The following is a 55,971-nucleotide window of genomic DNA, read 5'->3' on the forward strand; positions in this document are numbered from 1 at the left end:
AGAACCTGTTTCGTTCGGCTTGTTTCGTTCGCTGCGTCAGCTGAGGAGGCGAACTATACGCCCGGACCCCTGACCCGTCAACACCTTTTGCGAGAAAAAATGAACTTTCTTCGACCGATACGCGCAAAGCGTTGATTTATAATAAAAGGAGCCGGAAGGGATTTTCATAAAAAACGCAAAACGCCGCTTGAAAGCGGCGCTTTGATGGGGTGGCGGCCTTGCTATGGCTTGGCCGCCGCCTGCGCTTCCGGCTGCAAATACGGCAAAAAGGCGTTGACCACCTCCGGCGCGTCCGGCTTGGTGCGGGTGCCGATGCTGATCACCTTGCTGGCGCCGGGCAAGACCAGATACTTATGGAAGTTCCACATCGGCGCGTCGTCGGTGGCGGCGATCAAGTCCTTGAACACCGGTTGGGCATCCGCGCCCCTGACATGCCCCTTACCCGCCATCGGGAAGGTCACGCCGTAATTGGCCTGGCAGAACGCGCCGATCTCGCTGTTGCTGTCCAGCTCCTGTAGGAAGTCGTTGCTGGGAAAACCCACCACCATCAGTCCGCGCGGACCGTACTGCTTATATAGAGACTCCAACTGGGTGAACTGCGGCGTAAAACCGCAATGGCTGGCGGTGTTCACCACCAGCAGCGGCCGATCCGCGTATTGGCACAGGTTTATCTGCCCGCCCATCAGCCCCGGCACGGTATGGTTCAGCAAAGCGGGACAAGCGGCCAGCACGGCCTGCCCCCACAACATCAATACGATTCCCCAGCGTTTCATCGCATCCTCCTTGCCAAACCGGCTGTTGGTTCGGCGCTCGCTAGATATAAGAATAGGGCAATGCGCCCATGCATTGCCCTATCGTCTCATATCGCGAAGGCGCACGCCCTCGCCCTGTCATTCCGGCTGGCTAGCGATGTCCGCCCGCACCTTGTCCATGTCCAGGTCGCGCAGGCTCTGGATCAACTGTTCGAACTGGCCGGCCATCAGCGCGCCGGCCTGATTGAATACCATCACGCCATCCTTGACCGCGATCAGCGTCGGAATGGAGCGGATATTGAAGTGAGCGGCCAGATCGCGCTCGGACTCGGTATCGATTTTGCCGAACACGATGTCGGCATGCTTCTCCGACGCCGCCTCGAACACCGGGCCGAACATCTTGCACGGGCCGCACCAGGGCGCCCAGAAGTCCAGGATGACCAGCCCTTCTTCCTTCATGCTGGCGTTGAAGTTGTCGGCGTTGAGGTTGATGTAGGACATGGCGGCTCTCTTTCTGTGAATCGTTTGGCCCGCCAAGCGGCGGGCTGTATCAGATCAAGATATGAGCGGGCCCATGCCATTGCAAGGGATAGCCCCGGTTGTATTTATCAATCCGCCCGATAGCCGCTCAGCCGATAAAGGGCAAAGCCAGGTACAACTTGATCACGATGGCGTTGACGATGTCGATGAAGAAGGCCCCCACCATCGGCACCACCAGAAAAGCCAGATGCGACGGGCCGAAGCGTTCGGTCACCGCCTGCATATTGGCGATGGCGGTGGGCGTGGCGCCCAGGCCGAAGCCGCAGTGGCCGGCGGCCAGCACCGCGGCGTCGTAGTTGCGCCCCATCACGCGAAAGGTGACGAACACCGCGTACAGCGCCATCGCCAGCGTCTGCAGCAGCAACAGGGAGAAGATAGGCAGCGCCAGCGCCGCCAGGTCCCACAAACGCAGCGACATCAGCGCCAGCGCCAGAAACAGCGACAGGCTGACATTGCCCACCACCGACACCTCGCGCTCGAAAATCCGGTACCAGCCCAGCGCCGACAGGCCATTGCTGATCAGCACGCCGACGAACAGCACGCAGACGAAGGTGGGCAGCTCGAACGCGGTGCCTTTCAGCAGCGAACCGATGAAGGTGCCGCCCAGCAGGCAGACGGCGATCAGGGCCAGCGTCTCGATGAAGGAATGCGGCGTGATCAGCCGCTCTGCGTCCGGCTGCTCGAAGCCGCGCGGGGGAGAGTCGGCATTGTGCTCCGCCCCCGGCGTCTTCACGCGCTTGACCAGAAACCGCGCCACCGGGCCGCCGATCAGGCCGCCCAGCACCAGGCCGAAGGTTGCGCAGGCCATCGCCAGCTCGGCGGCGGAGGCCAGACCGTACTTGTCGGCGAAGGTGCCGCTCCAGGCGGCGCCGGTGCCATGGCCGCCGGACAAGGTGATGGAGCCGGCCAGCAAGCCCATCAGCGGATCCAGGCCCAGCGCGCTGGCCACCGCCACGCCCAGCGTGTTCTGCACCAGCAGCAGCCCCACCACCACGCCGAGGAAGATGCCCACCGTCCTGCCGCCCTGTTTCAGGCTAGCCAGATTGGCGGTCAAGCCGATGGCCGCGAAGAAGGCCAGCATCAGCGGGGTTTGCAACGAGGCGTCGAAGCGAACCTCGACACCGGAAAACTGGCGCCAAGCCAGCAAGGCGGCGGCGACCACCAGGCCGCCGGCCACCGGTTCGGGAATGTTGTAGGTGCGCAGCACGCCGGCATGGGCGACCAGCTTGCGGCCCAGCAGCAGAACGAGCGAGGCGGCCACCAGCGTGCCGTAGAAATCGAGTTGGATCATCGGTAGTCCTATTGTCGTTTTCGAGCGAAAACGCGCCGCTGCGCGACGCAGACAAACCGATGAAGCAGGAAGGCATGGAGGCGCTCCACATCCCGCCGCTTGCGCGGCGAGGCGGCACGAAGGCCGCCGGCTGGCTGGTCGGCGACTCCATGCGGAAACGCGCTTCCTTATGGGAGCAGAGAAACGGCGAAAAAGTTCGCGTAAAAACTTTTTACAATCAATCAGATGCCGATTCAGGCGCGGCTGATCCGCCAGCACTGGTGGATTTTGCGATTGCGGAAATCCTCCGGCACCGACTGCCCGCTGATATCCTGGATCTGGTAATCCTGGCTTAAACGATCGTCGAGCTGGAAAGTGCGCAGATTGTTGGAGAAGTACAGCCAGCCGCCCGGCGCCAGCAGCGCCATCGCGTAGTCGATCAGCCAGACATGGTCGCGCTGCACGTCCAGGATGTCGCGCATCTTCTTGGAATTGGAGAAGGTGGGCGGATCCATCACGATCAGGTCGAACCGCTTGCCCGCGTCCACCGCTTCTTCCAGATATTGGAACACATCGGCGCGCACCAGCTTGTGCTTGCCGAGATCCAGCCCGTTCAGCTCGAAGTTCCGGCGCGACCAATCCTGATAGGTATTGGACATGTCCACCGTCTCCGAAGACACCGCGCCGCCGGCGCCGGCATAGACGGTGAAGCTGCCGGTGTAGGCGAACAGATTGAGGAAGCGCTTGCCGGCCGCCTCTTCGCGCACCCGCTTGCGGGTGTTGCGATGGTCGAGGAACAGGCCGGTGTCCAGGTACTGGTCCAGGTTGACGATGAAGCGCTGGCCAAACTCCTCGACCACGAAGTCCTCGCCTTCGGCGCCCACTTTCTCGTACTGGCTGACGCCCTTCTGCCGGCGGCGGTTCTTCAGCGTGACCGCGGCGGCCGGAATGCCGGTCACCTGCGCGATGGCCGCCACCACCGCGTCTATCCACGCGCGGTACTCGTCGTCGCCCATCTCCCAGCCGGTGTCGTACTCCTGCAGATGAACGCGCGATCCGTAGATGTCCAGCGCGAACGGAAACTGCGGCACGTCCTTGTCGTAGACGCGCCAGGCGTCCAGCCCCTGCCGGCGCGCCCACTTGGCGTAATGCTTGTAGTTCTTGGCCAGACGGTTGGTGAAGGCGCTGACGTCCTGCATGGCGTATCCTCGATTGCTGCAAAACAAACGCGCCAGCCTAGGCTGGCGCGACACGGTGTTCAAACCGGCATTATAAGGCGCTATTGCTCGGAGTACATCGACAGCATCTTGAGATAGACCGGCTCCGGCAGGTACTGGCGGATCACGCTCTCCCAGCCGCGGGGGCCGATCAGGCCCTTGACCATCGTCGACGACACCTCGGCGTATTCGCGCGGCGGCAGCAGGAACAGCGTGGTGATGTCCGGGTGCAGGTCGGAATTGATGTAGCGCATCGTGCGCTCGTACTCGTAGTCGCTGGCGGTGCGGATGCCGCGCACGATGTAGTTGGCGCCGACGCTCTGCGCGTAATTCACCAAGAACTGATTTTCGAACACCTCAACCCGCAGCTTGCTGAAACCCGTGGTCACTTCGCGCAGCAGCGCCACCCTTTCCTCGGCGCTGAAGGTGCAGTGCTTGTCCGGATTCACGCCCACGGCGACGATCAGTTCGTCGAACAGCTCCACCGCCTCGCGTATCATCCACAAGTGGCCGTTGGTGACCGGATCAAAGCTGCCGGCATAGACGGCTCGTTTCAATTGACGTTTCCCTTTGGCTTTGATTGTGTTTTCCATGACGACTGTATCTTGCGTTGAGAGGGGTGGTAAAGAATTTTTTGTGCGGCGCGGCAAAAAACGCCGCGCCGCGCAGGCTGTCAAGAAACGGTCACAACTGACAGTTGATCATCCAGTTGACGCCGAATTTATCACTAAAACAACCGAAAAGCGCGTTCCAGAACGTTTTGTGCAAAGGCAATGTCACCTGGCCGCCTTGGCTGAGGGCGGCAAAAACCTTCTCCGCGGTCGCGGTATCGCCGTCTAGATTGATGGACAGCGAAATCTGCTGGCTGGGCGACGCCGGCCGGTCGGTATCCGAAATCATCAGCGCGTTGGCGCCAAATACCAGCCGCGCATGCATGATCCAGTTCGGGTTGATGTCGCCCATGGACGGCACGTCCTTGGGCGCGTCGGCATAGCGCATCAGGATGGCGATTTCGCCATTCAAGGCTTCGCGGTAGAAGTTCAGCGCCGCCTCGGCGCGGCCGTCGTTGAAATTCAGATACGGATACACATGCATGGCAAGCCTCCGTTCAGTGATGGGAAGGCCAGTGTACGCCGGGCTTGAATGGCAATGAAACGAAAAAGGCCCGCGGCGCTTTGCGCCACGGGCCCTGCGATGCCGATTTGGTCTCAGCCGTTGATCTCTTCCGCGCGGTGGCAGGCCACCATGCGCTGGTCCAGCTCGCGCAGCTGCGGCACCTCCGCCTTGCAGCGCTCATTGGCGTGCGGGCAACGCTTGTGGAAAGCGCAGCCGGACGGCGGATTCAGCGGGCTGGGCAGCTCGCCCTCGATCTTGATCTTGATGCGGCGGTCTTCCGGATGGATGGACGGCGTCGCCGACAACAGCGCCTGGGTGTACGGGTGCAGCGGCCGTCCGTAGACGCGGTCCTTGGCGCCCACCTCCACCGCTCGGCCCAGATACATCACCATCAACTCGTCGGCGACGTGCTCCACCACCGCCAGATTGTGCGAAATGAACACATAGGCGGTGTTGAACTCCTCCTGCAGATCCATGAACAGGTTCAGCACCTGCGCCTGGATCGACACGTCCAGCGCCGAGGTCGGCTCGTCCGCCACCACGATCTTGGGATTCAGCATCATCGCGCGGGCGATGGCGATGCGCTGGCGCTGGCCGCCGGAGAACATGTGCGGGTAGCGGAAATAGTGCTCCGGGCGCAGGCCGACGCGGGCCATCATCGCCCGCACCTTTTCTTCGCGCTCCTTCGCCGACAGATCGGTATTGATCAGCAGCGGCTCGGATAGCTGATCGCCTATCTTCTGGCGCGGGTTCAACGAGCCGTACGGGTTCTGGAACACCATCTGCACCTTGCGACGCATCGCCTTCAGCTCGGTGCCGCTGGCCTTGGCCGCATCCTGGCCGTCCAGGATCAGCGAGCCGGAAGTCGGCTGCTCGATCAGGGTCAGCTGGCGCGCCAGCGTGCTCTTGCCGCAGCCGGATTCGCCCACCACCGCCAGCGTGCGGCCAGCCTCCAGCTCGAACGACACCCCGGCCAGCGCCTTCACCTGCGCCTTGGGCTTGAACATGCCCTGCGCCACATCGTAGTAACGGGTCAGATCTCCCGCCTGCAAAACCTTAGCCATGCTGCTTCTCCTTGGCCAGCAACGGGTAGTGGCAACGCACCGCGCCATGCTCGTGGGCGGTCAATCCGGGCCGCTGGCCGCGGCAGTTGTCCTGCGCGTACGGGCAGCGCGGCGACAGCAGACAGCCGCTGGGCCGGTCGTACTGGCCGGGCACGATGCCCGGCAGCGTGGCCAGCCGGCGCGCGCCCTTGCTGTGCTCGGGAATGGACGACAGCAGCGCCTCGGTGTACGGATGGGCGGGATGGCGGAAGATTTCCGGCACCGTGCCCATTTCGGCCACCTGGCCGGCGTACATCACCACCAGCCGCTGCGCGACCTCGGCCACCACGGCCAGATCGTGGGTGATCAGGATCAGCGCCATGTTCTGGCTCTTCTGCAGGGACACCAGCAGCTCCATGATCTGGGCTTGAATGGTGACGTCGAGCGCGGTGGTGGGCTCATCGGCGATCAGCAGCTTGGGGCTGCAGGCGATGGCCATCGCGATGGCGACGCGCTGGCTCATGCCGCCGGACAACTGGTGCGGATAGGCGGCAAGCCGCGACTCGGCGGCCGGAATCTCCACCAGTTGCATCAGCTCCAGCGCGCGCGCCTTCAAGGCCGCGCCGCGCAGGCCCTGGTGCACCTTCAGCACTTCCATGATCTGGTAGCCGACGGTGTAGCTGGGGTTCAGCGCCGTCATCGGGTCCTGGAAGATCATCGAGATGTCCTTGCCTACGATCTTGCGGCGGCCGCGCGCCGAGATGCTCAGCAGGTCCTTGCCGTCGAAACTCAGCTCGTCGGCGACGATGCGGCCCTGCCCTTCCAACAGGCCCATCATCGCCATCATGGTCACAGACTTGCCGGAGCCGGACTCGCCGACGATGCCGACGATCTCGCCCTGGGCGACATTGAGCTCCAGCCCTTCCACCGCGCGGAACGGGTTCTTCTCCGATCCGAATTCCACGGACAGGTTTTTGATTTGCAACAGACTCATGTTCTTGTCCTCAGGCGGCGCGCTTCAGCTTCGGGTCCAGCGCGTCGCGCAGGCCATCGCCCATCAGGTTGATCGCCAGTACCGACAGCAGAATGGTCAGGCCCGGCAGGGTCACCACCCACCAGGCGCTCTCGATGTAGTCGCGGGCCGAGGCCAGCATGGTGCCCCACTCCGCGGTCGGCGGCTGCACGCCCAGGCCCAGGAAGCCCAGCGCGGCGATTTCCAGGATGGCGGAGGAGAAGCTCATGGTGGCGTGCACGATCAAGGGCGCCATGCAGTTGGGCAGCACGGTGACGAACATCAGGCGGCCCAGACCGGCGCCGGCGACGCGGGACGCCACCACGTAGTCGCGGTTCAGCTCTGTCATCGCCGAGGCGCGGGTCAGCCGCACATAGGCCGGCAGCGACACGGTGGCGATGGCGATCATCGCGTTGGTCAGGCCCGGCCCGAGGATGGCCATGATGGCCACCGCCAGCAGCAAGGACGGCAGCGCCATCATGATGTCCATCAATCGCATGATGGATGCGCCCAGCGCCTTGGGGAAGAAAGCGGCCAACAGGCCCAGGATCACGCCCGGCACCAGCGCCATCAGCACCGACATCAGGCCGATGAACAGCGACAGCCGCGCGCCGTAGATCAGGCGCGACAGAATGTCGCGGCCCAATTCGTCGGTGCCGAACAGGAATTGCGCGCTGCCGGCGGCCTCCCAGGCCGGCGGCGTCAGCATGTGGTCGCGGTACTGCTCGATCGGGCTGTAGGGCGCGATCAGCGGCGCGAACAGTGCACAGGCGACGATGAACAGCACGAAAACGAGGCCGGCGACCGCGCCCTTGTTGTGGGAAAAGCCCTGCCAGAACTCCTTCAGCGGAGACGGATAGGACAGCGCCAGGTCGGCCGTCTGCGCGGCCGCGGTTTGATTGGTTTGGCTCATGTTGCGTCTCTGCTTACTTGGCGTGACGGATGCGCGGATTGGCGATGCCGTACAGGATGTCGACGACGAAGTTGGTGACGATCACCAGCGTGGCCACCATCAGGATGCCGTTCTGCACCACCGGGTAGTCGCGGCGGGCGATGGCGTCGATCAGCCACTTGCCGATGCCGGGCCAGGAGAAGATGGTTTCGGTCAGCACCGCGCCGCCCATCAGCGTGCCCACCTGCAGGCCGATCACGGTCAGCACCGGGATCAGCGCGTTGCGCAGGGTGTGGATGAAGATGACGCGCGCCGGCGACAGGCCTTTGGCGCGCGCGGTGCGGACGTAGTCCTCGCGCAGCACTTCCAGCATCGACGAGCGGGTCATCCGCGCGATCACCGCCAGCGGGATGGTGCCCAGCACGATGGACGGCAGGATCAGGTGCGACAGCGCGCTCTTGAACGCGCCGGCGTTGCCCTCGGGATCGGCCGCCTCGGCCAGCCAGCTGTCGATCAGCATGAAGCCGGTCTTGGGATGGATGTCGAACATCAGGTCCATGCGGCCGGACACCGGCGTCCAACCCAACTTGACCGAGAAGAACATGATCAGGATCAGGCCCCACCAGAAGATGGGCATCGAGAAGCCGGTCAGCGAAATGCCCATCACGCCGTGGTCGAATATCGAACCGCGCTTGATGGCGGCCAGCACGCCGGCCAGCAGCCCCCACACCATGGCGAACAGCAGCGCGGACAGCGCCAGCTCCAGCGTGGCGGGGAACAGTGTCTTGAACTCGGTCCAGACGCTGGTCTTGGTGACCAGCGACTCGCCGAGGTTGCCGTGCAGCAGATTGACGACGTAGTCGAAGTATTGGGCGTACAGCGGCTTGTCCAACCCCAGCCGGTGCAGCGCTTCGGCATGCATCTGGGGATCGAGCGCGCGCTCGCCCACCATCACTTCCACCGGGTCGCCGGGGATCAGGCGGATCAGCGCGAAAGTCAGCAGCGTGATGCCGAAGAAGGTGGGCACCAACAGGCCCAGCCTTCGCAGGATGAATGAAAACATGAAAACCTCTCCCGGACGCGCGCATGGCGCGGCGTCCTCAGACCTAGACATCGCGTGCAAGGAATCCGTACAGGAAAGGTAGAAACGCAAGACGCGCCGAGAAGGCGCGAAAGAGAAAACCGGGTGCCGGACAGCAGACTGGCAACTAAACCACCCACCAGCATTAGCTGCATCCACTGTCGCGGCAGGAGAGACAATAGCAGCGCGCTGTCCCGTCCCGCTTGACGCAGGTCAAACCGCCGTCACCGCCGGCCGACCGTCGTCCCATCTCTAACCATTTTCCTGTGCAGACACTGCCATGCCGCCGCGGCCGCCCTCTCTGCCGGAGGACTGGGTGCGACGGCACTTACGCCAGGCGGACGGAGCTTCCGCCCCGCCGCCGATTACGGTTACGCCTGGTTTGAAACCAGGCTTACTTGACGCTGACGCCGTAGAAGGAGTTCAGGCCGAACGGGCTGACCTTGAAGCCCTGCACCGACTTCAGCATCGGCTGATTGACGGTGGAGTGGGCGATGGTGGTCATCGGCACTTGCTGCTTCACGATCTCCTGCGCCTTCATGTACAGCTTGGTACGCTCGGCGACGTTGGAAGTGGCCTTGCCCTTCTGGATCAGGTCTTCGAACGGCTTGTAGCAGAACTTGGAGAAGTTGTTGCCGTTCATCGCGTCGCAACCGAACAGCACGCCCAGCCAGTTGTCCGGATCGCCGTTGTCGCCGGTCCAGCCGATCAGCATCGAGTCGTGCTCGCCGGCCTTGGCGCGCTTCAGGTACTCGCCCCACTCGTAGGAGGTGATCTTGGCCTTGACGCCGATCTTGGCCCAGTCGGCCTGCACCATTTCCGCCATCAGCTTGGCGTTGGGGTTGTACGGACGCTGAACCGGCATCGCCCACAGCGAGATGTCGAAGCCGTTCGGGTAGCCGGCCTTGGCCAGCAGCGCCTTGGCCTTGGCCACGTCGTACGGCGCGTCCTTCAGGCTCTTGTTGTACGACCACTGGGTCGGCGGCATCGGATTGGTCGCGGCCTGGCCGGCGCCCTGGTATACCGCCTGCAGGATGGCCTTCTTGTTGATGGCCATGTCCAGCGCCTGGCGCACTTCCAGCTTGTCCAGCGGCTTGTGCTTGACGTTGTAGGCCAGGTAGCCCAGGTTGAAGCCGGCCTGGGACATCACGCTCATCTTCGGATCGGCCTTCATCGCGGCGATGTCGGTCGGACGCGGGTAGGTGGTGATCTGGCACTCGCCGGCCTTCAGCTTCTGGTAGCGCACCGACGGGTCGGTGGTGATGGCGAACACCAGGTTGTCCACCTTCGGGCCATCAGCCTTGTTCCAGTAGTCCTTGTTGGCGGCGAAGCGGATCTGCGCGTCCTTCTGGTAGCGCTTGAAGACGAACGGGCCGGTGCCCACCGGCTGCTGGTTGATCAGCTGCGGCTTGCCGTCCTTCAGCAGCTTGTCCGCGTACTCGGCGGACTGGATGGAGGCGAAGCTCATCGCCAGGTTCTGCAGGAAGGCGGCATCCACCTTCTTCAGCGAGAACTTGATGGTGTACGGGTCTACCTTCTCCACCTTGGCGATGTTGGCGTCCATGCCCATATCGGTGAAGTAAGGGAATTCGGTCGGGTAAGCCTTGCGGAACGCGTTGCCCTTGTTGAGCATGCGGTCGAAGGTGAAGGCCACGTCGTCGGCGTTGAATTCGCGGGTCGGCTTGAAGTAGTCGGTGGTCTGGAACTTCACGCCTTTGCGCAGATGGAAGGTGTAGGACAATCCGTCTGAAGACACATCCCACTTCTCGGCCAGGCCCGGAATGACCTTGGTGCCGCCGCGCTGGAATTGCACCAGGCGGTTGAACACGGTTTCGGCCGAAGCGTCAAAGTCGGTGCCGGAGGTGTACTGGCCCGGGTCGAAGCCCGCCGGGCTGCCCTCGGAACAAAACACCAACGTCCCCGCGGCCTGCGATGCCACGGAAGCCCCAGCAATCGCGCCAGCAAGCAGCAACTTCTTGAAAGTTTGCATAATGTTTCCCTTCCTTTGTACAGACTAATTAGTCTTTTCTGATATTCAACCTGAGCATGTCTAGGCTTCGGCTGGTGGGGGATACATTATTCACAGAGGGCGCTTTTGACAAGCGCCCTCTGGCTTTTCATGCGCAATCCGACTATGACAATTCGTAAACGGAAAGTTAACTACACGCGGCGCAATATGACGGAACCCACGGAATAGCCGGCTCCAAACGAGGAAATGACGCCAACATCGCCGACGTTCAAATCATGCGAATGAAGATGGAAGGCGATGATGGAGCCGGCGGAACTGGTGTTGGCGTAACGGTCCAAAATCACCGGCGCCTCCACCGTGTCGGCCTCCCGGCCCAGCACGCGACGGGCGATCAGCTGGTTCATCGCCAGGTTGGCCTGGTGCAGCCAGAAGCGGCGCACGCCTTCCGGCGCGATGTCCAGGCTGCCCAGATGGCCGACGACATGCTCGCCCACCATCGGACAAACTTCTTTGAACACCTTGCGCCCCTGCTGGACGAACAGCTTGTCGGGCTGGCCGACGCCGGTCTCGTCGCAACGGTTCAGGAAGCCGAAGTTGTTGCGGATATTGTTGGAGAACACCGTCGCCAGCTTGCAGCCCAGCACCTCGAAACGGTGCGCCGAAATGGCCGCGTCGGCGCGCTCCAGCACCACCGCGGTGCAGGCGTCGCCGAAGATGAAGTGGCTGTCGCGATCGCGAAAGTTCAGATGGGCGGAACAGATCTCCGGATTCACCATCAGCACCGCGCGCGCCTGGCCGGCTGCCACCGCGTTGACCGCGGTCTGGATGCCGAACGTCGCCGACGAGCAGGCCACGTTCATGTCGAAGGCGTAGCCATCGATTCCCAACGCCTGCTGCACTTCGATCGCCATCGCCGGATAGGGGCGCTGCATATTGGAGCAAGCGACGATCACCATGTCGATGTCGGCGGCGGCGCGGCCGGCGGCCTCCAGCGCCTGCCTGGCGGCGGCCACGGCCATCTCCGCCTGCACTGACAACTCGTCGTTGCCGCGCTCGGGCAGATGCGGCGCCATTCTCGCCGGGTCCAGCACGCCGCTCTTGTCCATCAGGAAGCGCTGCTTGATGCCGGAAGCCTTTTCGATGAACTCCGCGCTGGATTCCGCCAGCGGCTCCATTTCGCCGGCGGCGATGTCGGCCGCGCGGGCCTCGTTGCGCTCGCGCACGTAGGCATTGAACGCCTCGACCAGTTCGGCGTTGCCGACCGCGTGGGGAGGGGTGAACAAGCCCGTCCCGCTGATAACAACCTTATGCATCTTTTTATGTCCTCATCCCAACTGAGCAGGAACGAAAGCGTGGCGGCGAACCCGGCCTTCCTCGGCCCGGCCGGTTGCGCCCGCCGCCACTCGGCGCCCTTGCGGGCGATCTCGCGAAAATATTGCAGCGATTTTACACAGCCGCCGGCGCGCAGGTGTAAGAAATCCATAGCCTTTAATGGCTTAAACCAAGTAAAATGCTCAACTTTGCGACTTCCGGCGCTAGGTTGCCTCGCCAAATACTTGACTATTTTAGTCGGATATTAGGTATAATCTGAGGCAGAACCACCACCCACCGGAACTGAACATCATGCGCCTTACCACCAAAGGACGTTTTGCCGTCACCGCGATGCTCGATCTCGCGATGCGCGAGGGAGGCGGGCCGGTCACCCTGGCCGGCATCAGCGAGCGCCAGAGCATCTCGCTGTCTTACCTTGAGCAGCTGTTCGGCAAGCTCAGACGCGCCGAACTGGTAGACAGCGTGCGCGGTCCCGGCGGCGGCTACACGCTCGCCAAACAGATCTGCGACATCTCCGTGGCCGACATCATCGTCGCCGTGGACGAGCCGGTGGACGCCACCCAGTGCGGCGGGCGCGAGAACTGCCGCGGCAGCCAGCGCTGCATGACCCACGACTTGTGGACCAACCTCAACGTCACCATTTTCGATTACCTCTCCAAGGTAAGCCTCGCCAGCCTGGTGGAAGAACAACACACCAAAGAGCAGCAAACCAAGGAGAGCAGCGTCGTGCAGGACAAGCGCGACAGCTGTAGCAGCTCCCGTGCAGCTGCCAGCAGCGCCCTGTGAGCGCATGAAAAATCTTGCGGAGATTAAATAAATGAGCCAGCCCAAGCTACCGATCTATCTGGATTACTCGGCCACCACCCCGGTGGACCCGCGCGTCGCCGAAAAGATGATTCCCTATCTGACCGGCAAGTTCGGCAACCCCGCCTCGCGCAGCCACAGCTTCGGCTGGGAAGCCGAGGAAGCCGTCGAGAACGCGCGCGCAGAAGTGGCCAAGCTGATCGGTGCCGATTCGAAGGAAATCGTCTGGACCTCCGGCGCCACCGAGTCCGACAACCTGGCGATCAAGGGCGCAGCCCAGTTCTACAAGAGCAAGGGCAAGCACATCATCACCGTCAAGACCGAGCACAAGGCGGTGCTGGACACCTGTCGCGAGCTGGAGCGCGTCGGCTTCGAAGTCACCTATATGGACGTGCAGGAAAACGGCCTGCTCGACATCGACGCCTTCAAGGCCGCCATTCGTCCCGACACCATCGTGGTGTCCGTGATGTACGTGAACAATGAAATCGGCGTCATCCAGGACATCCCGCAGATCGGCGAGATCTGCCGCGAGAAGGGCATCATCTTCCATGTCGACGCCACCCAGGCGCCGGGCAAGGTCAAGATCGACCTGAACACCCTGAAAGTGGACCTGATGAGCCTGTCCGCGCACAAGGCCTACGGCCCGAAGGGCATCGGAGCGCTGTACGTGCGCCGCAAGCCGCGCGTGCGCCTTGAGGCGCAGATGCACGGAGGCGGCCACGAGCGCGGCTTCCGCTCCGGCACCCTCGCCACCCACCAGATCGTCGGCATGGGCGAAGCCTTCCGCATCGCCCGCGAAGAGATGGACAGCGAAAGCGAGCGCATCCGCATGCTGCGCGACCGCCTGTGGAACGGCATCCAGGACATGGAAGAGGTGTACATCAACGGCGACGCCGACCAGCGCGTGCCGCACAACCTCAACGTCAGCTTTAACTTCGTCGAGGGCGAAAGCCTGATCATGGCTATCAAGGACCTGGCCGTGTCCAGCGGCTCCGCCTGCACCTCCGCCTCGCTGGAGCCGTCCTACGTGCTGCGCGCGCTGGGCCGCAACGACGAAATGGCCCACAGCTCGATCCGCTTCACGCTGGGCCGCTTCACCACCGAGGAAGAGATCGACTACGCGATCGCGCTGCTGAAATCCAAGATCGGCAAGTTGCGCGAGCTGTCCCCGCTGTGGGAGATGTACAAGGACGGCGTGGATCTGAACAGCGTTCAATGGGCGGCCCACTGAGCCGATAACAGATGACCGGCCGCGGGGACTTGAATGAAGCCGCGGCCCGCAGGAGAAAAGACATGGCATACAGCGAAAAAGTGTTGGACCACTACGAAAATCCGCGCAACGTCGGTTCCTTCGACAAGGGCGACGACAGCATCGGCACCGGCATGGTCGGCGCGCCGGCCTGTGGCGACGTGATGAAGCTGCAGATCAAGGTGGGCGCGGACGGCGTGATCGAAGACGCCAAGTTCAAGACCTACGGCTGCGGCTCCGCCATCGCCTCCTCGTCGCTGGTGACCGAGTGGGTGAAGGGCAAGTCGCTGGACGAGGCGCTGACGATCAAGAACACCGCGATCGCCGAAGAACTGGCGCTGCCGCCGGTGAAGATCCACTGCTCCATCCTGGCCGAAGACGCGATCAAGGCCGCGGTGGAAGACTACAAGCAGAAACACGGCAAGTAAGCGGAGGCGACTGATGGCACTGACTCTTTCCGAACGCGCCGCCGAGCACGTCGGCGCCTTCCTCGCCAAGCGCGGCAAGGGCCTGGGCGTGCGCCTGGGCGTCAAGACCTCCGGCTGCTCTGGCATGGCCTACAAGCTGGAGTTCGTCGATGTCGAGAACGGCGAAGACGTCCGCTTCGAAAGCTACGGCGTGGCCATCTACACCGACGCCAAGAGCCTGGCCTACCTCGATGGCACTGAGTTGGACTATGTGAAGGAAGGCCTGAACGAGGGGTTCCGCTTCAACAACCCCAACGTCAAGAACGAGTGCGGCTGCGGCGAGAGCTTCAACGTCTGACCCCCCGCCGCCCCGGGGCGGAGCGTTGACGCGCAAGCGCTGATGCTCCGCCTTCGTTATTTCAGTCCCTATGCCTTGGTCCGGACGCATCGATGAACCACGATTTCAACCAGGATTTCTTCAGCCTGTTCGGCCTGCAGCGCCGCTTCGCGATTGATGCGGCTGGCCTAGACGCCGCCTGGCGCGCGGCCGCCGCCCAGGTCCATCCCGACCGCTACGCCGCCAGTTCCGACGCCGAAAAGCGCAGCGCGCTGATGCTGGCGACCCGGGTCAACGAAGCCTACCAGACGCTGAAGTCGCCGCTGAACCGCGCCCGCTACCTGCTGCAGCTGTCCGGCGTGGATACCCAGGAAGAGAACAACACCCGGATGCCGGGCGACTTCCTGATGGCGCAGATGGAATGGCGCGAGAGCATAGACGACGCCCGCGCCGACGTGGACGCGCTGGAGTCGCTGTCGCGCCGCCTGCGCGCCGAGGTCAAGGGCCTGCAAGCCGAGCTTGAAGCCGCGCTGGACGCCCGCGCCGACTTGGACGCCGCCGCAGTCCTGGTGAGAAAATTGCGCTTCATGGAAAAGCTGGATCAGGAGATCGGCGACGCCATCGGAACCCTGCTGGACTGAGTCCCGCGCGCCGCCGCTCCCGAGCAACGACATAAAGATCAAGACATGGCTCTACTGCAAATCGCCGAACCCGGCCTCTCCGCCGCTCCCCACCAGCACCGCTTGGCCGTGGGCATCGACCTGGGCACCACCAACTCTCTGGTGGCCACCGTCAGGAGCGGCTCCGCCGCCGTGCTCCCGGACGAAACCGGCCGCAGCCTGCTGCCTTCGGTGGTGCGCTACGGCGACGAAGGCGTGCTAGCGGTAGGCTACGACGCGCAGAAGGAACAAAACCGCGATCCGCACAACACCATCGTATCGGTGAAGCGTTTCATGGGCCGCGGCGTCAGCGACATCAAGGACGCCGGCAGCCTGCCCTACCGCTTCGTCGACGCGCCGGGCATGGTGCAGCTGGTCACCCGCGCCGGCGTCAAGAGTCCGGTCGAGGTGTCGTCCGACATCCTGCGCGCGCTGAAAGACCGCGCCGAAGAGAGCCTGGGCGGCGAGCTGACCGGCGCGGTGATCACCGTGCCCGCCTACTTCGACGACGCCCAGCGCCAGGCCACCAAGGACGCCGCGCGCCTGGCCGGCCTCAATGTGCTGCGCCTGTTGAACGAACCCACCGCCGCCGCCATCGCCTACGGCCTGGACAACGGCAGCGAAGGCACCTACGTCGTATACGATCTAGGAGGCGGCACGCTGGACGTGTCCATCCTGAAGCTGACCCGCGGCGTGTTCGAGGTGCTGGCCACCAGCGGCGACTCCGCGCTGGGCGGCGACGACTTCGACCACCGCGTGTTCTGCTGGCTGCTGGAGCAGGCCGGGGTGACCGCGCCGTCGGCGCACGACATGCGCCTCTTGCACACCCGCGCCCGCGAAGCCAAGGAGGCGCTGACCGACCACGCCAGCACCCGCGTCACCGCGATCCTTTCCGACGGCCAGTCGCTGGACCTGGAACTGGACCAGGCCACGCTGCACGCCATCACCAAGACGCTGGTCGACAAGACCCTCACGCCGGTGCGCAAGGCGCTGCGCGACGCCAGAATCACGCCCGAAGACATCCAGGGCGTGGTGATGGTGGGCGGCGCCACCCGCATGCCGCACGTGCAAAAAGCCGTGGCCGACCACTTCGGCCGCGCGCCGCTGACCAACCTCGATCCGGACAAGGTGGTGGCGCTGGGCGCCGCCATCCAGGCCAATGTGCTGGCCGGCAACAAGCAGGACGACGAGTGGCTGCTCTTGGACGTGCTGCCGCTGTCGCTGGGCATCGAGACCATGGGCGGCCTGACCGAGAAGATCATCCCGCGCAACAGCACCATTCCGGTTGCGCGCGCGCAGGACTTCACCACCTTCAAGGACGGCCAGACCGCGATGTCCATCCACGTGCTGCAGGGCGAGCGCGAGTTGGTCTCCGATTGCCGCAGCCTGGCCAAGTTCACGCTGAGCGGCATCCCGCCGATGGTGGCGGGCGCCGCGCGCATCCGCATCACCTTCCAGGTGGACGCCGACGGCCTGCTGTCGGTCACCGCGCGCGAGCAGACCTCGGGTGTGGAGTCCAGCATCGAGGTCAAGCCATCCTACGGCCTGTCCGACGACGAGATCAGCCGCATGCTGACCGATTCCATGGCCAACGTGCAGGAAGACATCGAGGCGCGCAAGCTGCGCGAGGCCATTGTCGACGCCGAAAGCCTGCGCGACGCCACCATCAACGCGCTGGCGCAGGACGGCGACCTGCTGGACGACGCCGAGCGCGCCGAAGTGGAAGCCGCCGCCGCCGCAGTGGGAACCGCCATCGCCGCGGGCGTCACCCGCCGCATCAACGAGGCCAGCGCCGCGCTGAACCACGCCACCGAAACCTTCGCCTCCCGCCGCATGGACCGCAACATCCAGCGCGCGCTGAAGGGCCACAAGATTACCGATCTGTAAGGATACGCCATGCCGCGCATCATCGTTTTGCCTCACCCGGACCTGTGCCCGGAAGGCGCCGTGATAGACAACGTAGAAACCGGCCAGAGCATCTGCGACGCGCTGCTCGCCCACGACATCGAAATCGAGCACGCCTGTGAGATGTCCTGCGCCTGCACCACCTGCCACTGCATCGTCCGCGAAGGCGGCAACTCGCTGAACGAGGCCGACGAGCTCGAAGAAGACCTGCTGGACAAGGCCTGGGGCCTGGAGGCGCAATCGCGCCTGTCCTGCCAGGCCATCGTCGCCGACGAGGATCTGGTGATCGAGATCCCGAAGTACACGATCAACCACGCCCGCGAACACCATTAAGGAGCAGGCCCTGAAATCCCAGCGGCAGCGTTGCGCCGCCTTGCCGTACTATGTGTACTGTCTGCGGCGGCGCGCCTCCCCGCTGCCGCTGCGCTGGATTTCATGACCTACTCCCGCTCAGGAGACATCTATGAAATGGACCGACGTTAACGACATCGCCATCGAACTGGCGGACGCCTACCCGGACGTGGACCCGAAGACCGTGCGCTTCGTCGACCTGCACAACTGGGTAGTGGAGCTGCCCGGCTTCGACGACGACCACGCCCGCGGCGGCGAGCGCGTGCTGGAAGCGATCCAGCAGGCGTGGATAGACGAAGCGGAGTGATCGCTTCACGACAAAGGCCCCGTATTCCGGGGCCTTTGTCTTGCGGCCATGTCGGCGCGTGAAAATCGACGCCGGCCGGTTTATCATCGATAGACGCGCGCCGGCCTTCGCCGGCGCCCCGCTATGGAGCCGCCATGTTCACCCTGATCATCGGCAACAAGAACTACTCCCCCTGGTCGCTGCGCCCCTGGCTGCTGCTGAAGATGCTGGACGAGCCGTTCAAGGAGCAGCAGATCGATCTCTACTTGTCCGACAGCAAGGCCCGCATCCTGGCGGCCAATCCGGCCGGCAAAGTGCCGGTGCTGGTGGACGACAAGCTCAGGATATGGGATTCGCTGGCCATCTGCGAATACCTGGCCGAATGCTTTCCCGCCGCCGGGCTGTGGCCCACCGACAGCGCGCTGCGCGCCGTCGCCCGCTCCATCGTCGCCGAGGTCCACTCCGGCTTCGCCGCGCTCAGGGAAAACCTGCCGATGGACATCACGCTGCGCCAGGTGGATTACGAGAGCTCGCCGGCAGTGGAATCCGACATCGCGCGCGTGATCGCGCTGTGGGAAGAGCAGCGCGAACGGCACGTCGCCGACGGCGAGTTCCTGTTCGGCGGCTTCACCATCGCCGACGCCTGCTTCGCGCCGATCTGCACCTGCTTCCAGACCTACAACGTCAGGCTGCCGGAGCGCTCTCAAGCCTATGTCCGCCATATCCTGTCCCTGCCCGCCATGCAGGAATGGTATTCGGCGGCGGCCGCGGAAAGAAAACGCCCGTTCTGAGTCAGAGAATGTCGCAAAACGGGTGGATCAACGCGCCATAAGTCATTAGAATGGCGCGTTTTTTACATTTTCATTACGTCAAGGATTTCACATGAGCACCCCGTTCATCATTGGCGTTGCCGGCGGCAGCGGCAGCGGAAAAACCACGGTAACCAACAAGGTGCTGGAGACCATTGGTTCCGAGATGGCGGCGGTGATCATCCAGGACTACTACTATCGCGACCAGAGCCACCTGACCTTCGAACAGCGCCTGGGCACCAACTACGACCATCCGCAAGCGTTCGACTGGCCGCTATTGATCTCCCATATCGACGATCTGCGCAATGGCCGCTCCATCGAGATGCCGGTGTACGATTTCTCCAATCACACCCGCTCCGACAAGACCGTCACCGTGCAGCCGGCGCCGGTGATCGTGATCGAAGGCCTGTTCCCGCTGTACGACGCCGCGCTGCGCGAGATGATGTCGCTGAAGATCTTCGTCGACACAGATTCCGACGTCCGCTTCATCCGCCGCCTGAAACGCGACATCGCCGAGCGCGGCCGCACCATGGAAAACGTGATCGAGCAATACCTGTCCACCGTGCGCCCGATGCACAACCAGTTCATCGAGCCGACCAAGCGCTTCGCCGACGTGATCCTGCCGCACGGCGCCAACGATCCGGCGGTGGACATCATCACCACCAAGGTCGCCAGCCTGATGGTGTGACGGCGCAAGACGCCATAGACGCGAAAGCCGCCCCAGGGCGGCTTTTTGCTTGCCCGGTTGACGCCGCCGGCCGCGCGGACGGACAATCGCCGCTCGCGCCATCCGGCGCGCATGATCAAGGACACACGATGCACACCATCAAACCGCGCAATCCGCTGGCTTGCGCCGCCATCCTGAAAAAGGGAGGCGCCCACGGCCGCAGCCGATCCGGCCTGCGCCAATCGCAGAAACACTCTCTCTGGGCAGAACTGGAAGACTGGCGCGAAGAGCGCGACCGGCAGCCGATGGCCGCCGCCCGCGCCCAGGACGCCGATGAGGCGTTTTTTTCCGCCGAGTTTCCAAAAGCAACAGGCCATCATCCGATGGCCTGTTGCTTTTGGGCGCTCGTCCGCTAACAATTCCGCACACTCCGTTTACACAACGCCACAAGCGCTGCCCGTAAAATAGAGGGCGTCTCAATCGGAAATGTCGCCATGAAATGGATAAGCACCGCTCTGCTGCTGCTCTCGCTCGCCGGCTGCGGCAGCATGGGCCTGAAGAAGCCTGAAGTCAGCCTCAGCAATATCGAACCCGGCAGCAGCACGCTGTTCGAGCAGAACTTCGCGGTGACGCTGCGCGTCGCCAACCCCAACCCCATCCCGCTGAACGCCAGCGGCGTCGACTTCGAGCTGATGCTGGGTGGAGAAAAACTGGGCGGCGGCAGCAGCAACCAGCCGCTGTCCATCCCCTCGCGCGGCGAAGGCACGGTCACCTTGCAGGTGCATACCTCGCTCGCCGCCTGGATACGGCAGCTGGCCAACTGGCAGCAGCTGCCTGGCGGCAAGCTGAACTACGAGATCCGCGGCCAGTTGCATGACCTGGGCGGCCTCAAGGACCTGCCCTTCGACAACAAGGGCGAGTGGCAGCTGCCCAAGCGCTGATCACTGCTGCTCCACCGCCAGGCAGTTGTTGCCGTCGAAGCTGACGCTCAGCACTTCCTTGGTCTTCTTGTCGACGACGAAGTTGGTGGTGCATTCGTAGTGGACGGTGCCGCCGCCGGTCATGCCGTTGCTGACCCAGCGTCCCGGGGTTTCCACCACCCGGGACTGCCCGTCCTTGTCGGTCATCGTCAGCTTGGTGCCCGGCTCGTAACGGGTGTTCTCCTGCAGCGGCCGCTGCTCGGTGCTTTCCTTCACATAGGTGTACAAGCTGTTGCCGTTGGGCATCTGCATGGTCTTGGTCGGCGCGCCCCACTGCGCCAGCAGCTCGTTGACGTCGCGGCCCTGCCAGCGATACACCTTCTGCGCATAGCCCTGCTGGGTGGGGAACATCGCGCAGCCGGCCAGGCTCAGCGCCAGCAACGGCAAGCATAACTTCTTCATCATTAGCCTTTTCCGATTGATAACGTTGCGACATTCTCGCGTCTAGGCAATAAAAACGCCAGCCCACAGGCTGGCGTCGGCACCGGGAAATGGCCCCCGTTTACAATTTGAAGCGGCTGAACGCCTGCCGCATGCCGCGCGCCACCCCATCCAGCGTGCTCAAGGTCCGCTGCGCGCTTTGCAGCGCCGCGTCGGAATCCAGAATCTTGTTGTTGATCGACTCGGTGCTCTGCGCCATCGCCGTGGTGGCGTTGTGCTGCTCGCCGGTAGACAGCGCCACATCGCCTATCTTCTCCACCACCAGCTTCATCGCGCGGGTGATGTCCACCAGGCGCTCGCGCGCCAGCTCGGTCTGCGCCGCGCTGCCGTCCACCGCGCCGATGGTGCTATCCATATTGCCCACTGCCTTGCCGGTCTCAGCCAGGATGTTCTGCACCATGTCGCCGATCTCGACGGTGGCGCTGCCGGTGCGCTCGGCCAGCTTGCGCACTTCGTCGGCCACCACGGCGAAGCCGCGGCCCTGCTCGCCCGCGCGCGCCGCTTCGATCGCCGCGTTCAGCGCCAACAGATTGGTCTGGTCGGCGATGTCGCGGATCACGCCGGTGATCTTGGAGATTTCCTGCGAGCGCTGCTGCAGCGAGGCCAGCAACGCCGACAGCTCGCCCACCGACTGGCTGGTGCGCGCCATTTCGCCGCTGATGCGCTGCAGCTCATCGGCGCTGGCCTGGGAATTGGCGCCGGTGTCGCGCGCCAGTTCGTCGGTTTCGCGGGTGGCGTCGGCGATGTGGGAAATGCTCACCGTCACCTGCTCGATCGCCGCGGCGTTGGAGCTGGAGATGTCGGCCAGCATATGGGAATCCTCGGCCAGCCGCGCCACGTCGGCTCCGACCGCGATCACGCCTTGCGCCAGTTGCTCGGCCTCGGAACGCAGTTCGCGGAACATGCCGTTCAGGCGGCCGACGAACTGGTTGAACGCCTCGGCCATCTGCGCCACTTCATCGCTGCCCTCGGCCTCGATGCGGCGGGTCAGGTCGCCTTCGCCCTGGGATATCTCGCGCAGCGCGTCGCGCACCTGGAACAGGCCGCGCAGCAGACGGCGCAAGTAGGCGCCGGCCAGCAGTTGGGTGACTGCCAGCGCGGCCAGCAGCGACAGCGCCATCGACGCCATCATCCGCCGCAGCGGCGCGTCCAGAAGCTCGCGGTCCACCACCACGCCCAGCACCCAGTCGCTGCCTTCCACCGAGCTCAGCCGCAGCATGCGGCTCACGCCGTCCAGCTGCACCGTCGCCAGCTCGGGCTTGTCCAGCAGGCCGGCGATGCGGGCCGCATCCATGCCCGGCATCAGCTCGGACAAGGGTTTGAGCGCGGCGTCGCCCTTGGGATAGGCGATCAGCTTGCCGTCCTTGCCCATCAGGAACACGAAGCCGTTGCCCGGCAAGGACACCGACAGCACCGACTTCACCAGCTGGCCGATGGCGATGTCGCCGCCGACCACCTTGTTGCCGGCCGGCAAAGCCTGGGCCACGGTGATCACCAGGTCCTTGATCGACGCGCTGGCGGGCTTGTACGGCGCGGTGACGATCACGCCGCCCTGCGCCTTGGCCGCCTTGAACCAGGCGCGCGAGGCCGGATCGTAGTCAGGATTGGGCTTCTGCTTGCCCGGGATGGAATAGACCATGCCCTTGCTGTCGCCGTCGCCGACGAAGATCTGGGCATAACCGCCGGCTTCGGCCAGCTGCTGCAGATACAGGGTGGGGTCGGCTTCGCCGCCGTGGCGGACGGCGCTGGCGATGATCTGCTTGCGCTGCTCCAGCCAGGATGAGACGAATCGCTGCTGGCCGGTGATGGCCAGGTCCAGCTGGGCGGATACGCCGGATGACAGGTTGTCGCGGAATTGGAAATAGGCGCTGACGGCGGTGCTCAGCGTGGCCACCAGCATGGCCAGCGCCAGCAGCAGGGCAATCTTGCTTCGTATGGATTTCATGGCAATCGGCTTGTAGCTTCTCTCTCGTTGCCAATCCTCCGGACAGCGAAAAGGGCGTCGATGACGCCCTTTGTGTTCCGCCGGCTTGCGTCGGCGCATGCCGTTCATCACGGCTTGTAAGGATTGGCGCATATTTAGACCGGGTGGATTGTAAACAACGTTTACAAGCACGGGGATAAAGCGCCAATCGATTATGCAAATGGTTTTGATTTTCCTGAAAAAACCCCTTCAAACCATGGCTTTTTCGCCACACCGGCGAGCCGGCGCGGCGAAAACGCTTACAGCTTGAAGCGGCCGAACGCGCCCTGCATATTGTGGGCCAGCTGCTTCAGCGACTCCAGCGTCTGCATCGCGCCCTGCAGCGCGGCGTCGGAGTCCAGGATCTGATTGTTGATGGACTCGGTGCTCTGCGCCATCGCCGTGGTGGCGTTGTGCTGCTCGCTGGTGGACAGCGCCACGTCGCCGATCTTGTCTATCACCTGCTGCATCGCGTCGCTGATGGCGATCAGGCGGCCGCGCGCCTGGCTGGTCAGCTCCACGCTGGTATCCACCGCGCCGACCGTGCGCTGCATATTGCCCACCGCCTTGCCGGTTTCGCTCAGGATGTTCTCCACCATCTCGCTGATTTCCACCGTCGCCTTGCCGGTGCGCTCGGCCAGCTTGCGCACTTCGTCGGCCACCACGGCGAAGCCGCGGCCCTGCTCGCCGGCGCGCGCGGCTTCGATCGCCGCGTTCAGCGCCAACAGATTGGTCTGGTCGGCGATGTCGCTGATCACATTGGTGATCTTGGAGATTTCCTGCGAACGCTGCTCCAGCGATGCCAGCAGCGCCGACAGCTCGCTCACCGACTGGCTGGTCTGCTCCATCTCGTTGCTGATGCGCTGCATGTCGCCGGCGCTCTCGCGGGAGTGCTCGCCGGTATTGCGCGCCAGCGAATCGGTTTCGCGGGTGGCGTCGGCGATGTGCGAGATGCTGACAGTCACTTCCTCGATCGCCGCGGCGTTGGAACTGGAAATGTCGGCCAAACGGTGCGAATCCGCGGCCACCTGCTTCACCGCGCCGCCCACTTCGATCACGCCGTGCGCCAGTTGGTCGGCCTCGCCGCGCAGCTCGCGGAACATGCCGTTCAGGCGGCCGACGAACTGGTTGAAGGCCTCGGCAGTCTGCGCCACTTCGTCTTCGCCGTGGATCTCGATGCGGCGGGTCAGATCGCCCTCGCCTTGCGAGATTTCATGCATCGCGTCGCGCACCTGGATCAGGCCGCGCAGCAGGCGGGTCAGGTAGCCGGAGCTCAAGGCCACCAGCACCAGCAGCACGATCACCACGCCGCCGGAGATCAGCCAGATCAGCTGGGTCACCGGCGCCAGCACCGCTTCCTCGTCGGCGGCCACGCCCATCACCCAATCGGTGTTGGCCACCGGCTTCAGCGTCACCAGGAAGGTGCGGCCGTCGATGTCCAGCGGGGCCACGTCGCCGCTGCCTACCAATTGCTGGAAGCGGCTGTCGTCCAGGCCCGGGATCAGCTCGTTGATCGGGCGCAGTTCCTGGCCCGGCTTGGGATAGGCGATCACCTTGCCCTGGCGGGTCAGCAGGAAGGCATGGCCGTCGCCGGCCAGCTTGATGTCCAGCACTGACTTCACCAGCTTGTCGATCAGGATGTCGCCGCCGACCACGATCTCCTGGCCCTGGGCCTTGTCGGCGATGGTGATCACCAGCTTGTCCTTGGTCTCAGGCTCGGAATCCTTGTACGGATCGGTGACGATCACGCCGCCCTGCGCCTTGGCCTGCTGGTACCACGGGCGCTGCGCCGGCTGGTAGTCTGCGCTCGGCTTGGGACGGCCCGGCACCGAGTAGAACATCTCGCCGCTGTCGCCATGGCCGGCATAAATGATGTTGAAGCCGCCGCCCTTGGCGATCTGCTGCAGGTAGTAGCTGGCCTGCGGGTCGCCGGCGCGGGACAGGCTGGCGGTGATCAGGTTCTTGCGCACGGTCAGCCACTCCGATACCAGCCCGCCCTGCAGCTGCAGAACCTGGGTGACCTCGCGCTTGGCTTCGTCGTAGGCGTGATTGCGAATGTTCAGGCAGGCGATGACTGTCACGCTGATCGTGGCGACCAGGATGGACACCGCCGTCAACAAGATGAGCTTGTGTCGGATGGAGCGCATGAAATGATAAGCCGATGCTGATAAAAGCTTTATTATCCGTCATATCAGCTGGCACGCATTGTTAAAAATCACATACCATTTAAATACTTACAGAAAATTTAAATCAAACAGCGCTTAATCCTGCCTCTTCCCGCCCGCCGCGCCATGCCGCCGTCAGCCGCAGCAACAGCGCGTGGATGAATTGCCGCAACGGGTCGGCGTCGCAGCGCGGATGCCAGACATGCTCGACGGCGATCTCCAGCATCGTGTCGGCCACCGGCCGCAGCGTCAGCCCGCCCGCCTCCGTTCTCAACACCCGGCCGATCAACTCCGGCAGCACCGCCACCGCCGGCAGGCGCTCCAACAGCAAGGGAATCGCCAGCAGGCTGGCGGTGGAGGCGATCACCCGCCGCGTCAGGCCCTGCGCGGCCAGATAGTCGTCGACCAGGCTGGCGCTGTTGCCGATATAGGATGTGTACAGGTGCGGCGGCTGCGCCAACGCGGCCGCGTCCAGCGCCGCCGGCAGCGCCAGCCGCCCGGCGTGGTGCGCGCAGACAAAGCGGTTGCGGAACAGCGCTTGCCGGGACAGCCGCGCGGCGCGCGCCGGAAAATGGCCGATGGCGCCGTCTATCCGCCGCGCCTCCAGCGCCGCCTCAGCCTCGCCGGCAGCCATCGCCGCCACCTCCAGCCGCAGGCCAGGCGCCTGCTGCTGCAAGGCGGCGATCAAATCCGGCAGCAGGGCCGCTTCCAGCAAGTCCGGCATCGCCAGCCGGTAAACGCCGTCCAGCGCCATCGGGTCGAAAGCCGGCGGCGCCAGCAGCCGCTGCGCCTCGGCCAGCCACGCTTCCAGCGCCGGCAGCAGCGCCTCGGCGTAAGGCGTGGCCGTCAGCCCGCGGCCGTCGCGGCACAGCAAGGGGTCGCCGCACTGCTCGCGCAGCTTTTTCAGGATATGGCTGACCGCCGGCTGGCCCAGGCACAGCAAGTCGGCGCTGCGGCTGACGCTGCGCGTGCTGAGCAGCGCGTGCAAGGCCACCAGGCTGTTCAAATCCAGCCGCCGCAGCTTCTGTGCGTCAATATCACTCACAGTAATATATCCAATGAAAAACATCGATTTTATTAAATCATAAGCGCTTTCTACACTGGCGGCATCCCCACCCTCGGATGCCGCGCATGCACGCTTTTTCCCATCAACCCCACTGGAGCCGGCTGGCGGCGATCGCGCTGATCGCCTGGCTGGAATTCCTGCAGAGCGGCCTGCTCAATTTCGCCTCGTCGCAGGTGATGGGCGGGGTCGGCGCCGGACCGGAAGAGTTCAGCCAGGCGGCTATGGCTTACGCGCTGTGCGCGGTCGTGGCGCTGTTCAACCATCAATGGTGCGTCGAGCGCTTCGGCTCGCGCCGCCATCTGCAAGGCTCCATCCTGCTGTTCGCGCTGGGCGCGCTGATCGCGGGCAGCGCCTCGTCGCCGGCCGGCTTCATCGCCGGCCGCGCGGTGCAGGGGCTCGGCGGCGCCGCCTTCTTCACCGCAGCCCGTCTCGAAGTGGCGCAACTGCCGCCCGCCAAGCGGGGAGCGGGTCTGGTCGCCTTCGGCCAGGCGCTGCTCTTGGGCAGCGCGCTGGGGCCGCTGCTGGGCGGCGTCTTGCTGCCGGCCTATGGCTGGCGCGCGCTGTGCTGGGGCATCCTTCCCTTGCTGCCGCCCGCCTGGTGGGCGGCCGGCCAATTGCCGCTGCGGCCGCCGGCGCATCGCCCCGCGCATTATCCGACCTGGACCTTCATGCTGTTGCTGGCGGCCGCCTTCCTGCTGCAATGGCTGATCCAGCAAACGCCGTACCAGCTGTTCGCCCATCCTATATGGCTGGCCGGCCTGGCGGCTGCCGCCGTCGCCGCCTTCCTGCTATTTCGCGCGACGCACCGCCGCCAGGCATCCGACCGCCGCCGCTGGCGGCCGCTGCGCCGCCCCGGCTACCGGCTGGGGCTTGTCGGCTATAGCTGCTGCTACCTGCTGGTATCGGCCAACAGCTACATCCTGCCGATGCTGTCGGTACAGGCGCTGGGCTTCGACCTGCCCACCAGCGGCATGCTGCTGTCGGTCAGCTATCTGGCCGGCATCGCCTTCGCGCTGCTGTACGCCAAGCTGCTGCTGAAGGGCAAGGCGCCCGGCCCGACGGAGACCATGGCCTATGGCTGCCTGCTGCTGGCCGGCTACGGCTGGTTGATGAGCGGCCTGAACGGCGAGGCGACGCTGGGCCGGATCGCCTCCATCCTGCTGCTCAATGGCGGCTTCATGTCTCTGTTCATCATGGCTGTGGCGCAAAGCGCCTTTCGCGATATCGCCCCGGCGGCGTTCGGCCGCGCCTACCAGACCAAAAACATCGTGCGCCAGGTATCGATCTCGGCCGGCGTCGCCTTGGCCAGCGTGTTCATGCAGGCGCGCAACGCGCTGCATTACAGTCGTTTGTCCGAGCGTTTTTCCTGGAATTCGCCACAGTTTCTCGACTCATTGCATCAATTACGACAATTCATGCCCGATTTGAGCGATACTCAACGCCTCGGAGTGCTGGCCGGCGAACTCGCCCGGCAAGCCACGCTGGTTTCCTGCCTGGACTTCTTTCGCCTGGAAAGCTGGATAGGCCTGGCGCTGGCGGCCTGCCTGCTCGCGGCCAGAAAGACCGGCTGAGCCGGCGCTCCGTGGCATCTCAGTTTCAGCGGGAAGAATCAAATCATGCGCAAAAGCGGCCAATCGGAGACCTTCAACAAGATTGTCGAAGCAAGCCTGCAACTGTTCAATCAGGAAGGCGAGCGCGTCATCACCACCAACCACATCGCCGAGCGGATGAACATCAGCACCGGCAAGCTCTACTATCACTTCCGCAACAAGGAAGAGATCATCAACGAGCTGTACCATCGCTACGTGAAAGGCATGGCGGAGCAGCTGTCGTCGGCGCTCAGCCACAGCAACTCGATCGAGGCGATGGTGATGGCGATGGAAAAGACGCTGCGCCACATCTGGAGCTTCCGCTTCCTGCCCAAGAGCCTGCCCAGCCTGTTCTGTGTCAATCCGCAGCTGGAGGAAGAGCACCAGCAGCTGTCGCGCGGCCAGCTCAACGGCAAGCTGGGCCAGCTGTTCACCCGCCTGCGCGAGCAGGGCATGATCCTGGTCGACGACCAGCAGCTCACCCACCTGGTGCAGCACTTCCAGATGGTGCAGACCGGCTGGGTCAGCACCATCAAGCAAAACGCCAACGCGGCGGAACTGGACAAGCTGATCCAGAACGGCTGCCGCAGCCTGATGTATCTGCTGACGCCCTACGTCAGCCCGCGCTTCCAGTCGCCATTCGAACGCGCCTGCGCGCGCTTCGCCTGAACGCCGCCGCTCTGGCAGCGATAAAAAACACCCCGCGAGCGATCGCGGGGTGTTTTGTTTCCAGCCTGCCGGCCCGGTTAGCGGACCGGCGGTCACGGTTTAGATCATGCCCTTGCTTTTCAGCAGGTCGAACATGGTCTTGCCGATTTCGGCCGGGCTGCGGGTGTAGGCGATGCCGGCCTTCTCGAAGGCCTTGAACTTCTCTTCCGCCGTGCCCTTGCCGCCGGAGATGATGGCGCCGGCGTGGCCCATGCGCTTGCCCTTCGGCGCGGTGACGCCGGCGATGTAGCCGACTACCGGCTTGGTCACATAGGACTTGGCGAACTCGGCGGCCTCTTCCTCGGCGGAACCGCCGATTTCGCCGATCATCACGATGGCGTCGGTGTCCGGATCGTCCTGGAACAACTTCAGCGCGTCGATGTGGCTGGTGCCCGGGATCGGGTCGCCGCCGATGCCGATGCAGGTGGACTGGCCCAGGCCCAGCGCGGTGGTTTGCGCCACGGCTTCGTAGGTCAGAGTGCCGGAGCGGGACACGATGCCGATGCGGCCCGGGTTGTGGATGTGCCACGGCATGATGCCGATCTTGCACTCGCCCGGGGTGATGATGCCGGGGCAGTTCGGGCCGATCAGGCGGATGCCGGCTTCGTCGACGGCCTTCTTCACGTACAGCATGTCCAGGGTCGGCACGCCTTCGGTGATGCAGACGATCAGCTTCACGCCGCTGTCGATGGCTTCCAGGATGGAATCCTTGGCGAAGGCTGCGGGCACGTAGATCACCGAGGCGTCGGCCTGGGTCTGACGCACGGCGTCCTTCATGGTGTTGAACACCGGCAGGCCCAGATGCTCCGCGCCGCCCTTGCCCGGGGTCACGCCGCCCACGACCTTGGTGCCGACCTTCAGCGCCTGCTCGGCGTGGAAGGTGCCGTTCTTGCCGGTGAAGCCTTGCACCAGCACTTTGGTGTCTTTGTTTACCAATACGCTCATTTTGTATTCCTCAGCTCAGTGCGGGTCTCAGGCCACGGCCTTGACGGCGGCGACGATCTTCTCGGCAGCGTCGTTCAGACCCTGGGCGGAAGTCAGTTTCAGGCCGGATTCGTCCAGTATCTTGGCGCCCAGTTCGGCGTTGTTGCCTTCCAGACGCACCACCACCGGCACGGTCACGTTCACTTCCTTCACGGCGGCGATGATGGCTTCGGCGATCATGTCGCAGCGGACGATGCCGCCGAAGATGTTGATCAGCACGCCTTGCACCGAGGTGTCGGCCAGGATCAGCTTGAACGCTTCGATCACGCGCTCCTTGGTCGCGCCGCCGCCCACGTCCAGGAAGTTGGCCGGCTGGCCGCCCTTCAGCTTGATGATGTCCATGGTGGCCATCGCCAGGCCGGCGCCGTTCACCATGCAGCCGATATTGCCTTCCAGGGCCACGTAGTTCAGGTCGAACTCGGAAGCCTTCACTTCGCGCTCGTTCTCCTGGCTCTTGTCGCGCTGGGCCAGCAGTTCCGGGTGGCGGTACAGGGCGTTGGAGTCCAGGTTGATCTTGCCGTCCACGCAGGCCAGCTCGCCGTTTTCGCGCAGCGCCAGCGGGTTCACTTCGAACAGGGCGAAGTCGTTCTCGACGAAGGCCTGGTAGGAGCCCAGCATCAGCTTGCTGAACGCGGCGATCTGCGCGCCGGACAGGCCCAGCGCGAAAGCGGCGTCGCGCGCCTGGAACGGCTGCATGCCGACCAGCGGGTCCACTTCGATCTTGATGATCTTTTCCGGGGTCTCTTCAGCCACCTTCTCGATTTCCACGCCGCCTTCGGTGGAAACCATGAACACGACGCGCTGGCTGCCGCGGTCGACCACGGCGCCCAGGTATAGTTCGCGCTGCACCGGGTACATGTCTTCGCAGACCAGAACCGAGTTCACCGGCTGGCCGGCGGCGTCGGTCTGATAGGTCACCAGGTTGGTGCCGATCAGGGTCTTGGCGACTTCAGCGGCTTCTTCGCGGCTCTTCACCACTTTCACGCCGCCCGCCTTGCCGCGGCCGCCGGCGTGCACCTGGGCCTTGACGACGGCGAATTTGCCGCCCAGCTTGTCGTAAGCGGCAGCCGCTTCTTCCGGCGACTTGGCCAGAATGCCTTGTTGCACCGGCAGGCCGTAACGGCTCAGCAGCTCTTTCGCTTGGTATTCATGCAGGTTCATCTATGGTTTCCTTTCGGGGAAATGATGGCGGGCATGCGCCTCTGCCTCTATTCCTTGATCGCTTGCCAAACCTTGTTGGCGGAGCCGGCGCGCACCCCCCGGCGCGCGTTTTCCGGCCCTGTACCGGTCGGGTCGTGCGCATTGTACACGACCCGTGTTCACTCAACCGTGCAACGCGCGCTTGTCGGCGGCGAGGGCGGCTTCGTGGATCACTTCCGACAACGACGGGTGGGCGTGGACGATGCGCGCCAGGTCTTCGCTGGCGGCCTTGAATTCCATCGACACCACGCCTTCGCTGACCAGTTCGGACACCATCGGGCCGATCATGTGCAGGCCCAGGATGCGGTCGGTCTTGGCGTCGGCCAGGATCTTCACCGTGCCTTGCGCCTGGCCCAGGCCCAGCGCGCGGCCGTTGGCGCCGAAGCCCGACGTGCCCTTCTTGTACTCCACGCCCTCGGCCTTCAGCTGCTCTTCGGTCTTGCCGACCCAGGCGATCTCCGGAGAAGTGTAGATCACCCACGGGATCACGCCGAAATCGACGTGCGGTTTCTGGCCGGCGATGCGCTCGGCCACGGCCACGCCCTCTTCCGACGCCTTGTGCGCCAGCATCGGGCCGCGCACCACGTCGCCGATCGCCCAGACATTGGGCAGATTGGTATGGCAATGGTCGTCCACGGCGACGAAGCCGCGCTCGTCAAGCTGCAGGCCGACGGTCTCGGCGCCCAGGCCCTGGGTGTTCGGCACGCGGCCGATCGATACGATCAGCTTGTCGAACTCGGCCTTCACCGCTTCGCCGTTCAGCTCGTAATTGACGGTGACGCTCTTCTTGCCGGCTTTCACTTCGCCGATCTTCACGCCCAGCTTGATGTCCAGGCCAGTGTCCTTGGTCAGCGTCTTGAACGCTTCCTTGGCGATCTGCTGGTCGGCGGCCGCCAGGAAGGTCGGCATCGCCTCCAGGATGGTGACTTCAGAGCCCAGGCGCTTCCACACCGAACCCATTTCCAGACCGATCACGCCGGCGCCGATCACGCCCAGGCGCTTCGGCACCGAGCTCAGCGCCAGCGCGCCCTCGTTGTCCAGCACCAGCTGGTTGTCGGTGGCCAGGCCCGGCAGCGCGCGCGGGCTGGAGCCGGTGGCCACGATCACGTGGCCGGCTTCCAGGGTGTCCACCACCTTGCCGCCGTCAGTGACTTCGATCAGCCACTTGTCGCCCTGACGGCCCTTGAAGGCGGCCAGGCCGTGGATGTTGGCGACCTTGTTCTTCTTGAACAGGAAGCCGATGCCGGCGGCGTTCTTGTTGATGATGTCGGTCTTGCGGGACAGCATCTGGCCGACGTCCATCTTGGCGCCGGACACGCTGATGCCGTGCTTGGCGAAGTCGTGCTGCACCGCGTGGAAGTTTTCCGACGACTGCAGCAACGCCTTGGACGGGATGCAGCCGACGTTCAGGCAGGTGCCGCCCAGCGACGGCTTGCCTTCCGGATTCTTGAACGCGTCGACGCAAGCGGCGCTGAAGCCCAGCTGGGCCGCGCGGATGGCGGCAACATAGCCGCCGGGACCGCCGCCGATCACTACAACATCAAACTGTTGGCTCATGGATTTTCCCTTGGGATCAGGCCTTGCCCACTTTGAACAGCAAGGCCCCGAAAGCGATCATGAACAGCGCGATGACGATCTTGCCGAACAACACGTAGCGGTCCTCGCGCATCCCCTGCTGGCGTTTCTTCCAGGTGAGGAACAACAAGGCCACCCCGGCCAATACCGAGGCTAACGCGTAAACCCAATCCGGCAGATTCATTCTGGCTCCGTTCATGCAAATTCAAACAGGCCGGCTTGCGCCGGCCCGGTGCTTCATTACAGGTCGAGCAGCAGACGCGCCGGATCCTCGATGGCGTCCTTGATCGCCACCAGGCTCAGCACCGCTTCGCGACCGTCGATGATGCGGTGGTCGTAGGATTGGGCAAGATACATCATCGGACGCACCACCACTTGACCGTTCTCAACCACGGCGCGCTCCTTGGTGGCGTGCATGCCCAGGATCGCCGATTGCGGCGGGTTGATGATCGGGGTGGACATCATCGAGCCGAAGGTGCCGCCGTTGGAGATGGTGTAAGTGCCGCCGGTCAGCTCTTCCACGGTCAGCTTGCCTTCCTGGGCGCGCTTGCCGAATTCGGCGATCTGCTTCTCGATGTCGGCCAGCGACAGCTGGTCGGCGTTGCGGATCACCGGCACCACCAGGCCGCGCGGGCTGCCCACGGCCACGCCGATGTCGAAGTAGCCGTGGTAGACGATGTCGTTGCCGTCCACCGAAGCGTTGACGATCGGGTATTTCTTCAACGCGGCGACCACGGCCTTAACGAAGAAGCCCATGAAGCCCAGCTTGATGCCGTGCTCTTTCTCGAACTTGTCCTTGTACTTGGCACGCAGGTCCATCACCGGCTTCATGTTCACTTCATTGAAGGTGGTGAGGATGGCGTTGGTCTGCTGCGACATGATCAGACGCTCGGCCACGCGCTGGCGCAAACGGGACATCGGCACGCGCTGCTCGGCGCGGCCGGACAGGATGCCGGCCACGTTGACGGCGGTCGGGGTGGTGGACAGCGCGCCGCCGGAACCGATCACCGGGCCGGCCTGGGCTGGAGCGGCTTGCTTGGCGGCCTGCACGTCTTCCTTCAGCACGCGGCCGTCGCGGCCGGAGCCGGCCACCTTGGACAGGTCCACGCCGGTTTCCGCGGCCAGCTTGGCTGCGGACGGCATCGCGGCGGTGCCGGCGGCCGGAGCGGCCTGAACCGGAGCGGCGGCGGCGGGCGCCGGGGCTGCTGCTGCGGCCGGAGCGGCGTCGCCTGCCTTGGCGGCGGTATCGATCTTGGCGATCAGCTGGCCGGAGGTCACGGTGGCGCCATCCTGCTCGATGATTTCCACCACCACGCCGGCTTGCGGCGCCGGCAGTTCCAGCACCACCTTGTCGGTTTCCAGGTCGATCAGGTTTTCGTCGCGCTTGACGAACTCGCCAACCTTCTTGTGCCAGCTCATCAGCGTGGCTTCGGATACGGATTCGGGCAGTTGCGGGACTTTGACTTCAATCAGCATGTTCTTCTCCATGGCGGGGCGGCCGCGATGCCGCCCCTTCTTTCTCGTTGGCTCAGCGGGCGACCGACATCGCTTCTTCGACGAAGGCCTTCAGTTGGGCGACGTGCTTGCTCATATAACCGACCGCCGGCGAAGCCGACGACGGACGGCCGGCGAACGACAGCTGCTGCTTGGCGGTCAGCAGCCCCTCCAGGCGGTGGCGGATCTGGTACCAGGCGCCCTGGTTGCGCGGCTCTTCCTGCACCCACATCACTTCCTTGGCCTGGGTGAAGCGGGCCAGCTCGGCGGCCACCTGCTCGGTCGGGAACGGGTACAGCTGCTCGATGCGCACGATGGCGATGTCGTCGTCCAGGCCGCGCTCCTTGCGGGCGGCGGCGAGGTCGTAGTACACCTGGCCGGCGCACAGCAGCACGCGCTTGACCTTCTTCGGATCCTTGACCACCACGTCGCCGATCACCGGGCGGAAGCTGCCGGAAGTCAGGTCTTCGACCGGGCTCATCGAATCCTTGAAGCGCAGCAGGCGCTTGGACAGGAAGATCACCAGCGGCTTGCGGTACGGACGCAGCACCTGGCGGCGCAGCATGTGGAACATCTGGCCGGCTTCGGACGGCATCACCACCTGCATATTGTGCTCGGCGCACAGCTGCAGCCAGCGCTCCAGGCGGGCGGAGGAGTGCTCCGGGCCCTGGCCGTCGTAGCCGTGCGGCAGGATGGTGGTCAGGCCGCACAGACGACCCCACTTGGTCTCGCCGGAAGAGATGAACTGGTCGATGGCCACCTGGGCGCCGTTGGCGAAGTCGCCGAACTGGGCTTCCCAGATCACCAGCTGGTCCGGAGCGGAACAGGCGTAGCCGTATTCGTAGGCCAGCACCGCTTCCTCGTTCAGGATGGAGTCGATCACCAGGAAATCGGCCTGGTTGTCGGACATATTGCGCAGCGGCACATAGCTGCCCTGGTCCCAGCTCTCGCGGTTCTGGTCGTGCAGCACCGAGTGGCGATGGGAGAAGGTGCCGCGGCCGGAGTCCTCGCCCGACAGGCGCACGCCGAAACCGTTGGTCACCAGCGACGCGTAGGCCAGCGTCTCGGCCATGCCCCAGTCGACGTTCTGCTCGCCGGCGGCCATCGCCTTGCGCGCGGCCAGCACTTTCTGCACGGTCGGGTGCAGCTTGAAGCCTTCCGGCAGCGTGGTGAACTTGTCGGTCAGGCGCTGGATGTCGGCCTGCGGCAGCGAGGTGTCGGTCGGGTGCGCCCAGTGGGTGCCCAGGTACTGGCTGAAGTCCAGCGCGTGCTCGCGGCGGTAGTTGGTCAGCGCGGTCTGCTCGACGTGCTCGCCCTTGTCCAGCGCGTCGCGGTAGGCCTGGATCTGCGCGTCAGCCTCCTCGGCCTTCAGCACGCCCTCCTGCACCAGGCGCTCGGCGTACATCGCGCGCACGCCCTGGTGCTTGGCGATCTTCTTGTACATCATCGGCTGGGTCAGGAAGGGATCGTCGCCCTCGTTGTGGCCGAGCTTGCGGTAGCACACCAGGTCGATCACCACATCCTTCTTGAAGGTCATGCGGTAGTCGAGCGCGGCCTGCATCACGAAGCAGACGGCTTCCGGATCATCGCCGTTCACGTGCAGGATCGGCGCTTCGATCATCTTGGCCACGTCGGTGCAGTACATCGTCGAGCGGATGTCGCGAGTGTCCGAAGTGGTGAAGCCCACCTGGTTGTTGATGACGATGTGGATGGTGCCGCCGGTGCCGTAGCCGCGGGTCTGCGACAGGTTGAAGGTGCCCTGGTTGACGCCCAGACCGCCGAAGGCGGAGTCGCCGTGGATCAGCACCGGAACCGCGGTCTTGCGCTCGGCATCCTTGCGGCGATCCTGGCGCGCGCGCACCGAACCTTCCACCACCGGGTTGACGATTTCCAGGTGCGACGGGTTGAACGCGAGCGACACGTGCATCGGGCCGCTGGCGGTCGGGATGTCGGACGAGAAGCCCATGTGGTACTTCACGTCGCCGGAAGCCATCTGCTGAGCGGCCTTGCCTTCGAATTCGGCGAACAGGTCGCGCGGCAGCTTGCCCAGGGTGTTGACCAGCACGTTCAGACGGCCGCGGTGGGCCATGCCGATGATCAATTCCTGCACGCCCTGCTCGGTGGCGTTCTGGATCAGGTGGTCCAGCGCCGCGATGGCGGACTCGCCGCCTTCCAGCGAGAAGCGCTTCTGGCCGACGTACTTGGTGTGCAGGTAGCGTTCCAGCGTTTCGGCGGCGGTGATCTGCTTCAGGATGCGCTGCTTCTTGCCCGCGTCGTAGCGCGGAGTGGACAGCGCCTCCTCGAAGCGTTTCTGCACCCAGTGCTTCTCGTCGGACTGGGTGATGTGCATGAATTCGACGCCGATATTGCCGCAGTAGGTCTGCTTCAGACGGGCGATGATGTCGGACAGCGGCAACTTCTGCGGGCCGGCCAGCGAGCCGACGTTGAACTGCACCGCCATATCGGCGTCGTTCAGACCGTGGGTAGCCGGGTCCAGCTCGCGCACGATGGCCTGGTCCATGCGGCGCAGCGGGTCCAGGTTGGCCTGGCGCGCGCCCAGCACGCGGTAGGCCGAGATCAGCTTGAGCACGCCCACCTGCTTCTGCATCGCCGCCCAATCGGTGGCGGCGGCGCCGCGCTGGCCGATCACCGGCTTCTTCGCCAGCTGGATGAACGACTCCTGGATCGGCAAGTGCGGCACGTCGCGCTCGGCGGCGCCCGGCGACTGCGCCAGCTTGTCGAAGTAGTCGCGCCACTCGTTCGGAACCGAGTTGGCGTCAACGAGGTACTGTTCGTACAGCTCCTCGATGAACGGGGCATTCCCACCGAACAGATAGGAATGGCTGTACATGGATTGCATCATGGTCTGGCTACCCTTTGTCTTGTCTTAACGACGTTGCTGCATTACTCAAAGCGCTTGGGCAAGGCGTCCTTGCCCCAGCGCTCTGTAAAAAAGGGCTGGCTGAAGCCCCCGCTTCAACCAACCCTGTCTTTCACATCAGCGCTTGGCGACTTCCACGACGTCGCGGCGCGCGGCGCCGGTGTACAGCTGGCGCGGACGGCCGATCTTCATGCCCGGATCGCCGATCATCTCGTTCCAGTGCGCGATCCAGCCCACGGTGCGGGCCAGCGCGAAGATCGGGGTGAACATGGAAACCGGGATGCCGATCGCTGACAGCACGATGCCGGAGTAGAAGTCCACGTTCGGGTACAGCTTGCGCTCGATGAAGTACGGATCGGACAGCGCGATCTTTTCCAGCTCCATCGACAGCTTGAACTTCGGATCGTTGTGCAGGCCCAGCTCGTTCAGCACCTCGTCGCAGGTCTGCTTCATGATGGCGGCGCGCGGGTCCATGTTCTTGTACACGCGGTGGCCGAAGCCCATCAGCTTGTAGCGCTTGTCCTTCACGCCCTGCATGAAGTCGGCGACATTGTCCACCGAGCCGATCTCGTCCAGCATCTTCAGCACGGCTTCGTTGGCGCCGCCGTGGGACGGGCCCCACAGGCAGGCGATGCCGGCGGCGATACACGCGAACGGGTTGGCGCCGGAAGAGCCGGCCAGACGCACGGTGGAAGTGGAGGCGTTCTGCTCGTGGTCGGCGTGCAGGGTGAAGATGCGGTCCAGCGCGCGCGCCAGAACCGGGTTCACCTTGTACTCTTCGCACGGGGTGGAGAACATCATGTGCAGGAAGTTTTCCGCGTAGGTCAGGCCGTTTTTCGGGTAGGAGAACGGCAGGCCCTTGTTGTAGCGGTAAGCTTGCGCGGCGATGGTCGGCAGCTTGGCCACCAGGCGGTGCGCGGAAATGCGGCGGTGCTCCGGATTGGAGATGTCCAGCGAGTCGTGGTAGAAGGCGGACAGCGCGCCCACCACGCCGACCATCACGGCCATCGGATGCGCGTCGCGGCGGAAGCCCTTGAACAGGCTCATCAGCTGGTCATGCAGCATGTTGTGGCGCATGACGCCGCGTTCGAAATCCTTGCGCTGGGCCGCGGTCGGCAGTTCGCCGTTCAGCAGCAGATAGCACACTTCCAGATAGTCGCTCTTCTCGGCCAGTTGCTCGATCGGGTAGCCGCGGTAGTACAGGTGGCCCAGATCGCCATCGATGAAGGTGATCTTGGATTCGCAGCTGGCCGTGGCCAGGAAACCCGGGTCGAACGTGAACATGCCGGTTTTGCCAAAGGCGCGGATGTCGACGACATCCGGACCCAGCGAGCCCCCCAGGACCGGCAGGTCCAGGGTTTCCTTACCCTCGTTGTAGCTGAGCGTGACTTTGCGATTAGTTTCCACAGCAATACTCCCAGTCATTATTTCGTTGTTGTAATGGTTTGGGGCTAGGCCATCACAGCGATCGCAGGATCGCCACGATGTCCATCAATTCCGGATCGTCGAGATCGGCCTTGCCGTTGACGACATCCAGAAAATCAGTATCCGGCAGATCCAGCAGCTGCCGGTACGCGTCGATCTGGGCGGGCGCCAGTTGGTCGAACGGGCCGGCGAAGAATTTCTCCAGCACCAGATCCAGTTCCAGCAGGCCCCGCCGCGACCGCCAGCGGATCCGTTTCAGTTCGATCGGATCGTAAGCCGTCATACCGCACGCTTGACCATCAGGTCCTTGATCTTGCCGATCGCGCGGGTCGGGTTCAGGCCCTTCGGACACACGTCGACGCAGTTCATGATGCTGTGGCAGCGGAACAGGCGGTACGGGTCTTCCAGGTTGTCCAGACGCTCGTTGGTGGCTTCGTCGCGGGTATCCGCGATGAAGCGGTAGGCGGCCAAGAGGCCGGCCGGACCGACGAATTTGTCCGGGTTCCACCAGAACGACGGGCAGGACGTGGAGCAGCACGCGCACAGGATGCACTCGTACAAGCCGTCCAGCTCCTTGCGGTCTTCCGGCGACTGGCGGCGCTCGCGCTCCGGCGGCGGCGTGTCGTTGATCACGTACGGCTTGATCGAGTGGTACTGCTTGAAGAACTGCGCCATGTCCACGATCAGGTCGCGCACCACCGGCAGGCCCGGCAGCGGACGCAGCTCGATCGGCTGCTTCAGCGTGCGGAAGTCGGTCAGGCAGGCCAGACCGTTCTTGCCGTTGATGTTCATCGCGTCCGAGCCGCAGACGCCTTCGCGACAGGAGCGGCGGAAGGACAACGTGTCGTCCTTGGTCTTCAGCTTGACCAGCGCGTCCAGCAGCTTGTGCTCGGTGGCGTCCATGTCCACGCTGATGTCCTGCATGTACGGCTTGGCATCCTTGTCCGGGTCGTAGCGGTAGATGCGGAATTTGACGTTTTCGGTAGTCATTTCTGTTCAACCCTTAGTAGGAGCGGGCCTTCAACTTGATCGTGTCCACGGTCAGCGGCTTCATGTTCACCGGCTTGTACTGCAGGCGGTTGCCTTCGCGGAACCACAGCGTGTGCTTCAGCCAGTTGGTGTCGTCGCGGCCGTTCGGCGTTTCCGGCGTGTCCGGCGCGTCGTCGCGCACGTGGGCGCCGCGGCTTTCGGTGCGGGCGTTGGCCGAAACCATGGTGGCCTTGGCCACCTCGATCAGGTTCTCCAGCTCCAGCGCTTCGATGCGGGCGGTGTTGAACACCTTGGACTTGTCTCCGATCTCGGTCTTGGCCACCATGCCGGCCACTTCCAGGATCTTCTCCACGCCCTCGGCCAGCATGTCCTTGAAACGGAACACGCCGCAGTGGGCCTGCATCACGCGCTGCATCTCGGCGCGGGCGTCGTGCACCTGCACGCCATTGGTCTGATTGTCCAGGCGGGCGACGCGGGCGACCGAGCGCTCGACATCGGCCATCGCCAGCTGCGGCAGGTCTTCCGGCTGCTGCTTGACGAACTCGATGATCGAGTTGGCCGAGCTCTTGCCGAAGACCAGCAGGTCCAGCAGCGAGTTGGTGCCCAGGCGGTTGGCGCCGTGCACCGACGCGCACGCCACTTCGCCGGCGGCGTAGAAGCCATGCACCGGCTGGCCGTCGATCACCACTTCGCCGTGGTAATTGGTGGGGATGCCGCCCATCTGGTAGTGGCAGGTCGGCACCACCGGGATCGGGGCCTTGATCGGGTCCACGCCGGCGAACTTGATCGAGATCTCGCGGATGCCCGGCAGCTTGGACATGATCACCTCGGGGTCGAGGTGGGTGATGTCCAGCAGCACGTGATCCTTGTTCGGGCCGCAGCCGCGGCCTTCGTTGATCTCGGACACCATCGCGCGCGACACCACGTCGCGCGAGGCCAGGTCCTTGGCGTTCGGCGCGTAGCGCTCCATGAAACGCTCGCCGGAGCTGTTGCGCAGAATGCCGCCTTCGCCGCGCACGCCTTCGGTGATCAGCACGCCCGCGCCGGCCACGCCGGTCGGGTGGAACTGCCAGAACTCCATGTCTTCCAGCGGGATGCCGGCGCGGGCGGCCATGCCCAGGCCGTCGCCGGTATTGATGAAGGCATTGGTGGACGAGGCGAAGATGCGGCCGGCGCCGCCAGTGGCGAACAGGGTGGCCTTGGCCTGGAACACCACGATTTCCGAGGTTTCCATTTCCATGGCGACAACGCCCTGCACGCGGCCTTCGGCATCGCGGATCAGGTCCAGCGCCATCCACTCCACGAAGAAGTGGGTGTTGGCGCGCACATTGCGCTGGTACAGCGCGTGCAGCATCGCGTGACCGGTGCGGTCGGCGGCGGCGCAGGCGCGGCGGACCGGCTTGCCTTCGCCGAAGTCGGACATGTGGCCGCCGAACGGACGCTGGTAGATGGTGCCGTCCGGGTTGCGGTCAAACGGCATGCCGAAGTGTTCCAGCTCGACCACCACCTTCGGCGCCTCGCGGCACATGAATTCGATGGCGTCCTGGTCGCCCAGCCAGTCCGAACCCTTGACGGTGTCGTACATGTGCCAGTGCCAGTTGTCCGGCTCGGAGTTGCCGAGCGAGGCGGACACGCCGCCCTGGGCGGCTACGGTATGGGAACGGGTCGGGAACACCTTGGACAGCACGGCGGTCTTCAGACCAGCTTCCGACAGTTGCAGCGCGGCTCGCATGCCGGCGCCGCCGGCGCCCACGACTACCGCATCAAAATGACGAACAGCTACGCCCATTACAGCCCCCAGACCACTTTAACGGAATAGATGAAACAGGAAACCAGCCAGACGATGGTGAACACGTGCAGCGCCAGGCGGATGCCCACCGGCTTCACGTAGTCCATCCACACGTCGCGGATGCCCACCCATACGTGCAGGAACAGCGCCAACAAGGTCACCTGGGTGAACAGCTGGACCCAGGCGTGGCTGAACAAAGACTTCCAGCCTTCATAGCCGGACGGCAGCGCCAGCATGAACAACGCCAGGGCCACGGTGTAAAGCACCATCACCACGGCGGTGACGCGCTGCATGATCCAATCGCGCAGGCCATAGCCGGCGCCGACGACGTGACGGTTTACCATAGAGCGATACCTCCCAGGACCACGGTCAGCACCAGGCTGACGACCAGCACGGTCTTGGCGGTGGCGCGGGCGGTCTCGAGTTCGAGACCTTTGTGAATGTCGAGAAACAGGAAACGGATGCCTGCGCAGAAGTGATGCAGGTAGGCCCAGATCAGGCCCAGCAAGACCAGCTTCATCAGCGGGTGGGAGACTACCGCCTTGTAGGTGTCGAACGATTCGGCGGAGCTGAGCGAACCGTGCAGCAGATAGATCAACAGCGGGAGGGAAAAGAACAACGCCACACCACTGACCCGGTGCAGGATGGAGACGAAACCCGGAACGGGCAGTCTGATCCTGGCCAAGTCCAGATGCTTCGGTCTTTGCTTCTGCATAAGGCTTTCCTTGGATGTTTTGTGACCAAGTGGTTTACATGACGCCCGCCCACCGCGAGCGAAGCGCCTGGCGGACCCGTCCTTTTTACTGGGAGCGGTATCCGCCTTTACCTGGCATATTGCGTAATTCATTTGCAATATGCGCCGGGGATTCTAACAAAAGTTGGTCTATCCCGCTGGCCGCTCTCCGCTTAATCTGCGTCAAGGACAGCGGCGTTCAGCCGTGTTTCACTGTATAAGCCAGCTGGTGCGTCAGGCAGTAGCGCTGCCGCCACTCCAGCGGGCGGCCGTCCATGTCCGCCGACAGCCGCAGCAGGCACAGGGCCGGCACGTCGGCCACCATGCCGGTCACGCCCAGAAGCCCCGCCTCCTCGCGCGGCAGCATCTCGGCGCGGAACTGCTCGCACATCACCCTCACCCGCACGCCGAAGCGCTGCTGCAGCGTGGCGTACACGCCGGCCGAATTGCGCAGCCAGCGCGCGTCCATTCCGTCGAACGTTTCCGCCGGCAGCAGCGCGTCGTCCAGCGCCACCGGCGCGCCATGCCAGCGCCACAGCTGGCGAATTCTCAATAAAGGCGCAAGACGCCGCAATTGCAAAGCCTCGGCGATGTCCTCGCTGGCGTTCAGCCGGGACATGCCGAGAAATTCCCTGACCAGTTCGTCCGGCCGCTCGAAAAACAGGCCCGGCGTCAGCAACGAGGCCTCGCCCCAATCGCCCGGCACCGGCGCCGCATAAGTGCCCCTGCCCTGCTGGCGGTACAGCAAGCCCGCATCCACCAGCTCCGACAGCGCCTTCCTTATCGTGCCCTGGCTCGCGCCAAGCTCGTCGGCCAGCTCCCATTCGCTGGGCAGCGCGTCGTGCGCCTGCCATTCGCCGCCACTCATGCGCTGCATCAGCAGCTGTTTGACCTGCGCATAAAGCGGCTGTCTTTTCAGCGTATTGGCTGTCATGGTCTGTGTTTTAACACCAAACAATTCCAGCGTAAAGATAAGTCTTATATAAGATACAAGACTTAAACGGTTGTTTAACGACATATTCTTGACAGATAACCCAAATCGATAAACAGCCGTGATACACTCCAGGCCACATCTATACTGCAGAGCATCATCTGCAGCTCATTATCGGATACATCAAAGGAGAGTCCGCCAATGAAAGCCCCCGTTCGCGTTGCCGTTACCGGCGCTGCCGGCCAGATCGGCTACAGCCTGCTGTTCCGCATTGCCAGTGGTGAAATGCTGGGCAAGGATCAACCGGTCATTCTTCACCTGCTGGACCTGCCGCAGGCTCAAACCGCGCTGAAGGGCGTGATGATGGAGCTGGAAGACTGCGCCTTCCCGCTGTTGGCCGGCATGGTAGCCACCGACGACCCGAACGTGGCCTTCAAGGATGTGAAAGTCGCCCTGCTGGTCGGCGCCCGCCCGCGCAGCAAGGGCATGGAGCGCAAGGACCTGCTGGAAGCCAACGGCGCCATCTTCACCGTGCAGGGCAAGGCGCTGAACGACCACGCCGCCCGCGACGTCAAGGTGCTGGTGGTGGGCAACCCGGCCAACACCAACGCCTGGATCGCGATGAAGTCGGCTCCGGATCTGGATCCGAAAAACTTCACCGCCATGTTGCGTCTTGACCACAATCGCGCGCTGTCGCAAATCGCCGCCAAGACCGGCAAACCGGTGGCCGCGATCGAGAAGCTGGCAGTGTGGGGCAACCACTCGCCGACCATGTACGCCGACTACCGCTTCGCCACCATCGATGGCCAATCGGTCAAGACCCTGATCAACGACGACGTGTGGAACCGCGACGTGTTCCTGCCCACCGTGGGCAAGCGCGGCGCCGCCATCATCGAAGCGCGCGGCCTGTCCTCCGCCGCCTCCGCCGCCAACGCCGCCATCGACCACATCCACGACTGGGTGCTGGGCAGCAACGGCAAGTGGGTGACCATGGGCATTCCGTCCGACGGCTCCTACGGCATCCCGGAAGGCGTGATGTACGGCGTACCGGTTGTATGCGAAAATGGCGAATACAAACGTGTAGAAGGCCTGGAGATCGACGCGTTCAGCCGCGAGCGGATGGACCTGACCCTGGCCGAGCTGGAAGAAGAGCGCGCAGCCATCGCTCACCTGTTTGGCTGATTTTCCGGCCTGACCGAAGAGAAGCGCACCAAACGGTGCGCTTTTTGTCTTTGGTCAAACCGCGAAAATACATTTGAATTTACTAATACAGACTGCCATTTGGAGCGAAAGCATGATCGAAGTTGAAGTTTTGAACCAAATCGCGGCCAAAATCGAAGACCTGGCCGCCCGCGCCGCCGACATTCGGGGGTATCTTTGACTACGACGGTAAAAAAGACCGTCTGGAAGAAGTCAGCCGCCTGACCGAAGACCCGGATATCTGGAACGACCCCAAAAAGGCGCAGGATCTGGGCCGCGAGCGCAAACAGCTGGAAGACGTGGTGCTGGTGCTGGACAGCATCAACGCCACCATCGGCGACAGCCGCGAACTGTTCGACATGGGCAAGAGCGAGGAAGACGACGACACCATCCTCGCGGTGCAGGCCGATCTGGAAGAAGTGGAAGAGAAAGTGGCGAAGATGGAATTCCGCCGCATGTTCCACGACCCGATGGACCCCACCAACTGCTTCATCGACATCCAGGCCGGCGCCGGCGGCACCGAAGCCCAGGACTGGGCCGGCATGCTGCTGCGCATGTACACCCGCTACGCCGAACGCAAGGGCTTCAAGGTGGACGTGCTGGAACTGTCCGAAGGCGAAGTGGCCGGCGTCACCAGCGCCACGCTGAAGATCGAGGGCGAATACGCCTACGGCCTGCTGCGCACCGAAGTCGGCGTGCACCGCCTGGTGCGCGTGTCGCCGTTCGACTCCAACGCCCGCCGCCACACCTCGTTCTCGTCGGTGTTCGTGTATCCGGAAGTGGACGACAGCTTCGAGATCGACATCAACCCGGCGGACGTGCGCACCGACACCTACCGCGCCTCCGGCGCCGGCGGTCAGCACATCAACAAGACCGACTCCGCCGTGCGTCTGACCCACATCCCGACCAATATCGTGGTGCAGTGCCAGAACGACCGTTCCCAGCATCGCAACCGCGACGAGGCCTGGCAGATGCTGCGCGCCAAGCTGTACGAGCTGGAGCTGAAGAAGCGCAACGAAGCCAAGCAGGCGCTGGAAGACACCAAGACCGACGTGGGCTGGGGCCACCAGATCCGCTCCTACGTGTTCGACCAGTCCCGCATCAAGGATTTGCGCACCAGCTACGAAGTGGGCAACATCAAGGGCGTCATGGACGGCGACCTGGACGGCTTCATCGAAGCCAGCCTCAAGCACGGCGTCTAAGCCATATCGGGCCGGCCCCTCCGCGGGGCCGGCCTTCGCGTTGTAGTTTTAGTTAATTGCCGAAGGAACCCTACCCGGCACGGAGTCATCATGTCTGATCACGAACAAGCACAGGCGCAAAGCCAAGACGAAAACCAGATCATGGCGGAACGCCGCCTGAAACTGAAAGCGATCCGCGAAAAAGGCATCGCCTACCCCAACGACTTCAAACGCAGCCACTTCGCCAAACCGCTGCAGGACGACCACGCCGCCAAAGAAGCGGAAGCGCTGGAAGCCGAGAAAATCGAAGTCGCCGTCGCCGGCCGCATGATGCTTAAACGTGTGATGGGCAAAGCCAGCTTCGCCACCCTGCAGGACAGCAGCGGCCGCATCCAGGCCTTCATCTCCCGCGACAATGTGGGCGAAGACGTCTACGCCGACTTCAAGCGCTGGGACCTGGGCGACATCATCGCCGTCAAGGGCGTGCTGTTCAAGACCAAGACCGGCGAACTGACAGTGCAGGCGACCGAAGTTCGCATGCTGTCCAAGAACATCCGTCCGCTGCCGGAAAAATTCCACGGCATCAGCGATCAGGAAACCAAGTACCGCCAGCGCTACGCCGACCTCATCATGAGCGAGGAAAGCCGCGACACCTTCATCAAGCGCTCCAAGATCGTGCAGAAAGTGCGCGACGTGATGGTGAGCGAAGGCTACCTGGAAGTGGAAACCCCGATGATGCACCCGATTCCGGGCGGCGCGTCGGCCAAACCGTTCACCACTCACCACAACGCCCTGGACATGCCGCTCTACCTGCGCATCGCCCCGGAGCTGTACCTGAAGCGCCTGGTGGTGGGCGGCCTGGAACGCGTGTTCGAGATCAACCGCAACTTCCGCAACGAGGGGATGAGCACGCGCCACAACCCCGAGTTCACCATGATCGAGTTCTACGAAGCGTATAGCGACTACCAGCGCATGATGGAGATGACCGAAACCATCATCCGCGAGTGCGCGCTGGTTTCCTGCGGCGCCACCACCGTGACCTACCAAGGCAAGGAAGTGGATCTGGGCAAGCCGTTCGACCGCTTCACCATCGTGGAAGCGATCAAGCACTACAACCCGCAATACACCGACGCTCAGCTGTCCGATTCCGCCTGGGTGGCCAGCGAAATCAAGCGCCTGGGCGGCAAGCTGCCCCCGGCGCCGGGTCTGGGCAGCCTGCAGCTGGCGCTGTTCGAGGAGTGCGCGGAATCGCTGCTGTGGAACCCGACCTTCATCATCGACTACCCGGTGGAAGTGTCCCCGCTGGCGCGCGGCTCCGACACGCAGCCGGGCCTGACCGAGCGCTTCGAGCTGTTCATCGTGGGCCGCGAGCACGCCAACGGCTACTCGGAGTTGAACGATCCGGAAGACCAGGCTGCGCGCTTCCAGGCCCAAGTCGCCCAGAAGGATGCCGGCGACGACGAGGCGATGCACTACGACGCCGACTACATCCGCGCGATGGAATACGGCCTGCCGCCGACCGGCGGGTGTGGCATCGGCATCGACCGTTTGGTGATGTTGTTGACGGATGCGCCGTCTATCCGGGATGTGATCTTGTTCCCGCATATGCGTCCGGAGTAAGATTTAGTCCAGACACTGGGCTGATGAGAAAGCCGCTCACTGCAAGGTGGGCGGCTTTTTTTGCAGTAATCACTTATCACTTGGATAAAAAATGCGCGTAAATACATCTGGCTTCACGATTGCAGAATATTGCGATCAAATGAATAGCTCCTCCATTATTGTCAACAAAAGTTATCAACGATCAAATCAAATATGGCCAATTTCTGCAAAGTCTTTTTTAATTGACTCCATTCTAAATGGATACCCAATTCCAAAGATATCTTTATTTCAGAAAACAAATCCTAACGAAAGGAGAACCACAAAAGAAATTATTGATGGACAACAAAGGAGCAGTGCAATAAAGGAATTTTATGAAGGAAAATTCAAAATAACAACAAAAGGAGAGTTTTATGGAATGAATTTCAATAACTTGCCAGAGGAAGACAAAGCCAATTTTCTTGAGTATACAGTTTCTGTTGACGTCTTTACTGGAGCAACAGAAGAAAACATAAGGGAATTGTTCAGAAGGATAAATGCCTACAATGTTCCGCTTAACCCACAAGAGCAAAGACACGCCACTTATCAAGGTGATTTTAAATGGTTTATATGGGAGCAAAGCAACAAGTACTCCAATCTATTTGAAGATTTTGGAACATTTGGCCCTTCCTCCTTTGCCCGTATGGAAGATGCAAAGTTTATCGCTGATCTTTGCTTAGGTTTCGAAGATGGTATCATTAGTGCATCAGAAAAGAAGCTTGACTTGCTTTACAAAAAACATGATAAGAATTTTGATGGGAACTCTGAAATTAACCTTGCCATCCAAGATGCTATTAACTTCTTCGCGGGAATGCCTGAACTCTGGAAAACTCAAATATTCAAAAAATATCAATTATATTGCATGCTAATTGCCCATATAGTTATTACCAAAAAACCAGTTGGACTTTTAGAATATTGGACTGACTCCGCCATTTTACCAATCGAAGAAGTAAAATTCAACCTAAGTACACTTGCCGAAGGGCTACAGTCAAGTCAATCTGACAATCAACTTATAAAATCCATAATAGAAAATTCAGCCAAGACAACTGACCGCAAAGAGCAAAGAAAAGCTAGAACATTAGCATTAATTCAATTGCTAACTCAGAGAATTTAAATGACTCCGCGCAGAAGAATTTTTGTCTTACACAAAAATTTTACATACAGCATATCGCGCTTCACAAAATCTGTTCATCCTATTGTTACCTCTCCAAGAAATGAAAAAGAATTTTCTCATAGCTTAATAAACTTATCTTCAAGCTGGGCAAATTTCCTTCGCGCCTACGTCCTATCATCTATTATGGGCGCCAAATTAGGGAAAAATAAAATTACAACCAATGCAGGATTCGTAAATGACATTAATACAGCATTAGGCATCGCAATCAAACAAATAAAACCCAATGCAACACCTAGAGCTGATGGATCATGGAATGATTTTGATGAACCTAATTGGCTAATTAGCAATCAAATAATAAAGATAGCAACAAAATTAAACTTCTCCAATCTAACGAATATTTCAGCAACATTTTCTACTGGCTCCAACTCTTATGATACACTTCGCATATTTAGAAATTACTACGCCCATAGAAATCGAGATTTGCAAAGGAAAGTTTCCAATCAATGTTTAATAATAAGCATGCCAAGCAATCTAACTGTCACTGAAGCACTAGCCAGCCCTACAAGTAACGGAACAATACTATTTCATAAGATAATTGACGATTTATACATAGCATCAAAAATGCTTTGTCATTAAAATAAATAGCTGAAAAATAACTCGTAAATTTAGGGTCGTAGGTTGGGCTGATCCAGGCGAAGCCCAACGTTTACCGCGCAATACAAATTAGTTTTGTGTCCGCTCCGCGGACAGATATTTAAGTGCCGGTTCCGCCCGGCTGGACGGGTCCATTTCTTTTGCTTCGCCAAAAGAAATGGATGAAAGAAAAGGCGACCCAGCAGCGCTGCGAAACCCCGACTCCAAAGCCCTTTCCAAGGCGCCGCCGAACTCGCGGGGCGCTAACGTCGCCCCGCTCAAACAAGCGGCGGCTTAAAACCTTGGAAAGGGCTTCGGAATCGGCTTGCGCTGATGGGATAGGGGCAAGTCGATTCGAGTCTACCCCACTGTCAGTTTTACTTTCAGAAGCATTCATAAAACAATCCATATAATCCTGGCTATTTTACATACCACATGAAACCATCAGATTACGACCTACATCTAGAACAACTGAAAAAAGACTCAGTTGACCGACTTCTAATTCGAGAAGAATTCTCATTACCTTCTTTTAATGAGCTCCATCAATATCTTTGTCAAAAAGCAGTAGAAATTAGAAGCGAATACATTGTTTCAAAACAGATCATTGCAACAATACTTTCAGCGAAAAATGCCATCGAAAATAGTACCTCAATAAATATTGAGGCACGTAACAACATTGATTTAGCGAATAAGTTTCTCTTCTTGCTAGAAATGATTGCGAAAGACGAGGAGCCTATGAACAGGAAGCCCGGCATCCCCCGTATTATTTAGCAGGCCCATTGGGCAGAGCCACGCGAAGTCCAATATTTATAACACAATGCTGATTGGTTTTGCGTCCGCTCCGCGGACAGATGATTCAGTGCCGGTTCCGCCCGGCTGAACGGGTCCATTTCTTTTGCTTCGCCAAAAGAAATGGACGAAAGAAAAGACGACCCAACAGCGCTGCGAAACCCCGCCTCCAAAGCCCTTTCCAAGGCGCCGCCGAACTCGCGGGGCGCTAACATCGCCCCGCTCAAACAGGCGGCGGCTTAAAACCTTGGAAAGGGCTTCGGAGTCGGCTTGCGCTGATGGGATAAGGGCAAGTCGGTTCGATTCTACCTATTGCATTACAACAATCAGCCAAGTTATAAATATGACTACTCGTCAAATCTCTATCAGCAATAAAAAACTACGCGGCATTCCAAGGCGTTTACGAGCGCTATCCAATTGGGAAAAATCATTCCATGGATACTTTCCTGATGGCCTGAAAAAGCAGGACAAATATTGGAATTACAAAATACCCGTGCATGAAAGCCTTGTCCAAGGAAAGCAAGCCAAAAGGCAATTACAAGCCCAATGTGCTCAAAACCTTATCAATGCAGCGCACCACATTTTCCTTGCGAAACCATCAACAGCAACTGATTTTCGCGTTACGTGCACAATAGCCTTACCAGACATGTTCATCAGTGAGCTTTGCATCTTCTCGGATGAAAATTACTTCAACTTACATACATCGGCAGGAGAAAGTTACCTTGGAGAAAAAGAAATAATCCAAGGTAGAAGCCTAGCCAAAGAATGGAACTTATCCATTCCTGAGAGTTTCTTTTAGCTAGGTGTGCTACGTACCAATATCGATGACGATGGAAATCCATACGTTTCTGAATACTGGTACATTGGCGAAGTGAACAAACGATAGAACAAGCCACCAGCTAATGCTGGCAACGCAACTTCATCACTTGGTTTGGAAAGAAACAGGACCTTTCCAACGCGCCCCCCTCCCTTCAAGCCTGCCGCCGGGTGGCAGGCCCGAGGTCTTAAGCGGCTGCCTGTTTGAGTCCCGCGACGTTAGCGCGCATCGCTGAGCGAATCTCTACGTGCGAGGCTTCGCCTCGCCCTGTGAGAGATTCGCACGCAGAGAGTTCAGCCGCGCCTCGGGCCTGACGGGAACCGGCGGGAAGCCGCAGGCCAGGCTTGCAGGGTGGCCTTTAGGGGTGGAGGGGATATTTGGCCAGGCAAATATCCCCTCCCTGCCGCCGGGCAGCCCCGGCAATCCAAACCATCATCCGCGCAGCGGATTCCAAAAACCACATCACAGGCAAACCACCCGCTACTTGCTCGCCTTGTCCAGCAAGCCGCCAAACATCTCCGGGTCCACCAAGTCTCTCAGCGCCACGCCCAGGGCGTCGGCCAATGCGCCCATATTGTCGATGGAGACATTGCGCTCGCCGCGCTCGATCTCTGACACATAGGTTCTGCTCATCCCCGCCTGCAAAGCCAATGCCTCCTGCGACACATCGTGCAGGCGTCTGGCGATCCGCAGGTTGCGGGCGAAAACCGCGCGTGCGGTCAGGGGTTTCGTTGTGTTTTCCATACCCCGATAGCATCAGCGCTTGCTAGCGCTTAAACCACGCGGTATGATTTTCAAAATGTTAACTATAAGTAACTTTTTGATTGTTATTGATATCTTCATGACACTCATTATGTGCTATGCGCTGCTTTGACAGCCACACATGGAGGTGCTTATGCAGAAAATTCCCATTCCGTGATCTACGGCGCTTTGCCGTTGCCGCTCTGCCTTGACCATATCCAGAGCGTTGTCCACCCATCTACGACAACGCTCAATCAATAATGAGGGTTTTGCCATGCCTAGCATCACCCGCAGTTCCCCGCGCCTCGCGCTTTCCCTGAAAAACCGCCACTCCGCCCGCAGCCGCTGGCTGCTGCACAATCAAGCCCCCACCCATCGCCCAGCCTGCTGGCCATGACCCGGCTGCACGAAGCCTTTGCTGCCTTGCAGGAGCAATTGGCGAACAAGGACCAAGCCAAGGTCAGAGAGCCGGCCGCGCGAGTGGCGCATTTGTGCCACGACATCGAACAGGCGGTGGTGGAGTCCATCTGCCACCTCGCCCACGGCCAGTTGGGTTTGCAGTCGGTCATCGATCTGCTCGCTTGCCTGGGCGACGACGTGCGCCTGCCATCCAGCCGCATCAAAGAATTGCTGGAGCCGCTGGACAAGCGTATGGGCGAGTCGCTGACGCTGCTCGCCCGCGTGCTGTAAGCCCTGCTCCATGAGCCCACAGCCTGCCTCCCTGCGGCAGGCTGTTTTTGATTCAAGGTTAACTAGGCGCGACGCAATACCCCGCCGGGTAATCGTTATACCAAGGACGCGGCCAGGCTATGCGACGGCGCTGCGCCAACATGAAATACACTTGGTACGTCTGACCCACCTGGCCATCCGCGCTCTGCCATCACTCTTAGGCCGGGCCTACTACCCAACCTGTTTTACACTTGCACCATCATTTCATTTACAATTTTTCTTGATTTTCATCATGCCAATAGCCTGCACCTTTCTATCGCTCCCAGCTTCGCAATATCAACAGAGTCACCTCTTGCAGGACTGGCGATACGTATCCTCTTGGAACCACTGAAATGAACAAGAAATCAGCGTTTTTCATGCTTGCCTTCGCGCTTTCGTCCGGCGCTCAAGCAGGCAACATTAAGCACCTCTGCACCCCTGCAGAAAAAGTCATTTTCACTTGCGAAACAGGCAAAAAAGTAGCCTCTGTCTGCATGGTCGGCAAGCAAGGCCTGCATAGCCTCATCCAATACCGATTTGGCCAAATTGGCCACATGGAAATTTCCATCCCCGAGAATCCAGCAGGCCCATCGAATGCCGTTAGCTATGGAACGCTGAGCTACTCGGGCGGAGGTGGTGCCTATCTACGCTTCTCTCGTGGCAACTACCGATATACGGCTTATACCGGGATGGGCAAGGGATGGGATAAAACTGGTATCACGGTGGAGAGGGATAACAAGCTGCTGGCTAATCTGCTATGCAAAAAGTCGGACGTTCCCAATGATTCGTTCTCCAGGCTGAATGTGCCGAAAGACAATATAGGATTTGAAATTCCATAATGGCAGCTTGCCATCGTTGCCCGAGAGTTGAGTGAACAAGCCAGCAGCCATGCTCCTGGATGCTCACCCAATCTGCTCACGAAGCATTTACCACCTTGCGCCGGCTGAGATCAAACCAAGGCTCCAAGACATCAAACAGGCGGTGGTTGAGTCCATCTGCCACCTCGCCCACGGCCAATTGGGTTTGCAGTCGGTCATCGAGCTGCTCGCTTGCCTGGGCGACGACGTACGCCTGCCATCCAGCCGCATCACGGTGTTGCTGGAGCCGCTGGACAAACGCATGGGCGAGTCGCTGTCGCTGCTCATCCGCGTGCTGTAAGCCCTGCTCCATAAAAGCCCACAGCCTGCCCGCTTCCCAGCGGCAGGCTGTTTTTGATTTCGCGGAATGCCAAGGCTGAAAGGTGGCAATATCGGAGTATCTCTCGCCGGGTACTGCCCCCTACGGCTCCGGCCCATCACTTGCTTAATTGGAACCGCCGCATGCTCCACCATATTTCCCTTGGCATCTCCAACCTGAACCGCTCCCGCGCTTTTTACGATGCGGTACTAGCTCCCCTAGGTTACGTCCGTGTCTTTGAACATGACACGGCAGTCGGTTACGGCAAAGAAGGCGGCGGCGATAAGTTGTCTCTGAAATGGGTCCCAGAGGTCACGCTCCCCGGCGATGGATTTCATCTGGCTTTTGCGGCAAGTACGCCCGATCAAGTCAGCGCCTTTCACGCGGCAGCGCTGCAACACGGGGGGGGGGCTGCAACGGCGCGCCGGGATTTCGCCCCCACTATGGTTCCCATTACTTCGCGGCCTTCGTCATTGATCCCGATGGTTACCGTATCGAAGCCGTGATTAATGGGAAGCCCTCAGTCTGAGTTTGGGGCACGTCCAGCAAGGCTGAATGCGCTTGCGATAGCGCGTTTCCAGATCACGTCCAGAAAAGATCGTCCCCCCACGACGCCTCTATCCCTGCGCCGTGGGGCGGACGATGATTTCGCCCACGTCGACATCGGCCGGCTGCTCGATGGCAAACGCAATCGCCCGCGCCACCGCTTCTGGCGGCATCGCGAATGCCTCCATGCTGGCGGTGATCTGCGCTTTGACGGCCTGATTGGTCATCGACTCGGCAAAGTGGGTCCGCGTGAAGCCGGGTGAAATCACCGTCACCCGCAGCTTGTCGCCAGCCTCCTGCCTCAAGCCTTCGGAGATCGCGCGCACGGCGGCCTTGCTTGCCGCATACACCGCCATATTCGGCGCGATGCGATGCGCGGCGGTGGACGCGGTGTTGATGAAGTGGCCGAAGCCTTGCGAACGAAACACCGGCAGCGCCGCGTAGATTCCATACAGCACGCCTTTGATGTTCACGTCCACCATGTCATCCCAATCGTCGATGCGCAATTCATCTAGCGGGGAGATCGGGCCGATGCCGGCGTTGTTGATCAATACGTCCAGCTTGCCGTAGCGCGCGCATGCTAGTTTGACCAGCTGCGACACGTCCTGCCGCCGCCTGACGTCCGCGCATTCCCATGCGCAGTGCCCGCCCGCTTGCTCGATCCGTTCGGCCAGCTGGCGGAGGCGATGTTCGCCACGCGCGCCCAACACCACCTTAGCTCCCCGCTCCGCCAACAGCAGCGCGGTTGCCGCGCCGATTCCGCTGCTCGCGCCGGTAATGGCCACGACCTTGTCTTTGATGGCCGACATGATGCTCTCCTTGTCTCGTATCCAGGAGCGTGCATGTTCGCCTACCCATCCCGTTCAATCTATAATCGATCCAGCTAAATTATTTATTGATCGTACAAATTGATATGGACCCGCTCTCCGATGTCTTCCACCTGCTAAAAGTCGAAAGCGTGCTGTCAGCGCGGTTCGAGGCGCATGGCGCTTGGTCTCTGCGGTTTTCCGCTTACCAGCACATGAAGTTCGGCGGCGTGCTGGCTGGCGCTTTCTGGCTGTGGTTCGAGGACGGCGCTCCGCCGCTCAGGCTGAACCAGGGCGATTTCTACCTGCTGACTCAAGGGCAGGCCTATTGCACCGGCAGCGATCCCTCGCTCGCGCCTGCCGATGGCCGCGCGGTGCTCGCGGCGAATCGTTGCGAGGATGGCATCGTGCGCTATGGCCAGGCCGGGGAGACGGTCAGCGCGGCGGGCGGCCGTTTCGTTTTCGACTCGCACGCCAGCGGGCTCCTGCTGAAGTCGCTGCCGCCGCTGATCCATATTCCGGCCGCGTCGGAAACCGCGCCGGCGCTGCGCGCCACGTTGGATCTGCTCCGTTTTGAAACGGAAACCTCCCGCCCCGGCGCATCGGCGGCCGCGGCCAATCTGGCCAACCTGGTGCTGGTGCAAGTGCTGCGCGCGCATCTGACGTCCGGCGCGCATGCGCCGGGCTGGCTGGGCGCGCTGGCCGACCCAAGGATAGGCAAGGCCCTGGGCCTGATGCATGCGGACGTGGCCCGGCACTGGAAAGTGGATGAGCTTGCCGCGGCGGTGGCGATGTCGCGCACAGGGTTTTCCGAACGCTTCCGCACGCGGGTGGGCATGACGCCCATCGACTACCTCACCCATTGGCGCATGGCCAAAGCCAAGGCCGCGCTGGAGGCGGGGCAAAGCATCGCAACCGTCGCCGAGAGCATAGGCTATGGCTCGGAAGCGGCATTCCATTCCGCATTCAAGCGGATTGTCGGGCAAAGCCCGGGGCGCTATCGACGCCAACAAAGCTCAGGGCCGGCCGACAAATCGCCGAGGCGAGACAAATAAACGGCGCCATTCCTGGCTGAACATGGCCTGACCGGAATGTGGCTGGCTGGTGCTCCGCCAGCCAGCGCGGGCAGCCCTGCCACTCCAATCCACATGCTTCACACATTCATTCCAGGTGGATATAGTCTGCCGTATCACATACCCTGCCACCACCGCTGGCTGCGGCATCGAACCAACCCAATCCATACGGAGATGAATGTGACGTCCAAATACACCGGGCAGTGCCTGTGCGGCGAAATCCATTATTCAGTCGATGTCGAGCCCCTGTTTGCCGGCAACTGCCACTGTAAAGACTGCCAGCGCAGCTCGGGCAGCGCCTATATACCGGCCATGTTGTTCCCGGAAAAAGAAGTGACGATATCTGGTACAGCCAAGTATTTCGAGACCACGGCGGACAGCGGCAATACGCATGGCAGAGGCTTCTGTCCGAACTGCGGCGCCCAGCTGTTCGCCAAGTTCGGCGGCTTTCCCGGCATGCTGGGCATCAAGGCTGGCACGCTGAACGAAACCTCGCTTTACGCCCCCAAGCTGGATTTCCACGTGGCCAGCGCCGCGGCCTGGGACTTCATGAATCCCCAGCTTCCCAAGAAGCAAGGCCCGGCTCAGGATTAGCGCATCACCAGGCATGGGGCGTATCTCTCTCCTGCCACTCGCCAGCCCCTGATCGCCGGCTCCTGCCACTCGCCAGCCCCTGATCGCCGGCATCGCGATAAAAACAGGCCCTCCTGATCGCGGAGGACCTGGCTTGGATTTCAGCCTGCTTGCGCAAGCCGAAACTCAAGATTCATCTACGCATCACGATGCCCTGGGCAGCTCGAAACCGGCGTGCCACTTGCCTTCGGAGTCTTGCCACGACACCAGGTAGACATTGCCCTGCGCGTCGGTGCCGACTACCTGCAGAAAATGGCTGTTGCCATTGCCGGTAGTCAGTTGCGAGAAGCTGCCGTTGTAGCCGGAC

Annotated in this window: 59 protein-coding genes (1 of these 59 only partly in view); 27 read left to right on the forward strand and 32 right to left on the reverse strand. The window is 62.0% G+C overall.

Features of this window, described 5'->3' with window-relative positions; genetic code table 11:
• Positions 1-221 precede the first annotated feature (221 nt).
• The 12 genes from VL52_RS00945 to VL52_RS01000 form a co-directional block, all read right to left on the reverse strand.
• The gene (locus VL52_RS00945; RefSeq protein ID WP_046155327.1) at positions 222-773 is read right to left on the reverse strand and encodes a glutathione peroxidase; all 552 of its coding nucleotides are present in this window, start codon (positions 771-773) and stop codon (positions 222-224) included.
• Between the two features lie 117 nt (positions 774-890).
• Positions 891-1,253 (reverse strand): thioredoxin, encoded by a 363-nt coding sequence (trxA, locus tag VL52_RS00950; RefSeq protein WP_046155328.1) that lies wholly within the window; start codon positions 1,251-1,253, stop codon positions 891-893.
• A 127-nt stretch (positions 1,254-1,380) separates the two neighbouring features.
• Positions 1,381-2,583 carry a sodium/glutamate symporter gene (gene gltS / locus VL52_RS00955; RefSeq protein ID WP_046155329.1) on the reverse strand — a complete coding sequence of 401 codons (1,203 nt, stop codon included), beginning with the start codon at positions 2,581-2,583 and terminating at the stop codon, positions 1,381-1,383.
• A 233-nt stretch (positions 2,584-2,816) separates the two neighbouring features.
• Positions 2,817-3,761: a class I SAM-dependent methyltransferase gene (locus VL52_RS00960; protein WP_046155330.1), complete on the reverse strand. Its 945-nt coding sequence runs from the start codon at positions 3,759-3,761 to the stop codon at positions 2,817-2,819.
• 80 nt (positions 3,762-3,841) lie between these two features.
• Positions 3,842-4,372: a pantetheine-phosphate adenylyltransferase gene (coaD, locus tag VL52_RS00965; protein ID WP_043149269.1), complete on the reverse strand. Its 531-nt coding sequence runs from the start codon at positions 4,370-4,372 to the stop codon at positions 3,842-3,844.
• Positions 4,373-4,463: 91 nt separating this feature from the next.
• A complete protein-coding gene (locus VL52_RS00970; RefSeq protein ID WP_046155331.1) occupies positions 4,464-4,874 on the reverse strand; it encodes a VOC family protein in 411 nt (136 codons plus the stop codon).
• A 113-nt stretch (positions 4,875-4,987) separates the two neighbouring features.
• Positions 4,988-5,959, reverse strand: coding sequence for a peptide ABC transporter ATP-binding protein (locus tag VL52_RS00975; protein ID WP_046155332.1), 972 nt, complete (start codon positions 5,957-5,959; stop codon positions 4,988-4,990).
• Positions 5,952-6,932, reverse strand: coding sequence for an ABC transporter ATP-binding protein (locus VL52_RS00980; RefSeq protein ID WP_046155333.1), 981 nt, complete (start codon positions 6,930-6,932; stop codon positions 5,952-5,954). Before VL52_RS00980 ends, VL52_RS00975 begins: the two co-directional genes overlap by 8 nt.
• A gap of 10 nt (positions 6,933-6,942) precedes the next feature.
• Positions 6,943-7,863, reverse strand: a complete 921-nt coding sequence (locus VL52_RS00985) for an ABC transporter permease subunit (protein ID WP_046155334.1) — start codon at positions 7,861-7,863, stop codon at positions 6,943-6,945.
• Between the two features lie 13 nt (positions 7,864-7,876).
• Positions 7,877-8,905, reverse strand: a complete 1,029-nt coding sequence (locus VL52_RS00990) for an ABC transporter permease subunit (RefSeq protein ID WP_046155335.1) — start codon at positions 8,903-8,905, stop codon at positions 7,877-7,879.
• 412 nt (positions 8,906-9,317) lie between these two features.
• On the reverse strand, positions 9,318-10,913 hold the full coding sequence (locus VL52_RS00995) for an ABC transporter substrate-binding protein (RefSeq protein WP_046155336.1): 1,596 nt from the start codon (positions 10,911-10,913) through the stop codon (positions 9,318-9,320).
• 170 nt (positions 10,914-11,083) lie between these two features.
• Complete coding sequence (locus VL52_RS01000) at positions 11,084-12,205, reverse strand: beta-ketoacyl-ACP synthase III (RefSeq protein ID WP_046155337.1); 1,122 nt, start codon at positions 12,203-12,205, stop codon at positions 11,084-11,086.
• A gap of 310 nt (positions 12,206-12,515) precedes the next feature.
• Here VL52_RS01000 and iscR point away from each other — a divergent pair, with 310 nt between their 5' ends.
• The 12 genes from iscR to VL52_RS01060 all read left to right on the forward strand — a co-directional run bounded on the left by iscR (position 12,516) and on the right by VL52_RS01060 (position 20,639).
• A complete protein-coding gene (gene iscR / locus VL52_RS01005; protein ID WP_046155338.1) occupies positions 12,516-13,010 on the forward strand; it encodes a Fe-S cluster assembly transcriptional regulator IscR in 495 nt (164 codons plus the stop codon).
• Positions 13,011-13,041: 31 nt separating this feature from the next.
• A complete protein-coding gene (locus VL52_RS01010) occupies positions 13,042-14,259 on the forward strand; it encodes an IscS subfamily cysteine desulfurase (protein WP_046155339.1) in 1,218 nt (405 codons plus the stop codon).
• A 62-nt stretch (positions 14,260-14,321) separates the two neighbouring features.
• Complete coding sequence (gene iscU, locus VL52_RS01015; RefSeq protein WP_021478299.1) at positions 14,322-14,705, forward strand: Fe-S cluster assembly scaffold IscU; 384 nt, start codon at positions 14,322-14,324, stop codon at positions 14,703-14,705.
• 13 nt (positions 14,706-14,718) lie between these two features.
• Positions 14,719-15,042 carry an iron-sulfur cluster assembly protein IscA gene (gene iscA, locus VL52_RS01020; RefSeq protein ID WP_021478298.1) on the forward strand — a complete coding sequence of 108 codons (324 nt, stop codon included), beginning with the start codon at positions 14,719-14,721 and terminating at the stop codon, positions 15,040-15,042.
• A gap of 92 nt (positions 15,043-15,134) precedes the next feature.
• Entirely contained in the window at positions 15,135-15,662 is a 528-nt protein-coding gene (gene hscB / locus VL52_RS01025; protein WP_046155340.1) for a Fe-S protein assembly co-chaperone HscB, read from the forward strand.
• Positions 15,663-15,707: 45 nt separating this feature from the next.
• The gene (gene hscA / locus VL52_RS01030) at positions 15,708-17,567 is read left to right on the forward strand and encodes a Fe-S protein assembly chaperone HscA (protein WP_046155341.1); all 1,860 of its coding nucleotides are present in this window, start codon (positions 15,708-15,710) and stop codon (positions 17,565-17,567) included.
• A 9-nt stretch (positions 17,568-17,576) separates the two neighbouring features.
• The gene (gene fdx, locus VL52_RS01035; RefSeq protein WP_021478295.1) at positions 17,577-17,918 is read left to right on the forward strand and encodes an ISC system 2Fe-2S type ferredoxin; all 342 of its coding nucleotides are present in this window, start codon (positions 17,577-17,579) and stop codon (positions 17,916-17,918) included.
• A gap of 130 nt (positions 17,919-18,048) precedes the next feature.
• Entirely contained in the window at positions 18,049-18,243 is a 195-nt protein-coding gene (gene iscX / locus VL52_RS01040; protein WP_046155342.1) for a Fe-S cluster assembly protein IscX, read from the forward strand.
• A 134-nt stretch (positions 18,244-18,377) separates the two neighbouring features.
• The gene (locus VL52_RS01045; protein ID WP_046155343.1) at positions 18,378-19,013 is read left to right on the forward strand and encodes a glutathione S-transferase family protein; all 636 of its coding nucleotides are present in this window, start codon (positions 18,378-18,380) and stop codon (positions 19,011-19,013) included.
• Positions 19,014-19,104: 91 nt separating this feature from the next.
• Positions 19,105-19,719: a uridine kinase gene (udk, locus tag VL52_RS01050; RefSeq protein ID WP_021478292.1), complete on the forward strand. Its 615-nt coding sequence runs from the start codon at positions 19,105-19,107 to the stop codon at positions 19,717-19,719.
• A complete protein-coding gene (locus VL52_RS01055; protein WP_144410135.1) occupies positions 19,716-20,114 on the forward strand; it encodes a hypothetical protein in 399 nt (132 codons plus the stop codon). The genes udk and VL52_RS01055 overlap by 4 nt, the downstream gene beginning before the upstream one ends.
• 78 nt (positions 20,115-20,192) lie before the next feature.
• A complete protein-coding gene (locus VL52_RS01060; RefSeq protein WP_046155345.1) occupies positions 20,193-20,639 on the forward strand; it encodes an LEA/WHy family protein in 447 nt (148 codons plus the stop codon).
• On the opposite strand, the gene VL52_RS01065 is transcribed toward VL52_RS01060, so the two are convergent.
• The 4 genes from VL52_RS01065 to VL52_RS01080 all read right to left on the reverse strand — a co-directional run bounded on the left by VL52_RS01065 (position 20,640) and on the right by VL52_RS01080 (position 26,292).
• Positions 20,640-21,083 (reverse strand): hypothetical protein, encoded by a 444-nt coding sequence (locus tag VL52_RS01065; RefSeq protein WP_046155346.1) that lies wholly within the window; start codon positions 21,081-21,083, stop codon positions 20,640-20,642.
• Between the two features lie 97 nt (positions 21,084-21,180).
• A complete protein-coding gene (locus VL52_RS01070; RefSeq protein ID WP_046155347.1) occupies positions 21,181-23,064 on the reverse strand; it encodes a methyl-accepting chemotaxis protein in 1,884 nt (627 codons plus the stop codon).
• A gap of 278 nt (positions 23,065-23,342) precedes the next feature.
• Entirely contained in the window at positions 23,343-25,229 is a 1,887-nt protein-coding gene (locus VL52_RS01075) for a methyl-accepting chemotaxis protein (protein WP_046155348.1), read from the reverse strand.
• 103 nt (positions 25,230-25,332) lie between these two features.
• Positions 25,333-26,292 (reverse strand): LysR family transcriptional regulator, encoded by a 960-nt coding sequence (locus VL52_RS01080; RefSeq protein ID WP_052729045.1) that lies wholly within the window; start codon positions 26,290-26,292, stop codon positions 25,333-25,335.
• An 86-nt stretch (positions 26,293-26,378) separates the two neighbouring features.
• On the opposite strand from VL52_RS01080, the gene VL52_RS01085 reads away from it, so the two are divergent.
• A complete protein-coding gene (locus VL52_RS01085) occupies positions 26,379-27,884 on the forward strand; it encodes an MFS transporter (protein ID WP_046155350.1) in 1,506 nt (501 codons plus the stop codon).
• Between the two features lie 45 nt (positions 27,885-27,929).
• Positions 27,930-28,571, forward strand: a complete 642-nt coding sequence (locus VL52_RS23035; RefSeq protein WP_052729046.1) for a TetR/AcrR family transcriptional regulator — start codon at positions 27,930-27,932, stop codon at positions 28,569-28,571.
• Positions 28,572-28,670: 99 nt separating this feature from the next.
• Here VL52_RS23035 and sucD read toward each other — a convergent pair whose 3' ends face one another.
• The 13 genes from sucD to VL52_RS01155 form a co-directional block, all read right to left on the reverse strand.
• Positions 28,671-29,555 carry a succinate--CoA ligase subunit alpha gene (sucD, locus tag VL52_RS01095; protein WP_046155351.1) on the reverse strand — a complete coding sequence of 295 codons (885 nt, stop codon included), beginning with the start codon at positions 29,553-29,555 and terminating at the stop codon, positions 28,671-28,673.
• Between the two features lie 27 nt (positions 29,556-29,582).
• Positions 29,583-30,755: an ADP-forming succinate--CoA ligase subunit beta gene (gene sucC / locus VL52_RS01100; RefSeq protein ID WP_021478969.1), complete on the reverse strand. Its 1,173-nt coding sequence runs from the start codon at positions 30,753-30,755 to the stop codon at positions 29,583-29,585.
• Positions 30,756-30,917: 162 nt separating this feature from the next.
• Positions 30,918-32,351, reverse strand: a complete 1,434-nt coding sequence (gene lpdA, locus VL52_RS01105) for a dihydrolipoyl dehydrogenase (protein ID WP_046155352.1) — start codon at positions 32,349-32,351, stop codon at positions 30,918-30,920.
• 16 nt (positions 32,352-32,367) lie between these two features.
• On the reverse strand, positions 32,368-32,553 hold the full coding sequence (locus tag VL52_RS01110) for a hypothetical protein (protein WP_046155353.1): 186 nt from the start codon (positions 32,551-32,553) through the stop codon (positions 32,368-32,370).
• Between the two features lie 56 nt (positions 32,554-32,609).
• Entirely contained in the window at positions 32,610-33,845 is a 1,236-nt protein-coding gene (gene odhB, locus VL52_RS01115) for a 2-oxoglutarate dehydrogenase complex dihydrolipoyllysine-residue succinyltransferase (RefSeq protein WP_046155354.1), read from the reverse strand.
• 52 nt (positions 33,846-33,897) lie between these two features.
• The gene (locus VL52_RS01120; RefSeq protein WP_046155355.1) at positions 33,898-36,726 is read right to left on the reverse strand and encodes a 2-oxoglutarate dehydrogenase E1 component; all 2,829 of its coding nucleotides are present in this window, start codon (positions 36,724-36,726) and stop codon (positions 33,898-33,900) included.
• Positions 36,727-36,861: 135 nt separating this feature from the next.
• Positions 36,862-38,169: a citrate synthase gene (gene gltA / locus VL52_RS01125; RefSeq protein WP_031296837.1), complete on the reverse strand. Its 1,308-nt coding sequence runs from the start codon at positions 38,167-38,169 to the stop codon at positions 36,862-36,864.
• 34 nt (positions 38,170-38,203) lie between these two features.
• The gene (locus VL52_RS01130) at positions 38,204-38,452 is read right to left on the reverse strand and encodes an FAD assembly factor SdhE (protein ID WP_021478550.1); all 249 of its coding nucleotides are present in this window, start codon (positions 38,450-38,452) and stop codon (positions 38,204-38,206) included.
• Positions 38,449-39,159: a succinate dehydrogenase iron-sulfur subunit gene (locus VL52_RS01135; RefSeq protein WP_021478551.1), complete on the reverse strand. Its 711-nt coding sequence runs from the start codon at positions 39,157-39,159 to the stop codon at positions 38,449-38,451. Before VL52_RS01135 ends, VL52_RS01130 begins: the two co-directional genes overlap by 4 nt.
• 13 nt (positions 39,160-39,172) lie before the next feature.
• Positions 39,173-40,948, reverse strand: a complete 1,776-nt coding sequence (gene sdhA / locus VL52_RS01140; RefSeq protein ID WP_046155356.1) for a succinate dehydrogenase flavoprotein subunit — start codon at positions 40,946-40,948, stop codon at positions 39,173-39,175.
• The gene (sdhD, locus tag VL52_RS01145) at positions 40,948-41,292 is read right to left on the reverse strand and encodes a succinate dehydrogenase, hydrophobic membrane anchor protein (protein WP_046155357.1); all 345 of its coding nucleotides are present in this window, start codon (positions 41,290-41,292) and stop codon (positions 40,948-40,950) included. Before sdhD ends, sdhA begins: the two co-directional genes overlap by 1 nt.
• Positions 41,286-41,663, reverse strand: a complete 378-nt coding sequence (gene sdhC, locus VL52_RS01150) for a succinate dehydrogenase, cytochrome b556 subunit (RefSeq protein ID WP_021478554.1) — start codon at positions 41,661-41,663, stop codon at positions 41,286-41,288. The genes sdhD and sdhC overlap by 7 nt, the downstream gene beginning before the upstream one ends.
• Before the next feature lie 217 nt (positions 41,664-41,880).
• A complete protein-coding gene (locus VL52_RS01155) occupies positions 41,881-42,615 on the reverse strand; it encodes a GntR family transcriptional regulator (RefSeq protein ID WP_046155358.1) in 735 nt (244 codons plus the stop codon).
• 198 nt (positions 42,616-42,813) lie between these two features.
• On the opposite strand from VL52_RS01155, the gene VL52_RS01160 reads away from it, so the two are divergent.
• From VL52_RS01160 to VL52_RS23670, 7 genes are all read left to right on the forward strand, one after another.
• Complete coding sequence (locus VL52_RS01160) at positions 42,814-43,794, forward strand: malate dehydrogenase (protein WP_046155359.1); 981 nt, start codon at positions 42,814-42,816, stop codon at positions 43,792-43,794.
• 112 nt (positions 43,795-43,906) lie between these two features.
• Positions 43,907-45,014, forward strand: a protein-coding gene (gene prfB, locus VL52_RS01165; RefSeq protein ID WP_104946273.1) for a peptide chain release factor 2 whose coding sequence is annotated in 2 segments (ribosomal slippage) — positions 43,907-43,990 and positions 43,992-45,014 — 1,107 coding nt in all. Because the reading frame shifts where the segments join, the coding sequence is not laid out codon by codon here.
• 90 nt (positions 45,015-45,104) lie between these two features.
• Entirely contained in the window at positions 45,105-46,613 is a 1,509-nt protein-coding gene (lysS, locus tag VL52_RS01170) for a lysine--tRNA ligase (RefSeq protein WP_046155360.1), read from the forward strand.
• Between the two features lie 91 nt (positions 46,614-46,704).
• On the forward strand, positions 46,705-47,742 hold the full coding sequence (locus VL52_RS23665; RefSeq protein ID WP_082113573.1) for a DUF262 domain-containing protein: 1,038 nt from the start codon (positions 46,705-46,707) through the stop codon (positions 47,740-47,742).
• Positions 47,743-48,378, forward strand: coding sequence for a hypothetical protein (locus tag VL52_RS24355; RefSeq protein ID WP_144410136.1), 636 nt, complete (start codon positions 47,743-47,745; stop codon positions 48,376-48,378).
• Between the two features lie 432 nt (positions 48,379-48,810).
• On the forward strand, positions 48,811-49,146 hold the full coding sequence (locus tag VL52_RS24360) for a hypothetical protein (RefSeq protein ID WP_144410137.1): 336 nt from the start codon (positions 48,811-48,813) through the stop codon (positions 49,144-49,146).
• 361 nt (positions 49,147-49,507) lie between these two features.
• Positions 49,508-49,963: a DUF3916 domain-containing protein gene (locus VL52_RS23670; RefSeq protein ID WP_082113574.1), complete on the forward strand. Its 456-nt coding sequence runs from the start codon at positions 49,508-49,510 to the stop codon at positions 49,961-49,963.
• Between the two features lie 498 nt (positions 49,964-50,461).
• Here VL52_RS23670 and VL52_RS01175 read toward each other — a convergent pair whose 3' ends face one another.
• The gene (locus VL52_RS01175; RefSeq protein ID WP_046155361.1) at positions 50,462-50,725 is read right to left on the reverse strand and encodes a helix-turn-helix domain-containing protein; all 264 of its coding nucleotides are present in this window, start codon (positions 50,723-50,725) and stop codon (positions 50,462-50,464) included.
• A gap of 390 nt (positions 50,726-51,115) precedes the next feature.
• On the opposite strand from VL52_RS01175, the gene VL52_RS01180 reads away from it, so the two are divergent.
• The 4 genes from VL52_RS01180 (at position 51,116) to VL52_RS23680 (ending at position 53,112) form a co-directional block, all read left to right on the forward strand.
• Complete coding sequence (locus VL52_RS01180; RefSeq protein WP_046155362.1) at positions 51,116-51,412, forward strand: DUF1484 family protein; 297 nt, start codon at positions 51,116-51,118, stop codon at positions 51,410-51,412.
• A gap of 371 nt (positions 51,413-51,783) precedes the next feature.
• Positions 51,784-52,269, forward strand: a complete 486-nt coding sequence (locus tag VL52_RS01185) for a hypothetical protein (protein WP_052729047.1) — start codon at positions 51,784-51,786, stop codon at positions 52,267-52,269.
• A 49-nt stretch (positions 52,270-52,318) separates the two neighbouring features.
• On the forward strand, positions 52,319-52,588 hold the full coding sequence (locus VL52_RS23675) for a DUF1484 family protein (RefSeq protein WP_082113575.1): 270 nt from the start codon (positions 52,319-52,321) through the stop codon (positions 52,586-52,588).
• Positions 52,589-52,749: 161 nt separating this feature from the next.
• Positions 52,750-53,112, forward strand: a complete 363-nt coding sequence (locus VL52_RS23680) for a VOC family protein (RefSeq protein WP_200895938.1) — start codon at positions 52,750-52,752, stop codon at positions 53,110-53,112.
• Positions 53,113-53,223: 111 nt separating this feature from the next.
• Here VL52_RS23680 and VL52_RS01190 read toward each other — a convergent pair whose 3' ends face one another.
• A complete protein-coding gene (locus VL52_RS01190; RefSeq protein ID WP_046155363.1) occupies positions 53,224-53,961 on the reverse strand; it encodes an SDR family oxidoreductase in 738 nt (245 codons plus the stop codon).
• Between the two features lie 104 nt (positions 53,962-54,065).
• Here VL52_RS01190 and VL52_RS01195 point away from each other — a divergent pair, with 104 nt between their 5' ends.
• Both VL52_RS01195 and VL52_RS01200 read left to right on the forward strand, forming a co-directional pair.
• Positions 54,066-55,013: an AraC family transcriptional regulator gene (locus VL52_RS01195; protein WP_046155364.1), complete on the forward strand. Its 948-nt coding sequence runs from the start codon at positions 54,066-54,068 to the stop codon at positions 55,011-55,013.
• Positions 55,014-55,211: 198 nt separating this feature from the next.
• Positions 55,212-55,625, forward strand: a complete 414-nt coding sequence (locus tag VL52_RS01200) for a GFA family protein (RefSeq protein ID WP_200895939.1) — start codon at positions 55,212-55,214, stop codon at positions 55,623-55,625.
• 183 nt (positions 55,626-55,808) lie between these two features.
• Here the strand turns inward: VL52_RS01200 and VL52_RS01205 are convergent, their stop codons facing one another.
• On the reverse strand, positions 55,809-55,971 hold the final stretch of the coding sequence (locus tag VL52_RS01205) for a CV39L family lectin (RefSeq protein ID WP_144410138.1). It continues 929 nt past the right edge of the window; 163 of the gene's 1,092 nt are visible here — the last part of the coding sequence; its start codon lies beyond the right edge, outside the window; it ends in the stop codon at positions 55,809-55,811.

Origin of the sequence: Chromobacterium vaccinii (assembly GCF_000971335.1) — a bacterium.
In the GTDB taxonomy this organism is placed as follows: Bacteria; Pseudomonadota; Gammaproteobacteria; order Burkholderiales; family Chromobacteriaceae; genus Chromobacterium; species Chromobacterium vaccinii.

Coding starts and splice junctions, on each gene's coding strand:
- VL52_RS00945 (WP_046155327.1), bottom strand. CDS start 773: ATGAAACGCTGGGGAATCGTATTGATGTTGTGGGGGCAGGCCGTGCTG.
- trxA (WP_046155328.1), bottom strand. CDS start 1,253: ATGTCCTACATCAACCTCAACGCCGACAACTTCAACGCCAGCATGAAG.
- gltS (WP_046155329.1), bottom strand. CDS start 2,583: ATGATCCAACTCGATTTCTACGGCACGCTGGTGGCCGCCTCGCTCGTT.
- VL52_RS00960 (WP_046155330.1), bottom strand. CDS start 3,761: ATGCAGGACGTCAGCGCCTTCACCAACCGTCTGGCCAAGAACTACAAG.
- coaD (WP_043149269.1), bottom strand. CDS start 4,372: ATGGAAAACACAATCAAAGCCAAAGGGAAACGTCAATTGAAACGAGCC.
- VL52_RS00970 (WP_046155331.1), bottom strand. CDS start 4,874: ATGCATGTGTATCCGTATCTGAATTTCAACGACGGCCGCGCCGAGGCG.
- VL52_RS00975 (WP_046155332.1), bottom strand. CDS start 5,959: ATGGCTAAGGTTTTGCAGGCGGGAGATCTGACCCGTTACTACGATGTG.
- VL52_RS00980 (WP_046155333.1), bottom strand. CDS start 6,932: ATGAGTCTGTTGCAAATCAAAAACCTGTCCGTGGAATTCGGATCGGAG.
- VL52_RS00985 (WP_046155334.1), bottom strand. CDS start 7,863: ATGAGCCAAACCAATCAAACCGCGGCCGCGCAGACGGCCGACCTGGCG.
- VL52_RS00990 (WP_046155335.1), bottom strand. CDS start 8,905: ATGTTTTCATTCATCCTGCGAAGGCTGGGCCTGTTGGTGCCCACCTTC.
- VL52_RS00995 (WP_046155336.1), bottom strand. CDS start 10,913: ATGCAAACTTTCAAGAAGTTGCTGCTTGCTGGCGCGATTGCTGGGGCT.
- VL52_RS01000 (WP_046155337.1), bottom strand. CDS start 12,205: ATGCATAAGGTTGTTATCAGCGGGACGGGCTTGTTCACCCCTCCCCAC.
- iscR (WP_046155338.1), top strand. CDS start 12,516: ATGCGCCTTACCACCAAAGGACGTTTTGCCGTCACCGCGATGCTCGAT.
- VL52_RS01010 (WP_046155339.1), top strand. CDS start 13,042: ATGAGCCAGCCCAAGCTACCGATCTATCTGGATTACTCGGCCACCACC.
- iscU (WP_021478299.1), top strand. CDS start 14,322: ATGGCATACAGCGAAAAAGTGTTGGACCACTACGAAAATCCGCGCAAC.
- iscA (WP_021478298.1), top strand. CDS start 14,719: ATGGCACTGACTCTTTCCGAACGCGCCGCCGAGCACGTCGGCGCCTTC.
- hscB (WP_046155340.1), top strand. CDS start 15,135: ATGAACCACGATTTCAACCAGGATTTCTTCAGCCTGTTCGGCCTGCAG.
- hscA (WP_046155341.1), top strand. CDS start 15,708: ATGGCTCTACTGCAAATCGCCGAACCCGGCCTCTCCGCCGCTCCCCAC.
- fdx (WP_021478295.1), top strand. CDS start 17,577: ATGCCGCGCATCATCGTTTTGCCTCACCCGGACCTGTGCCCGGAAGGC.
- iscX (WP_046155342.1), top strand. CDS start 18,049: ATGAAATGGACCGACGTTAACGACATCGCCATCGAACTGGCGGACGCC.
- VL52_RS01045 (WP_046155343.1), top strand. CDS start 18,378: ATGTTCACCCTGATCATCGGCAACAAGAACTACTCCCCCTGGTCGCTG.
- udk (WP_021478292.1), top strand. CDS start 19,105: ATGAGCACCCCGTTCATCATTGGCGTTGCCGGCGGCAGCGGCAGCGGA.
- VL52_RS01060 (WP_046155345.1), top strand. CDS start 20,193: ATGAAATGGATAAGCACCGCTCTGCTGCTGCTCTCGCTCGCCGGCTGC.
- VL52_RS01065 (WP_046155346.1), bottom strand. CDS start 21,083: ATGATGAAGAAGTTATGCTTGCCGTTGCTGGCGCTGAGCCTGGCCGGC.
- VL52_RS01070 (WP_046155347.1), bottom strand. CDS start 23,064: ATGAAATCCATACGAAGCAAGATTGCCCTGCTGCTGGCGCTGGCCATG.
- VL52_RS01075 (WP_046155348.1), bottom strand. CDS start 25,229: ATGCGCTCCATCCGACACAAGCTCATCTTGTTGACGGCGGTGTCCATC.
- VL52_RS01085 (WP_046155350.1), top strand. CDS start 26,379: ATGCACGCTTTTTCCCATCAACCCCACTGGAGCCGGCTGGCGGCGATC.
- VL52_RS23035 (WP_052729046.1), top strand. CDS start 27,930: ATGCGCAAAAGCGGCCAATCGGAGACCTTCAACAAGATTGTCGAAGCA.
- sucD (WP_046155351.1), bottom strand. CDS start 29,555: ATGAGCGTATTGGTAAACAAAGACACCAAAGTGCTGGTGCAAGGCTTC.
- sucC (WP_021478969.1), bottom strand. CDS start 30,755: ATGAACCTGCATGAATACCAAGCGAAAGAGCTGCTGAGCCGTTACGGC.
- lpdA (WP_046155352.1), bottom strand. CDS start 32,351: ATGAGCCAACAGTTTGATGTTGTAGTGATCGGCGGCGGTCCCGGCGGC.
- VL52_RS01110 (WP_046155353.1), bottom strand. CDS start 32,553: ATGAATCTGCCGGATTGGGTTTACGCGTTAGCCTCGGTATTGGCCGGG.
- odhB (WP_046155354.1), bottom strand. CDS start 33,845: ATGCTGATTGAAGTCAAAGTCCCGCAACTGCCCGAATCCGTATCCGAA.
- VL52_RS01120 (WP_046155355.1), bottom strand. CDS start 36,726: ATGATGCAATCCATGTACAGCCATTCCTATCTGTTCGGTGGGAATGCC.
- gltA (WP_031296837.1), bottom strand. CDS start 38,169: ATGACTGGGAGTATTGCTGTGGAAACTAATCGCAAAGTCACGCTCAGC.
- VL52_RS01130 (WP_021478550.1), bottom strand. CDS start 38,452: ATGACGGCTTACGATCCGATCGAACTGAAACGGATCCGCTGGCGGTCG.
- VL52_RS01135 (WP_021478551.1), bottom strand. CDS start 39,159: ATGACTACCGAAAACGTCAAATTCCGCATCTACCGCTACGACCCGGAC.
- sdhA (WP_046155356.1), bottom strand. CDS start 40,948: ATGGGCGTAGCTGTTCGTCATTTTGATGCGGTAGTCGTGGGCGCCGGC.
- sdhD (WP_046155357.1), bottom strand. CDS start 41,292: ATGGTAAACCGTCACGTCGTCGGCGCCGGCTATGGCCTGCGCGATTGG.
- sdhC (WP_021478554.1), bottom strand. CDS start 41,663: ATGCAGAAGCAAAGACCGAAGCATCTGGACTTGGCCAGGATCAGACTG.
- VL52_RS01155 (WP_046155358.1), bottom strand. CDS start 42,615: ATGACAGCCAATACGCTGAAAAGACAGCCGCTTTATGCGCAGGTCAAA.
- VL52_RS01160 (WP_046155359.1), top strand. CDS start 42,814: ATGAAAGCCCCCGTTCGCGTTGCCGTTACCGGCGCTGCCGGCCAGATC.
- lysS (WP_046155360.1), top strand. CDS start 45,105: ATGTCTGATCACGAACAAGCACAGGCGCAAAGCCAAGACGAAAACCAG.
- VL52_RS23665 (WP_082113573.1), top strand. CDS start 46,705: ATGCGCGTAAATACATCTGGCTTCACGATTGCAGAATATTGCGATCAA.
- VL52_RS24355 (WP_144410136.1), top strand. CDS start 47,743: ATGACTCCGCGCAGAAGAATTTTTGTCTTACACAAAAATTTTACATAC.
- VL52_RS24360 (WP_144410137.1), top strand. CDS start 48,811: ATGAAACCATCAGATTACGACCTACATCTAGAACAACTGAAAAAAGAC.
- VL52_RS23670 (WP_082113574.1), top strand. CDS start 49,508: ATGACTACTCGTCAAATCTCTATCAGCAATAAAAAACTACGCGGCATT.
- VL52_RS01175 (WP_046155361.1), bottom strand. CDS start 50,725: ATGGAAAACACAACGAAACCCCTGACCGCACGCGCGGTTTTCGCCCGC.
- VL52_RS01180 (WP_046155362.1), top strand. CDS start 51,116: ATGACCCGGCTGCACGAAGCCTTTGCTGCCTTGCAGGAGCAATTGGCG.
- VL52_RS01185 (WP_052729047.1), top strand. CDS start 51,784: ATGAACAAGAAATCAGCGTTTTTCATGCTTGCCTTCGCGCTTTCGTCC.
- VL52_RS23675 (WP_082113575.1), top strand. CDS start 52,319: ATGCTCCTGGATGCTCACCCAATCTGCTCACGAAGCATTTACCACCTT.
- VL52_RS23680 (WP_200895938.1), top strand. CDS start 52,750: ATGCTCCACCATATTTCCCTTGGCATCTCCAACCTGAACCGCTCCCGC.
- VL52_RS01190 (WP_046155363.1), bottom strand. CDS start 53,961: ATGTCGGCCATCAAAGACAAGGTCGTGGCCATTACCGGCGCGAGCAGC.
- VL52_RS01195 (WP_046155364.1), top strand. CDS start 54,066: ATGGACCCGCTCTCCGATGTCTTCCACCTGCTAAAAGTCGAAAGCGTG.